Origin of the sequence: Xenorhabdus japonica, assembly GCF_900115195.1 — a bacterium.
GTDB classification, from domain to species: domain Bacteria; phylum Pseudomonadota; class Gammaproteobacteria; order Enterobacterales; family Enterobacteriaceae; genus Xenorhabdus; species Xenorhabdus japonica.
The window spans coordinates 1-48,637 of record NZ_FOVO01000028.1 but is presented as its reverse complement, the minus strand read 5'-3'; the positions used below and the strand labels follow the sequence as shown (position 1 = coordinate 48,637).

Annotated in this window: 36 protein-coding genes, 3 tRNA genes and 1 pseudogene; 17 read left to right on the top strand and 23 right to left on the bottom strand. The window is 39.0% G+C overall.

The window, feature by feature from the left end; genetic code table 11:
* Positions 1-426 (top strand): annotated as a pseudogene (locus BM135_RS11530) (transposase); the annotation flags it as partial.
* 332 nt (positions 427-758) lie between these two features.
* Here the strand turns inward: BM135_RS11530 and BM135_RS11525 are convergent.
* The gene (locus tag BM135_RS11525; RefSeq protein WP_245737387.1) at positions 759-1,082 is read right to left on the bottom strand and encodes a type 1 fimbrial protein; all 324 of its coding nucleotides are present in this window, start codon (positions 1,080-1,082) and stop codon (positions 759-761) included.
* A gap of 470 nt (positions 1,083-1,552) precedes the next feature.
* Here BM135_RS11525 and BM135_RS11520 point away from each other — a divergent pair, with 470 nt between their 5' ends.
* Positions 1,553-2,257, top strand: a complete 705-nt coding sequence (locus tag BM135_RS11520) for a phosphatase PAP2 family protein (protein WP_092519863.1) — start codon at positions 1,553-1,555, stop codon at positions 2,255-2,257.
* 347 nt (positions 2,258-2,604) lie between these two features.
* On the top strand, positions 2,605-3,192 hold the full coding sequence (gene mepS / locus BM135_RS11515; RefSeq protein WP_092519862.1) for a bifunctional murein DD-endopeptidase/murein LD-carboxypeptidase: 588 nt from the start codon (positions 2,605-2,607) through the stop codon (positions 3,190-3,192).
* A 97-nt stretch (positions 3,193-3,289) separates the two neighbouring features.
* On the opposite strand, the gene BM135_RS11510 is transcribed toward mepS, so the two are convergent.
* From BM135_RS11510 to rsuA, 3 genes are all read right to left on the bottom strand, one after another.
* The gene (locus tag BM135_RS11510) at positions 3,290-3,634 is read right to left on the bottom strand and encodes a YejG family protein (RefSeq protein WP_092519861.1); all 345 of its coding nucleotides are present in this window, start codon (positions 3,632-3,634) and stop codon (positions 3,290-3,292) included.
* A gap of 708 nt (positions 3,635-4,342) precedes the next feature.
* On the bottom strand, positions 4,343-5,533 hold the full coding sequence (locus BM135_RS11505; protein WP_092519860.1) for a Bcr/CflA family multidrug efflux MFS transporter: 1,191 nt from the start codon (positions 5,531-5,533) through the stop codon (positions 4,343-4,345).
* A 33-nt stretch (positions 5,534-5,566) separates the two neighbouring features.
* Positions 5,567-6,274 carry a 16S rRNA pseudouridine(516) synthase RsuA gene (gene rsuA / locus BM135_RS11500; protein ID WP_092519859.1) on the bottom strand — a complete coding sequence of 236 codons (708 nt, stop codon included), beginning with the start codon at positions 6,272-6,274 and terminating at the stop codon, positions 5,567-5,569.
* Between the two features lie 270 nt (positions 6,275-6,544).
* On the opposite strand from rsuA, the gene radD reads away from it, so the two are divergent.
* Both radD and rplY read left to right on the top strand, forming a co-directional pair.
* Entirely contained in the window at positions 6,545-8,302 is a 1,758-nt protein-coding gene (gene radD / locus BM135_RS11495; protein ID WP_092519864.1) for a DNA repair helicase RadD, read from the top strand.
* A 202-nt stretch (positions 8,303-8,504) separates the two neighbouring features.
* Positions 8,505-8,786, top strand: coding sequence for a 50S ribosomal protein L25 (gene rplY / locus BM135_RS11490; RefSeq protein WP_038235979.1), 282 nt, complete (start codon positions 8,505-8,507; stop codon positions 8,784-8,786).
* Between the two features lie 96 nt (positions 8,787-8,882).
* On the opposite strand, the gene yejK is transcribed toward rplY, so the two are convergent.
* Complete coding sequence (gene yejK, locus BM135_RS11485; protein WP_092519858.1) at positions 8,883-9,890, bottom strand: nucleoid-associated protein YejK; 1,008 nt, start codon at positions 9,888-9,890, stop codon at positions 8,883-8,885.
* Positions 9,891-10,006: 116 nt separating this feature from the next.
* On the opposite strand from yejK, the gene BM135_RS11480 reads away from it, so the two are divergent.
* The 7 genes from BM135_RS11480 to BM135_RS11450 all read left to right on the top strand — a co-directional run bounded on the left by BM135_RS11480 (position 10,007) and on the right by BM135_RS11450 (position 16,395).
* Positions 10,007-10,234 (top strand): YejL family protein, encoded by a 228-nt coding sequence (locus BM135_RS11480; RefSeq protein WP_086109370.1) that lies wholly within the window; start codon positions 10,007-10,009, stop codon positions 10,232-10,234.
* Positions 10,235-10,264: 30 nt separating this feature from the next.
* Positions 10,265-12,004 carry an LPS biosynthesis-modulating metalloenzyme YejM gene (yejM, locus tag BM135_RS11475; RefSeq protein ID WP_092519857.1) on the top strand — a complete coding sequence of 580 codons (1,740 nt, stop codon included), beginning with the start codon at positions 10,265-10,267 and terminating at the stop codon, positions 12,002-12,004.
* A 75-nt stretch (positions 12,005-12,079) separates the two neighbouring features.
* Positions 12,080-12,156 (top strand) — tRNA-Pro (locus tag BM135_RS11470).
* 329 nt (positions 12,157-12,485) lie between these two features.
* Entirely contained in the window at positions 12,486-13,187 is a 702-nt protein-coding gene (locus tag BM135_RS11465) for an XRE family transcriptional regulator (RefSeq protein ID WP_092519856.1), read from the top strand.
* 9 nt (positions 13,188-13,196) lie between these two features.
* Positions 13,197-14,348: a type I restriction endonuclease gene (locus BM135_RS11460; protein ID WP_092519855.1), complete on the top strand. Its 1,152-nt coding sequence runs from the start codon at positions 13,197-13,199 to the stop codon at positions 14,346-14,348.
* Positions 14,349-15,266: 918 nt separating this feature from the next.
* Positions 15,267-15,860 (top strand): lytic polysaccharide monooxygenase, encoded by a 594-nt coding sequence (locus tag BM135_RS11455; protein ID WP_092519854.1) that lies wholly within the window; start codon positions 15,267-15,269, stop codon positions 15,858-15,860.
* Between the two features lie 145 nt (positions 15,861-16,005).
* The gene (locus BM135_RS11450) at positions 16,006-16,395 is read left to right on the top strand and encodes a VOC family protein (RefSeq protein WP_092519853.1); all 390 of its coding nucleotides are present in this window, start codon (positions 16,006-16,008) and stop codon (positions 16,393-16,395) included.
* 89 nt (positions 16,396-16,484) lie between these two features.
* On the opposite strand, the gene BM135_RS11445 is transcribed toward BM135_RS11450, so the two are convergent.
* From BM135_RS11445 to ubiG, 7 genes are all read right to left on the bottom strand, one after another.
* Positions 16,485-16,916 carry a lysozyme gene (locus BM135_RS11445; RefSeq protein WP_092519852.1) on the bottom strand — a complete coding sequence of 144 codons (432 nt, stop codon included), beginning with the start codon at positions 16,914-16,916 and terminating at the stop codon, positions 16,485-16,487.
* A gap of 906 nt (positions 16,917-17,822) precedes the next feature.
* Positions 17,823-18,386, bottom strand: coding sequence for an Ail/Lom family outer membrane beta-barrel protein (locus tag BM135_RS11440; protein WP_092519851.1), 564 nt, complete (start codon positions 18,384-18,386; stop codon positions 17,823-17,825).
* Between the two features lie 436 nt (positions 18,387-18,822).
* Positions 18,823-19,596, bottom strand: coding sequence for an N-acetylmuramoyl-L-alanine amidase (locus BM135_RS11435; protein WP_092519850.1), 774 nt, complete (start codon positions 19,594-19,596; stop codon positions 18,823-18,825).
* A gap of 409 nt (positions 19,597-20,005) precedes the next feature.
* On the bottom strand, positions 20,006-20,272 hold the full coding sequence (gene yfaE, locus BM135_RS11430) for a class I ribonucleotide reductase maintenance protein YfaE (RefSeq protein ID WP_092519849.1): 267 nt from the start codon (positions 20,270-20,272) through the stop codon (positions 20,006-20,008).
* A 1-nt stretch (position 20,273) separates the two neighbouring features.
* Positions 20,274-21,404, bottom strand: coding sequence for a class Ia ribonucleoside-diphosphate reductase subunit beta (nrdB, locus tag BM135_RS11425; protein WP_092519848.1), 1,131 nt, complete (start codon positions 21,402-21,404; stop codon positions 20,274-20,276).
* 12 nt (positions 21,405-21,416) lie between these two features.
* On the bottom strand, positions 21,417-23,708 hold the full coding sequence (nrdA, locus tag BM135_RS11420) for a class 1a ribonucleoside-diphosphate reductase subunit alpha (protein WP_092519847.1): 2,292 nt from the start codon (positions 23,706-23,708) through the stop codon (positions 21,417-21,419).
* A 439-nt stretch (positions 23,709-24,147) separates the two neighbouring features.
* Positions 24,148-24,882: a bifunctional 2-polyprenyl-6-hydroxyphenol methylase/3-demethylubiquinol 3-O-methyltransferase UbiG gene (gene ubiG / locus BM135_RS11415; protein WP_092519846.1), complete on the bottom strand. Its 735-nt coding sequence runs from the start codon at positions 24,880-24,882 to the stop codon at positions 24,148-24,150.
* A 209-nt stretch (positions 24,883-25,091) separates the two neighbouring features.
* On the opposite strand from ubiG, the gene gyrA reads away from it, so the two are divergent.
* Together gyrA and rcsC are read left to right on the top strand one after the other, a co-directional pair.
* On the top strand, positions 25,092-27,725 hold the full coding sequence (gene gyrA / locus BM135_RS11410; RefSeq protein WP_092519845.1) for a DNA topoisomerase (ATP-hydrolyzing) subunit A: 2,634 nt from the start codon (positions 25,092-25,094) through the stop codon (positions 27,723-27,725).
* Positions 27,726-27,915: 190 nt separating this feature from the next.
* Entirely contained in the window at positions 27,916-30,765 is a 2,850-nt protein-coding gene (rcsC, locus tag BM135_RS11405; RefSeq protein WP_092519844.1) for a two-component system sensor histidine kinase RcsC, read from the top strand.
* 70 nt (positions 30,766-30,835) lie between these two features.
* Here rcsC and rcsB read toward each other — a convergent pair whose 3' ends face one another.
* On the bottom strand, positions 30,836-31,483 hold the full coding sequence (gene rcsB / locus BM135_RS11400; protein WP_092519843.1) for a response regulator transcription factor RcsB: 648 nt from the start codon (positions 31,481-31,483) through the stop codon (positions 30,836-30,838).
* Position 31,484: 1 nt separating this feature from the next.
* Entirely contained in the window at positions 31,485-34,214 is a 2,730-nt protein-coding gene (gene rcsD, locus BM135_RS11395; protein ID WP_092519842.1) for a phosphotransferase RcsD, read from the bottom strand.
* 211 nt (positions 34,215-34,425) lie between these two features.
* Here rcsD and BM135_RS11390 point away from each other — a divergent pair.
* From BM135_RS11390 to tyrP, 3 genes are all read left to right on the top strand, one after another.
* Positions 34,426-34,513: transfer RNA gene (locus BM135_RS11390), tRNA-Ser, on the top strand.
* A gap of 6 nt (positions 34,514-34,519) precedes the next feature.
* Positions 34,520-34,595 (top strand) — tRNA-Thr (locus tag BM135_RS11385).
* 547 nt (positions 34,596-35,142) lie between these two features.
* On the top strand, positions 35,143-36,288 hold the full coding sequence (tyrP, locus tag BM135_RS11380; RefSeq protein ID WP_339385129.1) for a tyrosine transporter TyrP: 1,146 nt from the start codon (positions 35,143-35,145) through the stop codon (positions 36,286-36,288).
* Positions 36,289-36,403: 115 nt separating this feature from the next.
* On the opposite strand, the gene menE is transcribed toward tyrP, so the two are convergent.
* The 9 genes from menE to BM135_RS11335 form a co-directional block, all read right to left on the bottom strand.
* The gene (gene menE, locus BM135_RS11375) at positions 36,404-37,810 is read right to left on the bottom strand and encodes an o-succinylbenzoate--CoA ligase (protein ID WP_092519840.1); all 1,407 of its coding nucleotides are present in this window, start codon (positions 37,808-37,810) and stop codon (positions 36,404-36,406) included.
* Positions 37,801-38,823, bottom strand: coding sequence for an o-succinylbenzoate synthase (gene menC / locus BM135_RS11370; RefSeq protein WP_092519839.1), 1,023 nt, complete (start codon positions 38,821-38,823; stop codon positions 37,801-37,803). The genes menE and menC overlap by 10 nt, the downstream gene beginning before the upstream one ends.
* Positions 38,823-39,680, bottom strand: coding sequence for a 1,4-dihydroxy-2-naphthoyl-CoA synthase (gene menB / locus BM135_RS11365; RefSeq protein WP_092519838.1), 858 nt, complete (start codon positions 39,678-39,680; stop codon positions 38,823-38,825). Before menB ends, menC begins: the two co-directional genes overlap by 1 nt.
* A complete protein-coding gene (gene menH, locus BM135_RS11360; protein WP_092519837.1) occupies positions 39,680-40,462 on the bottom strand; it encodes a 2-succinyl-6-hydroxy-2,4-cyclohexadiene-1-carboxylate synthase in 783 nt (260 codons plus the stop codon). Before menH ends, menB begins: the two co-directional genes overlap by 1 nt.
* Positions 40,459-42,147, bottom strand: coding sequence for a 2-succinyl-5-enolpyruvyl-6-hydroxy-3-cyclohexene-1-carboxylic-acid synthase (gene menD / locus BM135_RS11355; RefSeq protein ID WP_092519836.1), 1,689 nt, complete (start codon positions 42,145-42,147; stop codon positions 40,459-40,461). The genes menH and menD overlap by 4 nt, the downstream gene beginning before the upstream one ends.
* 288 nt (positions 42,148-42,435) lie before the next feature.
* The gene (locus BM135_RS11350) at positions 42,436-43,320 is read right to left on the bottom strand and encodes a fimbrial protein (RefSeq protein WP_092519835.1); all 885 of its coding nucleotides are present in this window, start codon (positions 43,318-43,320) and stop codon (positions 42,436-42,438) included.
* Positions 43,321-43,332: 12 nt separating this feature from the next.
* The gene (locus BM135_RS11345) at positions 43,333-45,915 is read right to left on the bottom strand and encodes a fimbria/pilus outer membrane usher protein (protein WP_092519834.1); all 2,583 of its coding nucleotides are present in this window, start codon (positions 45,913-45,915) and stop codon (positions 43,333-43,335) included.
* A 68-nt stretch (positions 45,916-45,983) separates the two neighbouring features.
* The gene (locus tag BM135_RS11340) at positions 45,984-46,670 is read right to left on the bottom strand and encodes a fimbrial biogenesis chaperone (protein WP_092519833.1); all 687 of its coding nucleotides are present in this window, start codon (positions 46,668-46,670) and stop codon (positions 45,984-45,986) included.
* A gap of 156 nt (positions 46,671-46,826) precedes the next feature.
* Positions 46,827-47,357, bottom strand: coding sequence for a fimbrial protein (locus BM135_RS11335; protein ID WP_092519832.1), 531 nt, complete (start codon positions 47,355-47,357; stop codon positions 46,827-46,829).
* Positions 47,358-48,637: the final 1,280 nt, after the last annotated feature.

The following is a 48,637-nucleotide window of genomic DNA, read 5'->3' as shown; positions in this document are numbered from 1 at the left end:
TACACCGGATTATTAACCATCTTGGCGAAATTCTGGCCCTCAAAATCACGGCCGGAAATACGGATGATAGGAAAGTGGTTCGGGAATTAGCAAAATTCCTTGTATGGCGACAAAGGTTATCTTAGTCAGGAAGTGGCAGACGATTTAGCGAAAAACGGTGTCACTTTCATCACGAAAAAGCGGAGTAATATGAAAGCGAGTGTGCTGGAATATTGGGATAAGATAATGTGATCAAGGCGTTTTATTATCGAAACGGTTAATGGGCAATTAAAAAATATTTGTCAAATAGAACATGCTCGTCATCGAAGTATAAAAGGATTTCTGTTGACTGTTTTAACGGGGTGAATGGCTTATTGTCATAAAAAGAAGAAACCATCACTGAAAGTTTTCTACTCAGAAGAAAAAGATATTCCAGTGACGGCTTAAACAGAATTGGGGTTAATTAACAGTTTAAGATAATTTTGCATGGTCACCTCACTTTCGTTTTTCTATTAACTAAAACTCAGCTATCTTTTATTCCTTCATCTCCATAATAACTATTTCATGTAAAAAATACGGCATTGGCATCTTTTATTGATAAATATCAAAAGTAATTTATTTAAACTAAAAAATAAAAACACCACTTTCTTTGACTAATTAGCAAACGTGTTATTAATAATCATTGCTTTGAACTAAATCACAGATAAGTTTATTAATTTTCTTTTATATTATTTAGATAAAAAATAAGATAACTATTATACTATACTTCCATATAGCATTTAGTGATAAGTTATAGTAATAATACCTAATTTTTTATTTTTCCCTATCCATTTTATTTCTTCTTTTCCGATGTATTTTGGCATAGATAATGGAGAATTATTATCCTTTTGATATTCTATAGTTTTTTCTTGATTAAACTGTTTACCATTATACCAGCAGAGCATTTTAGTATAATTTTTATCCCAATTGAATTGGCATGGAGGTTCGACAATAGTACCATGGAAATAAATTGTTCCAGAATTTGAGGTTGACGGAGAATTCGCCATTACAGGATAAGATAAAGACATAAACAAAAAAGTTGTCACTTTTCGTAACATAAGCATTCAATCTCCATTACAGGTATTATTATCTTTTTTCAATTTCAGCCCCGCGCTAATTTTAAAACCAGATAATGGTGTAACGCTCTGCTATCTATGTAAAAAAATAACGGCAAATGAAACACTTTCTTTAATACTTTTTACTAAGCCAGACCACATTTCAACATAATATTCTAATAAGTTAAGATATGAGAAAATCAATTTATAGTTATTTAATAATAGTCAGATGCCAATATTACACCAAATATATATTACCGTTACTGCTGCAGGGATTTAACTATTTTTCCGATATTATTAGATTATTTTCATATTTAACAACAAAAAAATTCATCAGTGAACTATACAAATATGCTGATATAACTATACCTTATCCACTACATCCGATGATGATTACGTTTTCCTATAAATTTTGTTATAGTCCCCACCTACGTTAATTTGTCTACCAAAGTCCACTTTACGTGTTAAATAGGTACCCCATGACTCGTAGTCACCCACTCGCTATACTTATTCTCAATATCCTTGGTATTGCCCTGTTTCTCTCATGGTACTTACCTGAGAACCACGGCTTTTGGTTCCACATTGATTCCTCTATTTTTTATTTTTTTAATGAAAAATTATTGCCAGATTCAAAATTCGCTCTATTTGTAGCTATCGCGAACGTCAGGGCATTTGATGTTATATCACTTCTATGCATGGGCCTGCTGTACTATAGCGCGTTTCGAAAACAGGAGGATGCAGGCAAACGCCGGCTTTTCATGATTGGTCTAGTGATGATCATTTCGGCCGTTATCATTAACCAAATAGGACATCAGATCCCTGTCAGCCGCCCAAGCCCGACGCTGACATTCGAAAATGTGAATCGCATAAACGAAATGACAAGTTGGCATACAAAAGATGCATCCAAAGGCAGCTTTCCTGGTGATCACGGATTGATGCTCTTAATTTTCAGCAGCTTTATTCTACGTTATATCTCCCGCAGTACATTCTTCATTGCTTTACTGATTATGGTCACTTTTGCCCTTCCACGTATTATGGCTGGTGCTCACTGGTTCACAGACATTGCTGTAGGCTCTTTGTCCCTGACGCTGATTGGTATGAGCTGGATCTTGCTAACCCCATTAAGTGACATTATGGCAACATGGCTAGACAAGAAATTACCGCATATCAGACGCAGTAATTAAGATAATAATATTGAGGAGATACCTATTATCTCCTCAATATCACACTATATTTATCAAGGTAGTATAAAATAACAACAAATCATTCTAACCCCTTACTTATTAGTCTGATTTTTTTGTAAAAAATTCTTTTTTGTCTCTCGATTTTTACTACTGATTTCAGTAGTCTTCCATGCGTTCTGTTTATTAAAATAATACTCTTTGTAAAGTTACTAATAAAATGTGTTGCTTAACACATTTTATGGACAGAAAATTTGTTAATTCGCCAGATTCTGACTAAGCTTTAAAACGTTTAGTGTTTTCATGATGTCGATAAGTCACATTAAGGACTGCAAGGGAAAATCAATATAATGGTCAAGTCTCAATCAATACTGAGATATATCATGCGGCTGATACCCGCAATTCTGGCTGCAGTGGTACTGACTGCATGTAGTTCACCAGATTCCAAGCTACGTAATAAGCAAACTGAGATGCTTGCAGTAAACTCTCAAAAACATTATTTACTGCAAGCATCTCAGGATGAATTTGAAACGCTGGTTAACAGCTTAGATATTAAGTCTAAGATACTTAATCAATACGCGGACTGGAAAGGTGTCGCTTATCGGTTTGGTGGGAACACTAAGCGCGGTATTGATTGCTCTGCTTTTGTACAACGTACTTTTCATGACCAGTTTGGTATGGAGTTACCACGTTCCACATTGGAACAGCAGAATATAGGGCAAACCGTTAATCGCTCTAAATTGCAGGCAGGCGACTTGGTACTGTTTAAGACAGGGATTCGTATGCGTCATATCGGTATCTACATCGGCAATCATCAGTTTGTCCACGCTTCAACCAGCAACGGTGTTATTGTTTCCAAACTGACCGATAATTACTGGAGTAAACGTTACTACGGTGCAAGGCGAGTGTTATTAGATGATATAAAAGCCTCAATATAGCTGAATCACCTGTATTACTAAGACTTTCCCTTGTAGACATTAAAAAACGCTTCTTAAAATAGAAGCGTTTTTTATCATTTTTGATCAATAGGTAGAATTATAATGGATACAACGCAGTTATATTTTCTGCAATTGCAGCGCCTAATGTCTTTAAACGGCATATCACTGCGCTCTCATCTTCCTTAGCAAAAAACAAACATGGCTCCCCTCCCCATTCAATCACAGCACTTAGTATTTGCATATCAGCAATAGACTGATTTATAGCTTGCAAAATCTCCCATGCTTTTTCACCTTCATGGCTTAATAATTTCAGCCCCATCAGGCTATTTCTTAAATCTGTTTCTTCTGCTGGTAAAATCTCAACTTTTGTACCAACGAAACCAGATGACCACCGATAACTTTGCGGCAGTCTATGTACTACCGAAAGTTGAATATTATTCACGTATCATTCCTATCAGAAATAACATTAATACATCTAACCACCAGCTGTAGGTTATCTATTCGTTAAAACCGAATAACCGCCAACAAAAAAGTAAACAAAAAGTTAAAATAAAAATTGCGTTATCTCACCTACTTCGTCTTCTATCTAAAAAAGTGAGATCGAACTCGCATTTTGTATATATTTATACTGTTTAAGTAAATAATTCAACTTATTTTTATGCAAAATGGAAACCTTTCATTCAAGATTTATTTACATATTTGTTTTTTCGAGCATCACTAAGTACCGATAAAAGCACAATCTTTTTATTTACAATAGGTTAAATAATGACAACCTCAAGACCTTCCATAGTCATGAAGCCATTATAGCGAATTAACAAAAAAGCAACATTTCAATATTGATTAGATATGATAAAATTAATAAATAATTAAATTTGTTTAATGATTATTCGATATTTCCTGTTTATCAGATTAATGAATAGTGCCTTTAAAATCTCAAAGTACTTCTGGGAAACGAGGTTAATTTCAATCTCTACATCGGCTCAAGAAGAAACCTCAACAAATGTCTTTTTATTCGATACAAAAAGAATAGCATCTGATAATAAAACAAAAGGCCACCCCATACTGGCAGATGGCCTTTAAAAACATTTGATGCACGATCCTAATTACTCTTTGATCGTTATTTACTGTTTTTAACTATTTATAATTCTGACTATTTATACGACTTATCACGCGCATATATAATAAGCAACATTGCCAATATTACGCATATTGCCATTGAACCTACCATTGGCCATGCGCTTTCCTCTGGCAATAAAGACAAAATAGTGCCTACTAATGCTGCAATACTAAAACGGATGGTTCCTGCCAATGAAGCAACCGTTCCAGACATATGAGGATAATCGTCCAATACAACAGCCATAGCATTAGACGTAATCATGGAAATTCCGCTGATATAAATAGCAATCCCTATAACCAAAGAAATAAATCCCAGATCAAACATGGTGCTAAACAGTAGCCATAATCCCATGACAAATTGAACGTACAAACCAATATGCAACATTTTCAATGGGCCATATTTGCGAACACACTGGCTATTAATGGTTGCCATAATGAACAGAAAAATAATATTCAGTCCAAAATAGTAACCAAAATGCTGCTCAGACACACCGTTTAACTTAATGTAAACAAATGCGCCAACACTAAGAAAAGAGAACATTCCAGCAAAGGAAAAACCGCTGGCTAAGATATAACATAGCACTTGGCGTTGCCGGAACAGCATAACAAACTGCTTCAAAGTCGTTTTTAAGTGAAATCGCTGCCTTTTTTCTTTAGGCAACGTTTCTTCGATAAAGAAAGCAACCAGAGCTGTCACAATCACCGCCACAATAGTAATAGACCAGAAAATAGCATGCCAATTGAACCATACCATCAACAATCCACCTAACATGGGAGCCAATAAAGGTGCAATGATCATCACCAATGTCACAAAAGACATACTGCGGGAAAACTCCTCTTTTGTGAATTTATCACGCATAAGCGCATTGATTACAACACTGGCAGCCGCAGCAGAAAATCCATGCAAGAAACGCATGGAGATGAAAGTATCAATATCTTGTGCTAAAGCACATGCAATAGAAGAGATGACAAAAACAATAATACCGCCCAAAATGACTGGTTTTCGTCCCAAACTATCCGACATTGGCCCATAAACCATTTGGCCAATGGCAAAACCCAAAATATAGCTACTCAGTGTCATCTGTACCAGACCATCATTGACACCAAAATCTTTAGCGATCGTTGGCATGCCCGGCAAATACATATCAATTGCCAATGGCATTAACATAGAAAGCAAACCAAGGATCAACACAAATCCCAAATAGGACGAACGCTGTTGTTGCACGCAGTAACTCCTAAATCAGTTGAAGAATAAAAATTATGGTATTGGCGTTTGTATGCTGTTGATTTCACTATCAGTCAGCGCTCGATATTCTCCTTGTTCCAATTCAGGATCGAGATAAATTTCGCCAATTCGCTCCCGATGAAGCGCTACAACATGATTCTCTACTGCGGCAAACATCCGTTTTACTTGATGGTAACGCCCTTCACTGATGGTCAAACGAACAAGTTGAGGCTCAATAATCTCCAGTTGTGCGGGTTTTGTCAGTGTCTTCTCCCCATTTAGCTGCACTCCTGCCAGAAATTTTTGCTCGGTATCCTCAGTAATTGGGTGTTCCAATGTAATAAGATAGGTTTTTTCACAATGATGCTTGGGAGATGTAACACGGTGTGACCATTGTCCATCATCAGTCAACAATACCAATCCTGTAGTATCGATATCCAAACGTCCTGCTGAATGTAATTTATGGGCAACAGGCTCATCAATAAAATACAAAATTGTTGGGTTTGACGGATCATCTGTCGAACACACATATCCCTGAGGTTTATTCAACATGAAATAACGCGGACCATTTAATTGTTGCAATATCGAACCATCATAGGCAACTTGCTGATCGAATTTTAATTTATAGGCGCCTGTTTTGATGATTTCGTCATCGACAGTAACTAACCCTGCCCGCAACTCTCGCCCCACATAGTTGCGGCTAATACCTAATTGTTGTGATAAAAATTTATCCAATCGCATGAATAGAAATACCTGACAAAATAAATAAATATGAACATGTCCTTGATATCGCGAACAACTTCAAGGCCATGACTAGGATACAAAGTTAAATAGATAATTTATAGAAAAATCATCACGACAGTAACTATATCAATAATAAGCCACACGTTATAGTCCACCTCTTCCCTGAAAAATAATGACAAGTTATTTTCTCGGCAGCAGGACTAAATGAAAAATGTTATTCTCTACATCAATTATCTTTTACCTGATGTTTGTGACAGTAACATAAAAATGGCTTTTACTTTACGTCCTTATCAACAAGAAGCGGTAGACGCAACCATTCGCTATTTTCGTCAACACAGAGATCCTGCCGTTATTGTTTTGCCAACAGGTGCAGGTAAAAGCCTTGTTATTGCTGAACTGGCAAAGTTAGCTCATGGTCGCGTTTTAGTGCTGGCACATGTCAAAGAACTCGTTGCGCAAAACCATAGCAAATATTGTGCTTATGGATTAAATGCCGACATTTTTTCTGCCGGCTTGAATCAAAAACAAAGTGAAGGAAAAGTAGTTTTTGGTAGCATCCAATCCATTGCCCGCAATCTGGATTGTTTTGATCACCATTTTTCACTGCTAATCATTGATGAATGCCATCGCATCAGCGACGACGAAAACAGTCAATACCAACAAATCATCCAGCAGCTCCGGAAAAACAATCCCCAAATCCGCATATTAGGTTTAACTGCAACGCCTTATCGTCTCGGCTCTGGCTGGATATATCAATATCATTATCATGGCATGATCCGCGGTGATGAGCGCAGTTTTTTTCGCGATTGTATTTATGAACTTCCATTACGTTATATGATTAAGCATCATTTTCTGGTTTCTCCAGAAAGGCTGGATATGCCCGTAATGCAATATGATTTCAGCCAGGTACGTACCAGCCAACAAGGGATATTCAACGAAGCGGAATTAAACCGAGAAATCAAACGTCAAAAGCGCATTACCCCTCATATCATTAAACAAGTCATTGAATATGCACAAGATCGAAAAGGTGTGATGATTTTCTCAGCTACGGTAGAGCATGCCAAAGAAATTTTCCAATTGCTGCCTACAAACCAAGCCGCGCTAGTCAGCGCCAATACCCCCGCATCTGAGCGAGATATCTTAATTACGGCATTCAAAGAACAGCAACTCCGCTATATGGTCAACGTTGCGGTACTCACAACAGGATTTGATGCCCCGCATGTCGATTTAATCGCCATATTGCGCCCGACAGAATCCGTCAGCCTCTATCAGCAAATCGTCGGGCGCGGTTTACGTTTATTTCCTGACAAAAAAGATTGCCTGATCCTCGACTATGCTGGTAATCCCCACGATCTTTACACCCCAGAAGTAGGCAGCAACAAACCCAATTCGCAAAACCAGACTGTACAAGTATTTTGTCCCATCTGCCAATTTGCCAATACTTTTTGGGGTACATGCACAGCAGATGGAGAAATCATTGAACATTTTGGACGGCGCTGCCAAGGCTGGGAAGAAGACGAAAATGGGAAACGCCAACAATGTGATTTCCGCTTTCGTTTCAAATCATGCTCCCATTGTGGCGCAGAAAATGATATTGCGGCTCGACTCTGTCATCGTTGTGAAGAGATTCTCGTTGATCCCGATGATATGCTGAAAGCAGCGCTGAAACTCAAAGATGCACTGGTGTTGCGTTGCGGCGGAATGCAACTAACGCCGGGCCATGACAATAAAGGGGAATGGCTGAAAATCACTTATTACGATGAAGATGGTGCCGATGTATCAGAACTATTCCGTTTATCCACTCCGGCTCAAAAGAAAGCATTTAAACTACAATTTCTTCGCCAACACCAGCGTGCACCAGAAACCATTTTTCGTTGGAAAACAGCGGCAGATATTGCTAATCAGCTTCCTTCCTTACGCCATCCTGATTTTGTTGTCGCACGTAAAAAAGGGCAATTTTGGCAGATTCGGGAAAAGGTTTTTGATTATCAAGGACGATTTAGGCGGGCTGATGATTTGTACTAAAGATAATTTGCATTAAATATCACAAACCACCTGCCCACTAGTCCATTAACCAACCGGAAAGCATATTTATATTTGCTGTCATATTGGTTTTTCGTTAGAATGCCGCCCGCTTAGCGTAATACATAATGTTAAGCCAAGTATCGAACCTGCTGCTGGGTCGCCTGTAGCAGGATTTATTTTCTTCTTTTACAGAGAAAAAATAATGTTAACTATTAATGCAGAAGTACGTAAAGAGCAGGGCAAGGGTGCGAGCCGCCGCCTGCGTAGAGCTAACAAGTTTCCAGCAATCATCTATGGTGGTAACCAAGAGCCAGTTTCTATCGAACTGGATCACGATGCAGTTATCAACCACGAAAGCAAACCAGAATTCTATGAAGTTATGACTCTGGTTGTTGATGGTAAAGAAACTAAAGTTAAAGTGCAGGCAGTACAGCGTCATCCGTTTAAACCTAAACTGACGCACATCGATTTCCTGCGTGCTTAATTAGCCACAGTCGAGCTTTTATCGGGACGCCGAGTAAATAACGCCGCATTTGCGGCGTTATTTATTTCTCCAGCTTAATTTTTCACTGTTACCCGTTTAGCTATTACCACCACTACGACGTTGCAATTGATCACGTAGGTTTGGCGGTGTACCTTTAATCGTCAACGTATCCGTTGCTGGATCCCAAAAAATTCTCTCTCCCATCAACATGGCATCAAAGTTGATAGTCAATCCTCCCCCACTGCCCGCAAATTTTGTCAATTGGCGCAACGTTCCGCGATCGGCCGGAAAACTTTCCTCCAATTCATAGCCCTGTTCCTGCGAAAATTGCTGAAAACTTTGCTCTCCCAATGAGGGTAACTCTTGAGATAATTCTTGCAGCTTAATCTCCTCACCAGCTTGTAACTGCTCATTACAGTAACCATAAACTTGCTGACGATAAGCCTGACATTCATTTTTATCCAACTGTGCCAACTCACAATAATCGTCCACAGCCTGCAATAAACCTTTATTTTGAACTTTAGCATTCATGCCTTCGCTGGCAGCAAGGAAATCTATAAAAAAGTCAGAAACCTTACGCCCCACCCGACCTTTTAGGAAAGTCAGGTAACGACTGGATTCAGGATTTGTTTCCCATTCAGTCAAATCAATTCTGGCAACAATATCAGCATGGGGAATATCAAGATATTGTGTTGTATTTACATCAAGTTCATCATTGACGGACATGCTGTTACAGCTATTAAGAACAGCAATCAGTAAATATTCCACGGCAAGATATCGATATTGACAAAACAACACCGTTCCCCCTTCTGCGAACGGATACTTCGCCAACTCATCTTTCAAGCGAACAGTTGCAGCACGACTAAAACCGAGAAAATCCTCATCTCCTTTACGCAGATGACGGAGAGACTCTGCCAGCTCACTTTCCTCATTAAACAAACCGTAAGCTTTACTTTTCGCACTATATACACGATGTAATTCTGCCATCATTTCTTCAACCACTTGATTAGTGTCCAGCAAAGAATCACGTAGAATTACTTCCAACGTTTGCTCATCACGTTTAATCAATCGGTGCAACGCAATCTGGGTAATTTCCAGACTCATTATTTATACTCCTTTTGCAACTTTGGTGACAAAAAATTAATTTGTCATAAAAAAGCGGAAAATCGCCCCTCTATACGGTAAGATATAGGGCTTTGTACATTCAGGATATTTGATTTATGCCACAGTCATCTCGCTATAGCGATGAAAAATTTGAACATTTATTAACTGAACTAGTAAGTGTTTTCGAGAAAAACCATACTCCAACTGACCTGACCTTGATGGTTTTGGGCAATATGGTAACGAATTTGATCAATACAAGCATTGCTCCTGAACAGCGCAAACATATTGCAGACTCGTTTGTACACGCGTTACAGTCGTCAATCAACGAAGACAAAGCGCATTAATCTTAATTAATACCTTGACGTAAAGAAAATATGGTGACTAGCTGTCAGCATTACCGCGAAAAAGTTTCTCAGATGATCAGTTGGGGGCACTGGTTCGCACTGTTCAACATTATGTTCAGTCTGGTGCTGGGCAGCCGCTATCTATTTGCGTCTGACTGGCCGGGTTCACTGTTTGGTCGCATTTACGCGCTGGTCAGTTGGCTCGGTCATTTCAGTTTCATTGTCTTTGCCATTTACTTACTTGTTTTATTTCCGCTGACATTTATTGTCATGTCACAGCGATTAATGAGGTTTCTTTCAGCCACATTGGCAACGGCAGGCTTAACACTGCTGATATTAGATTCCTCCGTCTATGTCCACTTTCACTTGCATTTAACCTCATTAGTTTGGAATTTAGTCACCAATCCAGATCAAGGCGAGTTAACAAGGGAATGGCAGCTCATGTTCATCTGTATCCCATTGATTTTCCTTATACAAATGCTTTTTGGCACATGGAGCTGGCAAAAATTACGTAGTCTAAATCGTCAACGATTTGGTAAGCCATTGGCAACAGTATTTATTACTGCTTTTATCGCTTCACACCTCATGTATATCTGGGCGGATGCCAATTTCTACCGTCCGATTACCATGCAGCGTTCAAACTTGCCAATTTCTTATCCAATGACCGCCCGCAAGTTCCTTGAAAAACATGGTTTACTGGATCACCAAGAATTTCAGCGCCGCATTAACCAGCAAGGCAATCCCACAGCCTTGAGTGTCAATTATCCGCTGAATAAATTATCTTATCAGGATATCGGACGCGGTTATAACTTACTTTTACTTGTCGTGGATGGGTTGGATAATCAAGATATCGCCCATGATATGCCAACTCTGGAGCACTTTGCGAAGAACAATATCCAGTTCACTCAACATTTCAGCACAGGCATTCGGAATGACACTGCATTGTTTGGTTTATTTTATGGGATATCATCAGGTTATCTAGACGGCATCCTTAACGCCAGAAAATCATCTGCACTTGTTGATGCCCTAACACATCAAGGCTATCAATTTGGCCTCTTTTCTTCAGATGGATTCCAAGCGCCACTTTATCGCCAAGCCATATTGACCGACTATTCATTGCCAGAAGCTAAAAGACAAAACGATGACTTAACTATGGCACAATGGAATCAATGGCTGGATCTGCGCAATACTTCTACACCATGGTTCTCATTTCTAGATATTAACGGTTTTAAGCCTTCATCCGGCAAATTTGATAAGAAAGCGCTGGATACTGAAATCAGCCATGTTTTAGAAGCTTTGGAAAATAAAGGCATCCTGAATAAAACGATCATTGTGATTACAGCCCATACGAGCAAAAAAACATCAGAAAACAGCGCAAAATGGTTTACTGATGACAAATTCAACCGTGAACAAATCCATGTTCCCCTGATAATTCAATGGCCGGGCACCCCTGCACAAACTATTGATAAGTTGACCAGCCATCAAGATATCATGACAACTTTGATGCTCCGTTTATTACACACCACTAATTCTCCAGCAGATTACTCACAGGGTGAAGATCTCTTTAATGCGCAAAGAGAAAATCCATGGCTCATTACTGGTGATGACGGTTCATTAATTGTCACGACAGCTAAAAATAACGTCTACCTTCTCAAGGATGGGAAATATCATCTGTATGATTTAGATGGCAATGAAATTCAGGGAGCTAAACCAAATTTGGCCCAATTATTACAGATATTAGCTGAGGTGAAACGATTTTTAGCAAACTAATCGTTTAAAAATCAAGCACTCACTAAACTAGGGACTTGCTTTGAAAATAAAAAACGGTAGTATAGGAAAAGTCATCGGCATGTAGCGCAGCTTGGTAGCGCACCGTCATGGGGTGTCGGGGGTCGTAGGTTCAAATCCTATCATGCCGACCAAATTTCCCTAGAAAAACCAACCAATTGTGGTTGGTTTTTTTATATCTGAAATTTGCTCTTGGTAAAATGATCGGCGGGAAGTAGTAAAGGTGCGCTAATTTTGAGGGGGATTTTGTTTGTTGCCCGAAAGAGTGTGAAACTTCTTTTTTCTTGCTGTTTTCTCAGTGACTTATGCGTAAAACCGATTAGTATAATTGATTGCTTTATCTCTTCTCACCTATTTTCCATTCTCTAAACACCTAGCGACAACAAATAAAATACAAGAGGTGTTTTAAAAAATAAGTTTTTGCTTGCTACAAAAATAAAAGCTTCGCTTGTATATTTGAAACATGAAAACGATGCACGAAAGAATCAAGCAAGCTCGGCTTGCAAAAAAACTAACTCAAGCTGAACTAGCGGATATGCTTGGAGTTACTCCACAGTCTGTCCAGCAGTGGGAATCAAGCACAGAGCCAAAAAAATCAAGATTAGTAGCATTAGCATCTATCCTTGATGCTGATGTGAACTGGCTTTTGTTTGGTGGAATAATCAGAAAGGAAATAGGTCAAGTTCTACCAGAGAGCGAGTGGGCAACTATTACACTATGGGACAGTATCACAGCATTAGATTGCGATGAGGTGGAAGTACCATTTTTGAAAGATATCGAATTCGCATGCGGCAATGGCAGATACACTGATGTGAATTATAACGGTTTTAAATTGAGATTTTCTAAAGCGACATTACGAAGAATTGGCGCACCAACTAATGGCTCTACAATTGTTTGTTTTCCTGCTAAAGGGGATAGCATGGAGCCAGTTATTCCAAATGGAGCAGCAATAGCGGTAGATGTTTCTAACAAAAAAATCATTGATGGAAAAGTGTATGTAATTGAACAAGATAGATTAAAGCGTCTTAAATGCCTCTACAGACGACCGAGAGGAAAATTACTTATCAGAAGTTATAACCGTGATGAATACGAAGATGAAATTGCAGATGAAGATCAAGTGAGCATCATCGGGAGAATGTTCTGGTATTCCGTTTTAGATTACTAAGGTTATGGAATGGATAATTTTAAGATAAAAATAAAACATCATGTTGACCACGTTAAAAATGTAGGCCAACACTGTACCACCGAAGAAACAACTAAGCAGGCATTAATATTACCGTTTCTAGATATTCTCGGCTTTAGTCCGTATGATCCCCAAAAAGTTAAAGCTGAATATGGGGCAGATTTCCCCGGGGTGAAAGCAAATGAGCGGGTTGATTATGCTTTGTTCTGCCAAGGTGTGCCTGTCATGTTTATTGAGGCAAAAGGGTACAACGAAAAACTAGAGAACCACTGTCCTCAGTTATCCAGATATTTTAACTCCACTCCAGAAGTGACTATTTCGGCAATTACAAATGGATTAGAGTGGCGTTTCTTTACCGATTTAAAACAAAAAAACGTAATGGATCCTACCCCATTCTTACGCATTAAAATGGATGAAGTTAGCGATGCCGATGTAAGTCAACTCTATCGATTTAGACACGATAAATTCAAACCGGAAGCACTAAGAACGCTGGCAGAAGAAAGTGTTTACCTATCTGCTTTTACTAAAACCATCAGTACTAGCTTGAGGGACGTTGATAGTGAGTTTGTAAGATACGTTGCCAGTAGATCTAATATCGAACGCCAACTAAACCAGCGTTTTATTGAATCAATCACCCCGTTGGTAAAACAAGCAGTTGAGAAATCTGTTAGTGCAATGGTGGTTTCCGGTCTTTCAAATAAACATATTCCAATTGATGGGGTTCAAGACGAAATAGAGCATCAAGATAATCCGAAAGAACCAGATGAGATAGTAGATCCAGACAATCCCAATATTGTTACTACCAAAAACGAATTAACTCTGTATGAAAAAGCAAAATCAATTGTCGGGGATACCGTCGATTTGCAATATAAAGATACAGGATTTTATTTTGGTGTTCTTTATCAGGGAAAATCGCATAGATGGATAATAAGGTATTTTGACAAGAAAAATAAACCTTACATCCAAATACCTATTGAGCTAACTGATATATTAGCCAACGAAGTTAATAGAGCTGGATTATCCGCTAATAAATCAAGAATCTTTATAGATGCTCCAGAAGATATATTGAGGATAACAGGTATTATCCTTGATGCTTTTGAGTTCGTTAAAAACGACGATAACTTTAGAAAGAAAGCGCAATAATTATTACCAGCCACCACTCGGTGGCTTTTCTGTCCTCGTATCCGTCGCTATTCTGTCTAAAATGCTTAATCGGTCACATTCTCAATAATTTGTAAAAATAAATAAACTTTAAAAACAAGAAAATATATATTTCTATAAGAATTTTTATCAAAAAAACAAGTAAATCGTGGGGAGAATCACTTCACACGGTTTAAATCGAAAGACAGTTTCCCATTAGATTTGGTTATTTGTTATTTTATAATAATGGAATTTTCATTTTCTCAATACACTTATAGGAAATATTTAAAATATAGTAACTTTAAAAACCTTTATATTTAGATAAGAAAAAATATCTTTTGGTATTAAAAACAACTATTTTAGGATAACAGTTAACTAATTTTAATTTGCATATAAGATACCACTGTTTATTTTTAACACAGATTACAATGTTGCGCTTATGATGAGAACTCTCCCATTGATTTTAAAATACTTAGCACAGATAATATTTACCACTTAGTTTATCGTGTTGATAATACCTCATATTATAATAGCAGAAATATCGCACCTCTGCTCTTTGTTCAAAGTTAGTTTATTGCATATTATTCTATTTAGGTCTACTTTAATTTATGTGTACTAAAAATCGTACTTGCTAGTTCACCCTCATTTGTTTCTTATTTTTCTCTTTTCCTCCCTGAATTCAAGGAGGGATTTTTCCTATCATCCGTAATCATGCCAAAGCCAGTGACAACCATATTTCTCAATATTATCTTTCTGGCATACCCCTATCATAAATTAAGTATTTATAATTAACTAATTTTGTTATAAATATTTCTGTACATTTCCGTAAGAAACAATTAAATTTCTCAAACTTATTAACATAACAACAAAAATTCAATTCCCTTATTTTACAGCTAAGTACAAAAAAATAGGAAATTCATCATGAACATTAAAAAGTCATTACTTTTGGTGGGATTGACGGTTTTTACTGCGATCCCACTTCCTAGTATTGCCAAACCAACTTCGCATCATGGATATATTGATACACCACCAAGCAGAGCACTTTTATGTCAAAAAGACATTAATAAAAACTGCGGACCTATCATGTATGAACCTCAGTCAGTTGAAGGCCCCAAAGGCTTCCCTCAAGGAGGACCACCAGATGGACAAATTGCCAGTGGTGGTGTTGGTCAATTTAAACAACTCAATGAACAAAGTGCAAACCGCTGGCATCATGTTACTGTCAATAAAGGAAGCAATGCCTTTAAATGGGAAATAACAGCCCGTCATAGTACCACCTCGTGGCAATTTTTTATTACTAAACCCGATTGGGATCCAAATAAACCCCTAACACGCGCTCAATTTGATTTAAAACCCTTCTGCGAGCGTTTTGATCATGGGAAAAGTCCAGCCCAAAATGTTACGTTAAACTGTGATGTTCCTGACCGCTCAGGATATAATGTTATTCTCGGCGTATGGACAATTTTTGATACTGGTAATGCCTTCTATCAAGTTATTGACGTTGACATTAAATAATATTTTTTAATGAAGTTAACTTTTTATTTATAAGTATTATGTAAATATAAAAAGTGCCGACTATTTATCAGCACTTATCTCTAAAAAAATAAATTATTTTCATATAAGATATATTCCTCCATCCAACTCTACACATAGAAAAAATATGAAAAAATCAATTATTCTTAGAATTGCCAGACCAACAGATAATCTTACTAAAATTGCAGAAATGTATTGTCATGGATTGAATTTCACCATACTAGGCGAATTCAAAGATCACGATAGTTTTGATGGTATTATGTTAGGACATCCCAACCACTCCTGGCACCTTGAATTCACTCATCATCACAATACACTTGTTGGTAAAGCTCCAACTAAAGATAATTTATTAGTATTTTATATAGAAGATGAACTTGAATGGCAGGAACAGATAAAATCAATGCTGGATGCCGGATTTATTCCGGTTCCTTCTTATAATCCTTATTGGGATAAGAGTGGAAAAACTTTCGAAGATATTGATGGTTATCGCGTTGTGTTACAACATGGTCATGTATAGCGCCATCAAATCCAAGCTTTATATCCATCATCTTTCAAGTTGGGGTGTTGCTGGCTACACTGCAACTTGAAATCTAATGAATAAATATTTTATGATAAAAATGTTTGCTGCTCAGATTCTCTTCGCATACGTAAATCTGCTAATTCATGCCCATCGGCGCAATCCCATTTTAAAAATTCCCCTGCTGCACCTTGGTAATCACCTACATTCAATTTTTTCAACAATGTTGAATGAGTAAAATTACCAATTCCCAAATTGAAAATAAACGAACACAAGGCATCAAATTGACCTTGTGTTAGAGGTACTTTAACCAGCCGCTGAATAGCGCCATAAATAGGAACAAGATCTTGGTAAAGAAACGTGTCAGCTTGTTGCCCAGTAATCACTTGTCCAGGCTTTACTCCCCTTGTATGACCATATCCGATTGTCCATGGCCCTGCTCCAGTAGCAGGATCTGAATATGCTCTCAATCTCAATCCTTCGTAACTTTTGAGTTTATTTTTGTTTGAAAAACAATCTATATATCAAGTATAGATGAAGAAAAATCAGTGGAAGTACAATTTCAAAAAAGTTACAGAAAAACAAAATAAAAATAAATCATTAAATTTCAGTTAGTTAATTAATTTTGCAAATTTTTTTTAATTTTTAAAAAAATATTTTAATAAATACCTTGACTCTTTTTGTTTTGAGCATAAAATCCTCCTCAGAATTTAGGTTTTCGTGAAGTAAATCACAATTTATAACCCTCAAAGGAAATCATCATGAAATCTGTAAAATCTTTCCTCTCAAATGTACACAACGTTGTTATCCGGTTGTCAGCAACTCGCTTTATGTAAGCTCTGCCATAGTACAGAGATAAGCCAGTTCAAAAAAGAACTGGTTTTCTATCGTTAATACAGCTCTAAGCCAAATGCTTCCTTCCTATTTCGTTATTTACGCACTATTCATTGAACGACCTTTCTAAAAAATCAAAATAAAGGTATATACCCTTCGTCTTTCAAATTGCCTCTTTGTTGGCTGCACTCTCTCACCCCGATTACCGTTGTTATGAACATAGATTATCTATGCTCCCAGAAATTCACTCCCTTGCCACCACTACACATATTGAAATCCATTAGGTATAGATATCATAGGATTTCTATCCTAACTGGCTTTGATAATTTATTTAAACATCTGGAGAAATCTAAATAGAATACTTCACCACTGGCATAGTTTTACACTTGTATTTTCAACCAGTCTATTATTTATAAGATAGATTATTCATATAAATAACATGAATGAATATTACACCAATAATAAAACGCCCAAATCTTATCACTAAGAATTCAGGCAAAAATGAGCATCTAAAAACTTTTTATTAAAAGTAAAACAAATTTAAAAATGAAGTTTATAAGTAAAGAAAAATAACAAACATAAGTGAAAATAACTTAGAAATGATAACCAACACCCAATACCCAAGTACCAAGCTTAGCATATTTTAAGTTGGTATATGAATATGAAGCATCAACAGCCCAATTTGGGGTCGGATTAAATTGTAAGCCTGCGCCGTAAGATAGTGATGTTCTCGTCTGAGTATTATTATCTTCTACATTAGAAAATCCTGCTTTATTATAGGTCGCCCCAATCAATCCATATGCACTAATATAATTATTAAATCGATACGTTGGGCCAGCCATCAGAGAAGTATTTTTCCATTCGAATTTTGATAATGAGCCATAGAAGTCGTACTTATGTACATATTGAGTATAAGTTAATGAGCCAATAACACCAAAATGCTCATTAAACTCATAGCGATACTTTAAGTTTAACCCATGCTGATTTGTCTTCATCTTCTCATCATTGTGGTAGATTTCAAGATTATTTTTTAACGATCCATTACTCTGAGCATAACCCAAAGAAATAGTATTTTTGTTACTATTGCTGGCGTTAGCATTAAAGGCGAGTATAGATAATCCAGCAACAATAGCGGCTGTCGATAATATTTTTTTCATAAGTAAAGATTCTCTTTCATTTATACGATGTATTCGCTCTATCAGAGTAAAGCTTGCGGAATATACAAGCCCTATATTCATAATTCAACTTTTGTTAATAAAAAACAACTGTATCCACAAAACTTACATTTGTTATAAGTTTATTTAAAATTCAATCAGTTACAAAAAATTCAGTTTTTAACAAAAATTAATAAATTATCTATACATTAATACCAAACAAGAGATTTAATTTTAAAAACATATAATTATTAGCACCTTATATAAGATCAGAGTCAATTTTAAACTTTAGGATATATCTTAACAATCAATTATATGTAATAAGATTACATTTAAACCTTAAATAAATTATTCATATATAATAACACCAACTCATAACAAATTAAAATAAATCAAGTAAATATTTATAAAAACAATATTTCATAAATTTCATCAGAGCTTATGATTTATTATCAAAGTATTTTTCAACCAAGGCATATAAAATGGCGATGGTTTCTATATCTATTACACCATCATAATGTGACGGGCGGAAGTGCATTTGGAACGCTTTGATTAGAGATTGAAAATTTTCTTTTTCTTCTGTTCCGGTAATGTCATAACCATAACATTTGAATTTTTCTAAAATCTCAACAAAATCAGGTAAACTATGCTCAAATTTCTCAATATATTCTTTCTTCGTTTCTTCGTCATACCATGCCCCGACTCCCGCATCATATAACTCTTTCCACGGAAAAGATGGGCCTGGATCGGTTTTTCTTTGCCATGAAATATCTGAATGTCCAACAACATAAGTCGGTTTAATATCCGGATAACGCTGTAAGATATTTATGGCCAGATCTTTAATCGCAACGATTTGATCAGGGTGATAAGGTGGGAAAGTGAAAACACCAGAATTATTACTGGCTTCATTCACAATCTCAATACCAATGGATGTATCATTCAATCCTTCTCGTCCAGCCCAATAACTTATCCCAGCATGCCAAGCCCTTTCAAGTTCATCAACCAAATTGAATATGTGAACTTTATCAAATCCAGCCACTCGATAAGTCGGATCATCTGGATTTGGAATAAGGTAGTGGGCACTAACCAGTTCCCCTGTTAATGCATGAACAGATTTTTCAAAGTTCAAAGCCGTATAGTGCATAACTAAGAAGCGGGAACGCCTGTTAAAACTTTTGGTTGAACGATATGAATTATAATCAATTTTATACATCATTATTCTCCTTGATTATTGCAGTCTTCATTAAGGTTCTCCTCCATGGTTTTGCTGTGTAATACGGTAAATATTAAATCATTTCCTAAAATATATTCTGGATCATAGCTATGATAAATCAATAGGCATATTTGAATACGATCGATCTATATCCATCAGGTAAAAAAAAGACACTTGTCAGGTAAGTGTCTGTCTTGCTTATTATTGTAACACGGTATAGGTAATGGAGATCGTTAATATTATCGTTGTGATAAAAAATATATTCACAGTCAAGAACAATCCGAAGATCATTGCAATAATAAAATGAACAAATTTCCTCTATCCACTGAGTTTTCAGGTTGCAAAATAGCAACTTGAAAATGAAGGATATACCTTGCTTAGTAATAAGATGGCGTTAACTTAAGGAAAATTATGGTTCAATTTCAATGTCTGTCAGTGGATAACAGCTACAAGGTAAAATTTCCCCTTCGTTGACAAATGCTAATGGCTTACAAGGATATCCTACCTTTCCTTTCACTAAACGGACACGACAAGAACCGCAATACCCTTGTCGACATTGGTACTCGATCTGAACTTTACCGTGTTCCAGCGCTTCCAACAAATTACCGTGGAAGCCTGAAGAATAACGGATATATAAACCCTGCCGTGACGGCAGGGTGACTTTGTAATCAGCCATATCAGAGTTCGAAACCGCTGAGATCCTCAGTATTGACTTCCGAATCAATCTGACCAACCAAGTAAGAGCTGACTTCGACTTCCTGTGGAGCCACTTGAACATTATCAGAAACCAGCCACGCATTAATCCATGGGATAGGATTAGAGCGAGTTTCAAACGGTAACTTCAAGCCAACTGCCTGCATACGAATATTGGTTATATATTCAACATACTGACACAGAATATCTTTGTTCAGGCCAATCATAGAGCCATCTTTAAACAAATAATCAGCCCACTCTTTTTCCTGTTCTGCTGCCTGTACGAACAGTTCGTAGCATTTTTGTTCACATTCTTTAGCAATTTCCGCCATTTCAGGATCATCCTGACCAGAGCGCAACAGGTTTAACATGTGCTGCGTTCCCGTTAAATGCAGTGCTTCATCCCGGGCAATCAGCTTGATGATTTTGGCGTTACCTTCCATTAATTCACGTTCAGCAAAAGCGAATGAGCACGCAAAACTGACATAGAAGCGGATAGCCTCCAAAGCGTTAACGCTCATCAAACACAAATATAGTTGCTTTTTCAATTCACGCAGACTAACGGTGATAGTTTTACCCGCAACATCGAATGTTCCTTCACCCAACTGATGATAATAGTTAGTCATTTCGATCAGATCATCGTAATACGCGGAAATGTCTTTTGCGCGTTTTAGAATCTGTTCGTTTTCTACAATATCATCAAATACGATAGAAGGATCGTTAACGATATTACGGATAATGTGCGTATAAGAACGTGAGTGAATCGTTTCTGAAAACGACCACGTTTCAACCCATGTTTCCAATTCCGGAATGGAAATCAATGGCAGAAAAGCCACATTCGGGCTACGCCCCTGAATGGAATCCAACAGAGTCTGGTATTTCAGATTACTGATGAAAATGTGCTTTTCATGATCCGGCAGCGCGTTATAGTCAATGCGATCTCGGGAAACATCCACTTCTTCTGGACGCCAGAAGAAGGAGAGTTGTTTTTCGATCAATTTCTCAAAAATAGGATATTTTTGCTGATCAAAACGCGCTACGTTAACAGACTGACCGAAAAACATCGGTTCTTGTAGCTGATCATTTTTTACTTGCGAAAAAGTAGTATAGGACATAACTTCCTCAAATTAAATCTTACACGCGCCGCCTTCACAATCGGAATCCGCTGACTCAACAACTTCTTCCAGATCACCCTGAACATCTTCTGCTCCATCACGGGTATTGTGGTAATACAGTGTTTTCACACCATATTTGTAAGCGAGCAGTAAATCTTTCAGCAATTGGTTCATCGGAACTTTGCCATTAGGGAAACGTGCCGGATCATAGTTAGTATTGGCAGAAATCGACTGATCGATGAATTTCTGCATGATCCCTACCAACTGTAGGTAGCCATCGTTGTTCGGCATTTGCCACAGCAACTCATAAGCCCCTTTCAGAAGATCATAATCTGGTACAACTTGACGCAATATGCCGTCTTTGGATGCTTTTACACTGATATAACCACGTGGTGGTTCAATGCCGTTGGTCGCATTAGAGATCTGCGAAGAGGTCTCTGACGGCATCAAGGCAGACAATGTTGAGTTACGCAGACCGTATTGTTGAATGTCACGGCGCAGAGCTTCCCAATTCATGTGTAAAGGTTCGTTGGTCAGGGTATCCAGTGTCTTTTTGTAAGTATCAATCGGCAAAATACCTTGTGCATAAGTAGTTTCACCAAACCACGGACAAGCACCCTTCTCTTTCGCCAGTTCATTTGAGGCTTTCAGCAAATAGTACTGAATAGTTTCAAATGTTTTATGAGTCAGGTTATTCGCACTTCCATCAGAGTAACGTACACCATGTTTTGCCAGATAGTAAGCGAAGTTAATTACACCAATACCCAGAGTCCGGCGCCCCATTGAACCTTGCTTTGCGGCGACAATTGGATAATCTTGGTAATCCAGCAAGGAATCCAGAGCACGGACAGCCAACTCAGACAACTCTTCCAACTCAGTCAGATTTTCGATGGCTCCCAAATTGAAGGCAGACAGCGTACACAATGCAATTTCGCCATTCTGATCGTTTATATCGTTCAACGGCTTAGTTGGCAATGCAATCTCCAGACACAAATTCGATTGACGGACAGGCGCAATAGCCGGATCAAACGGACTGTGAGTATTGCAGTGGTCAACGTTCTGAATGTAAATGCGACCCGTTGAAGCACGTTCTTGCATCATCAGCGAGAACAGTTCAACCGCTTTAATGCGCTCTTTACGGATATTGCTGTCATTTTCATACTGAGTGTACAGGCGCTCAAATTCCTCCTGATCCGCAAAGAATGCATCGTACAATCCCGGAACATCAGACGGGCTGAACAGAGAAATGTCAGCGCCTTTAATCAGGCGCTCATACATCAATTTGTTAATTTGTACACCGTAGTCCATGTGACGAACGCGGTTGCCTTCAACACCACGGTTGTTTTTCAGTACCAACAGGCTTTCTACTTCCAGATGCCAAAGTGGATAGAATAATGTTGCCGCGCCACCACGAACACCACCTTGAGAACAAGATTTCACCGCAGTCTGGAAATGTTTGTAGAATGGGATACAACCGGTATGGAAGGCTTCACCACCACGGATTGGGCTACCCAATGCACGGATACGACCCGCGTTTACACCAATGCCGGCACGCTGGGAAACATATTTAACAATTGCGCTGGATGTCGCATTGATTGAATCCAGGCTATCGCCACACTCAATCAGAACACAGGAACTGAATTGACGAGTTGGTGTACGAACTCCCGCCATGATTGGCGTTGGCAATGAAATTTTAAAGGTGGAAACCGCATCGTAGAAACGACGGATATAACCCAGACGAGTTTCTTTTGGATAAGTGGAAAACAAGCACGCAGCAACCAGAATGTAAAGGAATTGAGCACTTTCGTAAATCTCACCGGTTACACGGTTTTGTACTAAATATTTTCCTTCCAGCTGCTTAACCGCTGCATAAGAGAAATCCATATCACGCAAATGATCAATAAAACTATCCATTTGCTCGAATTCTTCTTGGGAATAGTCTTCTAGCAAATGTTTGTCGTATTTACCCAAATTAACCATGTTTACGACATGATCATACAGCGCAGGTGGCTCAAACTGACCATAGGCTTTTTTACGCAGGTGGAAGATAGCCAGACGTGCCGCCAGATACTGATAATCAGGAGCATCACCGGAGATCAGGTCAGCCGAAGCTTTGATCATGGTTTCATGGATATCAGATGTTTTGATACCATCGTAAAATTGAATCTGGGAACGCAGTTCTACTTGTGATACTGAGACATTTTTCAGACCTTCGGCAGCCCAGGCAACAACCCGGTGAATTTTATCAAGATCAATTTGTTCTTTATGTCCATCACGTTTGGTAACTAGCAGACTCTGGTTCATGGGGAAATACACCTTCTCTCTTTTCGTATCTTGCCTATGTTGTTTTCCTTGACCTCTTGACAGCACGATGCACCCAGAATGGCAGAGAGCCAATCAGGGGTTAGCCACAATCCACTACTATTCGCTACTGTTTTCGCTATTACTGTTACTACTATTACTGTTGCTACTATAAGTTTAAGTTGCTACTACAAGGTGACAAGAAACACAATATATAGGGGGTGATTAAAACGGTAATAACAAGATAATGTTAAATTCGGGTTTTATCAAGTGTACAAAATCGAGAAGTTTTGTGGATAACTTGAGGATTAATTTTGGCAAAAAGCCGATAACCTGCGTAGTTACTTGATGTTACTTTCATACGGCTATCGGCATAACAGGGAAAATAAAATCTTAAAAAAAATATCTAATTGCCGCTTTATTAATCCCTTAGCTATCTTAGTCAGACAGATTGAGTGTGCAGCATATAATTCACGTCTACATTGTGCCCAAGGCGAAATTTGTCTGTTAATGGATTGTAATGTAATCCAATGATATGTTGCTCTTTCAGGCTAGTCTTATCAATCCAGCTAATCAGTTCAGAAGGACGAATGAATTTTTTCGCATCATGTGTGCCTTTTGGCACCATATTCAATATATATTCAGCGCCAACAACAGCCATCAACCAAGCTTTCCGGTTTCGGTTAATCGTTGAAAAGAATACGTGACCACCAGGTTTTACTAATTTGGCACAGGCACGAACTACGGACTCGGGATCTGGCACATGTTCGAGCATTTCCAGACAAGTCACGACATCATAAGCATTCTGGTGCTGCTCAGCATGGCTTTCTACCGTTTCCTGAACATAAGAAACGGAAACGCCGGATTCCAACGCATGCAAACGGGCAACTTGCAGGGGTTCAAACCCCATATCCAGCCCTGTCACTTCCGCTCCTTCACGTGCCATGCTTTCTGACAAAATGCCACCGCCACATCCGACATCCAGCACTTTTTTACCAAAAAGGCCGTCAGCATGTTGCAAAATGTAGTTCAAACGCAGTGGGTTGATACGGTGCAACGGCTTGAATTCACCTTCCAGATCCCACCAACGAGAAGCAACGGCTTCAAATTTTTCGATTTCCCGCTGATCCACATTAGCATGGGACTGAGTGTGTGAATCGGGAGTTTTGACGTTCATCAGCAATATCGCTCCTAGGAACTGCTTCACAGAAAACTGGTGCACAGAAAACTGATTCACAGAAAATGTAACAGTATTATGGGGATGTGTGATAGAGAACTATTATACATGCCTTAATCTTGAAATACCCGCATCAGGTTTTTATAAAACTGTCAATTTGTGGTATAATTTTGAGTCTTTGAATTCGGAGTATGAGGGACAGTGGCTCCATGAGCGACATTGCCAGAGAAATCACCCCGGTCAATATCGAAGAAGAGCTGAAAAGCTCATATCTGGATTATGCGATGTCCGTTATTGTTGGACGCGCACTGCCAGATGTTCGGGACGGACTGAAGCCAGTACACCGCCGCGTACTTTTCGCGATGAATGTATTGGGAAATGATTGGAATAAACCTTATAAGAAATCTGCCCGCGTTGTTGGGGATGTTATCGGTAAATACCATCCACATGGTGACAGCGCTGTTTATGACACGATTGTACGTCTGGCACAACCATTCTCCATGCGCTATATGCTGGTTGACGGTCAGGGGAACTTTGGGTCAGTAGATGGCGATTCTGCGGCAGCAATGCGTTACACCGAAGTACGCATGGCAAAAATTGCTCATGAATTGCTGGCGGACTTAGAAAAAGAAACTGTCGACTTTGTGCCCAACTATGATGGCACAGAGCAAATCCCCGAAGTAATGCCAACCCATATCCCCAATTTGTTGGTGAATGGTTCATCAGGGATTGCGGTCGGTATGGCAACCAATATTCCACCTCATAACTTATCTGAGGTGATCGACGGCTGTCTGGCTTATATTGATGATGAAAACATCAGTATTGAAGGCCTGATGGAATATATCCCGGGTCCAGACTTCCCTACGGCTGCTATTATCAACGGGCGTCGTGGCATTCAGGAAGCCTACTGTACAGGTCGCGGCAAAATCTACATTCGCGCCCGTGCAGAAATTGAAACTGATGAGAAAAATGGACGCGAAACCATCATCGTCAATGAAATCCCTTATCAGGTCAATAAAGCCCGACTGATCGAAAAAATGGCTGAACTGGTAAAAGAGAAGCGTATTGAGGGGATCAGTGCACTGCGTGACGAATCCGATAAAGATGGAATGCGCATCGTTATTGAAGTAAAACGTGATGCGGTTGGTGAAGTTGTCCTGAATAATCTGTATTCACTGACCCAATTGCAGGTTTCATTTGGTATCAACATGGTTGCCCTGCATCAAGGACAGCCTAAGTTACTCAATCTGAAAGATATCCTTTCTGCGTTTGTTTGCCATCGCCGTGAAGTAGTCACGCGCCGGACAATTTTTGAACTGCGTAAAGCTCGCGAACGTGCCCATATCCTTGAAGCATTGGCTATTGCTCTGGCAAACATCGATCCTGTTATCGAATTGATTCGTCGCGCTTCTACTCCTGCTGAAGCAAAAGCCAGCTTGATTTCCCAAGCGTGGGAATTAGGCAATGTTGCCTCTATGCTGGAACAAGCAGGTGACGATGCTGCCCGTCCTGAATGGCTGGAACCGCAGTACGGTATCCATAACGGTAAATATTATCTGACCGAACAGCAAGCACAGGCCATTTTGGATTTGCGTCTGCAAAAACTGACCGGACTTGAGCATGAAAAACTGCTTGATGAGTATCGTGAACTACTGAAAGCTATTGCTGAACTGCTGTTCATTTTGGAAAGCCCGGAACGCTTGATGGAAGTCATTCGTGAAGAACTGCTGGTTATCAAAGAGCAGTATAACGATGCCCGTCGGACTGAGCTGACTGAAAATTCAGCAGATATCAACATTGAAGACCTGATTACTCAGGAAGATGTTGTGGTCACACTATCCCACCAGGGGTACGTCAAATACCAGCCACTGTCTGATTACGAAGCACAGCGTCGGGGCGGTAAGGGCAAATCAGCTGCACGTACCAAAGAAGAAGACTTCATTGAGCGTTTACTTGTAGCCAATACCCACGACACCATTCTCTGCTTCTCAAATAAAGGCAAGATGTACTGGATGAAGGTATATCAGTTGCCGGAAGCGAGCCGTGGCGCCCGCGGTCGTCCAATTGTCAACCTTCTGCCATTGGATCAGAATGAACGTATTACAGCCATTTTACCAGTGCGTGAATATGAAGATGGGTTAAATATCTTCATGGCAACAGCAAGTGGTATTGTGAAGAAAACCAAACTCAGCGAATTCAGCCGTCCACGTAGTGCCGGTATTATTGCAGTGAACCTGAATGAAGGAGACGAGCTAATCGGTGTTGACCTGACAGATGGCAGCAACGAAGTCATACTGTTCTCTGCACAGGGTAAAGTCGTTCGTTTCCTTGAAGAAGAGGAAGAAACGCTGGAAGACGGTACTGTCCGCGTAAAAGGTGTACGTGCAATGGGACGCACCGCAACTGGGGTTCGTGGTATCAAACTCAGTGAAGGTGATAAAGTTGTTTCACTGATCATTCCTCGTGGGAAAGGCGAAATTCTGACCGTTACCGAAAATGGTTATGGCAAACGTACGGCCGAAAGCCAATACCCGACAAAATCCCGAGCAACCCAAGGCGTTATTTCGATTAAAGTCAGCGAACGTAACGGCAACGTGATCGGTGCAATTCAAGTAGAGACAACTGATCAAATCATGATGATTACTGATGCAGGTACATTGGTGAGAACCCGTGTGTCTGAAGTCAGTGTTGTTGGTCGTAATACACAAGGTGTCACGCTGATCCGTACCGCAGAAGACGAAAAAGTTGTTGGCCTACAACGTGTAGCTGAACCTGATGACGAAGAAGAGGATAGTAATACAGCAATTTCTTCTGATGAAGAACATAATGATTCAGTAAATTAAGTGTAATTCGCTTATTTTATTATGATTCAGCTGTATAGCTGTTCACAATAGAGCAGGCACTTAGGTGCCTGCTTTTTTACATAATTTTTTAGCAAGAACCAATAATAACCAAATGCTACTTTGTATTCCCTGCTACACTAGTATATGCTGTAACCAGTATTATTAATCATGTTTTCCATCAGGCGATCTTTTGAGATATCTATCCTCTTTCCGAACGTCATTAAAAATATCCCGCTACCTTTTTCGGGTGCTTGGATTTATGTTATGGGCACTCGGTGCCTTATTAACCAGCTTTTATTTAGCAAATCTTTTTAATGGGGTTAAATCAGATATTCGCCAAGATTATAATAGTAACTATGACACAACATTTTTTTATATGCGACATATCACCAGTATCCTGCGTGATATTCAATTTATGACTGAAAAATTTTTATCACGAGAGGATGCAAAAGATCTAACTGTTACGCCGATGTCTCATAAACCTATTACTTCATACATTCCCCTGAATACAAATTCCAATTGTCAGCTTTTACGTGAAAGCACACACAGTTATTTAATCCCAGTGAGTAAACAACTTTTATTTTGGAAAGATATTCTTGCTGGTATGCGTGGAATAAGTCAGATTTTTTTCGTTGAAACCTCAAGCTCTTGCATGGTAAATCTATACTCTAACAACAATATGATGGAGCCAGATAAGTTAAAAAAGATAATCTATGAAAACACCCGTAAGCTACAAAATATGAAAGAACAGGCAAAAGAACAAACTATCTTTTGGATTTTGCCCAATGCAAGAATAGATAATGGTACTATTTATGTTATTACTCCTGTTTATCTTAATGGAAAAATGATTGGTATAGTTGGCCTCGAAAAAACTATCATACTAGAAAACTTTCTATTCAAAAGAGAGCGGCCTATCCATACCTCGCTACTAAATGAATCACATCAGCTTGTATTAGAATATCCTGCAAAAAATAATAGCAAGCTCCCATTCGAGAATATGAAAGCACCTTATTTTGGTTACGATGAAAATTTTACCTCCTTGTTATTAGTACGGCGTTTATCACCCTCATCATTATACATTGTCTATTCATTACCACTAAAAACTATTTATAATGAACTAAAAGACGATATAATTCATAGTATTGTATTAAATATTATTTCTGCGATCTCAATCATCTTTTTAGTTTGGCTATTTGAAAGAAAAATGTTTTCGCCAGCCCAAGACAACGCAATCCGCCTTGAAGAACATGAACAATTTAACCATAAAATTGTCGCCTCAGCCCCTGTAGGGATCAGCATTTTAAGAGTCAGTGATGGTGCTAATATCCTGAGTAATGAGTTAGCGCATAACTATACCCGGATGCTGACGTATGAAGATCAAAAACGCATTTTCGACATCATTTGCGATAAAACCAGCAGCTATATTGATGTCGTTACCAGTAATAACAATCACCTACAAATTAGTTTCGTACACTCACGCTATCGCAATGAAGAAGTCGCAATTTGTGTACTGATAGATGTCAGTACCCGTGTAAAAATGGAAAAATCTTTACAGGAAATGGCTTCAGCAGCAGAACAAGCCAATCAGGCAAAATCGATGTTTCTTGCAACCGTTAGTCATGAACTAAGAACACCACTATATGGAATAATTGGCAATCTGGAACTCATGCAGTCTCATTCATTATCGTCAGAGTCTGCACGATTATTGGCAACGATGAATAACTCATCATCATTGTTACTAAAAATCATCAGTGATATTCTCGATTTTTCTAAAATAGAATCTAATCAATTAAAAATTGAACCAAAAGATTTCAGTTGCAGAGAGATAATCTCTCATGTGATTTCAAACTACCTTCCCCTCACGGCAAAAAAAGGATTGGGTTTATATTGCTATATTAAACCAGAAGTTCCCGATATCATTCTCAACGACCCGGTAAGACTACAACAAATCATCTCTAATCTACTTAACAATGCAATCAAGTTCACAGCATCTGGCTGCGTCGTTATTGAAGTTACAACAAGGCATGGCTATCTGCATATCAGCATCAAAGACACGGGTATTGGAATCGAAGATAAATTACAACTTCAATTATTTGAGCCATTTTTTCAAATTAGCGCCAATAGGGAAAACACTTCACACGGTACAGGATTGGGACTGGCTATTTGTGAAAAATTGATTAACTTGATGGATGGCGATATTGAATTCGTTTCACAAAAATATGTTGGTAGTATCTTTTCCATTCGTATCCCTTTATACGGGACAAAATATCATGCCAAACCATTATTCAATCAACGGGAAAAAAATAGGATTTTATTGTACTTTAACAATGAATTTCTGGAAAAATATTTGCGAAACTTTCTCACACAGAATTATTTTCAAGTCGCCCTCTATAACGAAAGAAAAATAGATGGCACAGAAATACTAATTAGTGATCAAGCTAACAAGTCAAACATTTCAGTACACTACTTTATAGAAATATCAGAAAAACATATTGGTCCACCAGAACAAATTCGAGATAATTATTGGTTATATAACACTTATGAACTGAGTGAGTTAGATAGTATGCTAGATAATCTCTTGACAGCACATACTTTCTTGCCAACTGTTTCTGCATCAACACCTTCCATATCAACTAAAACTATACAAACTGATAGTCGCCTGAATGCAGTGAAAGTATTAGTAGTTGATGATCATCCTATTAATCGAAATTTGCTGGTCGACCAATTAAATTCAATAGGGTTCAGTGCATCAATGGCTAACGATGGTATTGATGCTATTGAATACCTGAAAAACAATCCAATAGATATTATTCTAACGGATGTCAACATGCCAAATATGGATGGATATGAGCTTGCTCAATATTTGAGGAGCAGAGATTATACCAAATCAATTATCGGCATTACTGCCAATGCATTAGCAGAAGAAAAACAGCGTTGCGTTAATGCAGGAATGGATGACTGCCTATCAAAGCCTGTATCACTGGCTATATTAAAAGAAACATTAATCAAATATAGTGATATTAGAATTCGAATACATTGATTAATTGAATAATGTAGAATCGATAACCACTGCTACCGATTCTACATTAGAAAAATAACACATTGGTTAGTTACCCAATATCTTTATCGATGGTGACAGAAGATAAATAGTTAAGCAATGCAATATCGTTATCAACGCCCAGTTTTAGCATGGCTGATTTCTTCTGGCTACTGATGGTCTTAATACTCCGGTTAAGTTTTTTAGCAATATCAGTAACAAGAAGACCCTCTGCAAATAAACGCAAAACTTCACTCTCTTTAGGAGATAAGCGTTTATCCCCATATCCATTGGCATTTACTTTTTCTAGTAACTTAGAAACACTTTCAGGCGTAAATTGCTTACCCTTCTGCAAAGCAGAAAGGGCTTTAGGTAAATCTGTTGATGTTCCTTGCTTTAACACTATTCCCTCAATATCAAGCTCAAGTATAGCGCTTAAAATAGCCGGATTATTGTTCATTGTAAGGACAATGACGGCCAATCTAGGATAATGGCGTTTAATATATTTTATCAGAGTGATGCCATCACCATATTTATCTCCGGGCATTGACAAATCTGTTATAAGAACATCTGCTTCTATATGTGGCAAACTATTAATGAGTGTAGTTGAATTCTCAAATTCACCAACCACATTAATCCACTCAATTTGTTCAAGTGACTTGCGGATGCCAAACAAAACGATAGGATGATCATCGGCAATAATGACATTAAGGTTCTTCATATTATTGGTTACCTTGCTGCAACAGCTTTATGATAAAAGAATCAATGAGGCTGATGCTATTTTTAATTTCTACTTCATTATTGTCTGCTATGTGTTTTTCCAACGCCTCACATGATGACCGAAGAAACTTTAAATCTAACATAGCAAACGCACCCTTAAGGCGGTGTACCGTTTGCGAAAGTGCTCTCAAATCATGTCGTTCTATATCAGTATACAGTTTAGTAATATCCATAGGTACTGTCTCTAGAAATAATTTCCTATAATCACTGTCTGCCAACTGAGTTTGATAACTTTTGAGAATATTACAGATATTACTATCAATGTTCTCAATAGGATCAATAATTTTAACAAGATCACATGCAGGTTCAGAGATTTCAGATGGTTCTCTGATTTCTTCATCTAAACTTAAACTTTCTTCTATAAGAAACGATATTGCATTGATAACAGCATCAACAAAGTTGTAATTGCACTGAACCAATCCCGGTTCCAACTGCTTAAATCCAGCTAAGTTACTCACTAATAATATAGTTGGCTTTTCCTCTTTGTACTGTTTATCTGTGAGGATAATATCGTATTCTTTCGTAATATTCTCTTTTCTTTTATCAAAGTATTTTGCACCATAACTATTGAGATAAGTATGGATGATTTTACTGATCTCAGGGTTATTGATATCAATTAAAACCGTGATTCCCTCCAAAAGCTGAAGTGTTTCACCATTTCCATCATCATGCTGAAACAGTGGTAGATTGATCACATAATGCGTTCCCAACCCCAACTTACTTTTAATATCAAGGTTACCTCCCATTCTTTTACACAGTTGATTACATAAATAAAAAGTCATGCCAGAATTGGTAGAGTACTTATCTTCCGCTGATTTACTTAGAAAAGGATAATTTAAACTAATTAAATCTCTTTCACTTAAACCGGCGCCACTATCCATCAGCTCAATTTGAATATGGTTGTCATATTTACCTGATCTATTAATAATCAATGATATTTTACCATAGCTGGTCGTCGTTATTGCATAGCTAAACAATAATGTAATGATTTTATCTAATTCTACAGCGTCTCCAATGAATAAGGATTCACGAGGAATATTAAAATGATAATAAATTCTCAATCCTTTAGCGTTTAATGCAGGCAAGAAGGTTTTCAGAATATCTTCCAACCGTGATGACAGAGAAAACACTTCATTTTCCGGCTGCCAATCATTCAATTCCAACTCATTGAGCAATGAAATATTTTCAATCCATTCTATTATATATCCTGATTTGACCAATAATCTATCCAATAGTTTTTGTGCATTTTCATCCTGTGATAACTGTTTCAATTGGGTCGCAATCTCATTCACGCTATTAATAGGATGTTTTATTTCATTGTTAATATTTGAGAGCATAACATGCCTGATTTGAATACTTTTATCATACTCTCGATGAGCAAGTTGCAATCGTTTATTCGCCATAACTTCCTGATCTTTGTCTTGCAATAAAAAGAGGTAAGTTTCTGGCAATAAGATATTGTTATACATTCTCACTTCATAAATCGCTTCATCAATAGATGTTTGAATTACACCATGATGTTGTTGCGCCATCACTCTAACTTTATTCAATTCCAGATGAGGTATCAACTTTTCTGCAGCTTTATTACTTATCACTATCTGATTTGATTCAAAATCATAGACTATAACACCAATAGGAATATTGAATATAATATCACGGTTCAGAGAGTCTTTAATTTGCAAATCGAGACTCATGGAAGCATTTGGTGCAATATATCGCCTACGTATATAAACTAACCCACTCAGCGAAAACAGGAAGAAAAGCAATATTGAAAGCAGAAGCCAAACATTTTTGAACAACAAGTCTACAATCAGAGACTTCAGAGGAACTTGATAAATCAATTTATACCGCATAATATTAAGTGGTTGAGAAAATTCTAGCCAAAAACCATTCAATGAAACCTCAAATTTATCGGGATTCTCAGGTTCGTATAAGTTTAACGTATTCAAACGAAAGTTTGCTGGTGACATATTAACCGGCAAAAGATTATTAATAGGTAAATCAAAAGCAATAACAGTAGTTACTTGCCCTGCTGCATTAAATGCAGCTTTATAAGTATAGAAATAAATATTTTCACCACGTAATACATTGATGAAGGAAATGCTTTCTTTTTCTTCTAATGTGATGGATTGATCCAACATCTCAATACGCCTGGCATCAGGATTTCGGGTCAGATAACTCTCCTTGAACCTGATTTCTGGTTTTAGAGACGAGTGCGTCGTTAACAATAATAAATTATTCTCCTGTCCATTAAGATAATACATAGACAAGTATTCATTATGACCTCCCCAGAGAATTTCCAGATAGCTCGATAAGCTCTGAGCAAGTTGAATAGTCGAATCGTTATATTGACCAAAAATAACCGCATCAACGGACTGATTACTATTTTCTAGCCAATAAATATCGGGACGCAACTTAAACAATGGCATTTTCTCCTGAGAGGAGATTGACAGAGTATTCGACTGCTTGAAGATATGATTTGCGTGATAACGATAATCTTTAATCTGCAATCTCATCTTAGCTGCTACGCTACTGATAGCATATTTTTTCTCCATCAGCCAAATATCAAAATAGTTATACCCGAATAAAAATAGAGACGTAAAAAGCAAAGTAACGAATAACGCGTAAAAACGAGGAATAGAGGATGGCTTGATCGGTGGTTGTTTATACATTCTTTGGATAATAACCTTTAGTATGAATATATGTTGGTCGATTAGACATCAACCCGTCGTTAAATAAGCCTGTTTACTGAGCTTAATACTAGCAGGTTCGCAAATGAAAAGACCATTTCAGATCGAAGATTGAGCAAGCAGTAAAAAAATACGATTTTTTTTCTTTAAAGGCTAGACACATTAAAACGATATAGGCATAATCTCGCGCCATGGAAGGATGGCCGAGCGGTCGAAGGCAGCGGTCTTGAAAACCGCCGATGGGAAACCATCCTAGAGTTCGAATCTCTATCCTTCCGCCAAATTTCGCCGGCTTAGCTCAGTTGGTAGAGCAACTGACTTGTAATCAGTAGGTCACCAGTTCGACTCCGGTAGCCGGCACCATACAAAAATCCGTTATTTCCCGTAGCCAATCGGTGAAATAGCGGGTTTTTACTTTTTCTTCTCCTAATCCCTCCAATCTTTCCAATCTTTCCAATCTTTCCAATCTTTCCAATCTTTCCAATCTTTCCAATCTTTCCAATCTTTCCAATCTTTCCAATCTTTCCAAATTGCTAGTTTATTGGTCTTGCTTGGTATAAGCACATAGCCGAATTACAGCGTAATTTGAACAAAATAGTCATTGGAATAACATCGCTAGTGGTTATTTTAACATACTAATAAATTATGTTGTTAAAAATAGACAATTATTGGATACAGTTATGCCTTTTCAATACAACAAAACTGCGGCATGCAGACATTTTTATCTTCGCCCTGAAGGTGTAATTATTTCTTTACGATCTGTGTACCATAGATTTGACAGACATAAATCAATCATTTAACCTGCCAGCCTTATAACAATTTTTTTAACATATTCAGAAATGAGGATCGCGTGAAAAATCGCACTATTGGCAGTATTTTTATCGTCGCTGGAACAACGATTGGAGCTGGGATGCTGGCAATGCCATTGGCAACGGCAGGCGTGGGATTTGGAACTACATTCGCCATGTTAATCGCCCTGTGGGCTTTGATGAGTTATACCGCCCTCCTGCTCGTGGAAGTTTATCAACATAATAAATTTGATTCTGGATTAGGAACCATTGCGAAACGCTATCTTGGGTTAGGTGGGCAGGTGTTGACTGGCTTCAGTATGCTTTTCCTAATGTATGCGCTGACAACTGCTTATATTAGTGGTGCAGGAGAGCTGCTGGCGGCTACTCTTTCTTCTTGGTTAGATAAACCTATTTCTATTTCTGCTGGAATCAGTATTTTTACCGTTATTGCTGGCGGAGTAGTCTGCATTGGAACCCAATCCGTCGATTTAATTAATCGCCTGCTGTTTACTGCTAAAATAGTTTTTCTGGTGATCGTACTCGGTGTAATGATGCTTCATGTTGATAAAATCAACTTGATCTCCATGCCTATTGAGCAAGGACTAATGCTCTCTGCAATCCCAGTGATTTTTACTTCATTCGGATTCCACGGTAGTGTGCCAAGCATCGTTAGTTATATGGGAGGAGATACCAATAAGCTACGGAAAATCTTTGTCATTGGTAGTGCTATTCCACTGTTTGCCTACATTCTGTGGCAACTGGTCACCCTCGGAGCTATTTCTTCAAATGCATTTGTTGGCATTCTCGCACAACAATCTAGCCTAAATGGGTTATTGCAAGCAGTCAGAGAAGTTGTTGCCTCTCCAAAAGTAGAGCTTGCCGTTCATCTGTTTGCCGATCTTGCGCTAGCCACCTCATTCCTCGGTGTTGCTTTAGGGTTGTTTGATTACCTTGCTGATCTTCTAAAACGCCGCAATAACGCCAAAGGGCGTTTACAAACAGGGTTAATAACTTTTGCTCCACCATTATTCTGTGCATTGTATTACCCTAATTTTGTTATGGCACTGACATTTGCGGCAGTTGCTCTGTCCATTCTCGCACTGTTATTACCTTGCCTGTTAGTTTGGCGCAGCCGTAAAGAAAATCAGGAAGGTTATCGTGTCAAAGGTGGGAAGCCCGCATTAGTCTTAATTTTCCTGTGTGGGCTTGCGGTTATCGCTATTCAAATTGGTATCGTTACAGGTATGCTGCCACAAGTAGGATAATTTTCTTGCTTAAACTATCCGCACCAGAATTGATGCGGATAGTGGGTAATAAGTTTATAGTGGATAATAAATAACGAAATTGATGAAATATCTAGACTGATAGACATAAATAGCGTTATTTTTCACAAAAATCACCACATACCTCTATTATCCACTGTTTAACGAGTTGACGAGAGACTTTTATTCCACTATCTTTCAGTTGTGAAGGTAATAAATAACAGGTAACAGGTCGCTGGAAAGCAGTAATTTTATCCGAAATCCAATCAATAATTGTTTCTGTCAACTCAGGATATTGAGTGTCAATCACAGCTACTGGCCGATGGCCAAATTCAACATCAGAAATGGGAACTACAAAACTCTGTTCAATTTGAGGATGCTGGTTAATAACCCGCTCGATATCTTCTGGCTGGATACCCTCCCCACCACTGAAAAATTGGTTGTCGAGACGCCCTAAGATCCGTAACTCTCCTTGTTCAAATATTCCTCGATCCCGAGTCGGAAACCATCCCCCATCATCTATCAATGGGTTCAATTCCCCATTAAACCAATAGCCGCTCGCGATACTGTCTGCGCGTATCTGAATTTCTTCATCCACGAAGCGGATGGATTTGCCGGGAAGCGGATTACCTACACCAGGCAAGCCATCAGCCCGCTTTGCGCAAACAGTTGATGCCATTTCTGTCAACCCATAACCACACCAACAGCGAATACCCAATTCTTCAGCCCGTCGAACCAGTGGCGTCGGTATCATAGCGCCTCCCAACAGCACTTCTTTTAACGTCAATGGATATTCATGTAATTGTTCCAACAAACGCCAAAGTTGAGTCGGTACAAGTGATGCATGAGTACAACCAGACAGTGCAAGATTCAGTGGATGCAAATCCCGCAGTATCAATGTTGCTCCTGTTTGCAACCAGCGCCAAAGGATGCCTTGGCCTGAAACATGAAACAACGGTAATGAAAGCAACCAACTATCATCTGGTTGAAAATCCATGCAGGAAAGAATGCCTTGCGCACTGGCAAGATGAGCACCAATGGAATGTACCGCAGCCTTAGGCAGCCCAGAAGAGCCAGAGGTCAGGATCATACTGGCGGGGCGTTGGCTTTCCCACAATACCCACCGTTCATGTTTTGCTGGAAATTTTTGTTGCCAGTTAAGTGCCTTAACTTGAATAACAGGCGAAGGTGAATCCGTAAAATCCACCCCATAATCAATACTGAGATGAGGCAATAGTTCAGCTAACAGACAGTCAGGTAATTGAGGATTAAGGAGCAATGCCCTTGCCCCACACCGTAAGACAGCAAGATAACACAGCAGAAGTTCCGCACTATTCTTACCCCTGAGGAGCACACCGCTACCTTCTTCGACTCCCTGTTGATGAAAATGGCTGGCAATAGCATTGATTCTTTGTGTTAATTGATGCCAATCTAATTGCTCATCATATAATTGAATAGCCCGTTTTTTAGGCAAATTCATGGCCCAATGCTCCCACGGCCACTGAGTCCACTCTGTTATTGGCATTCACGGCTCCACACCGTTGCCAGCCTATCAAGAGTGACACACTGAATGTCACTATCTGGCCAACAACGGATGAGTTGTGACTGTATAAGATCCAGAGTATCCAAGCCAGGAAGTGTGTCCGGTGTGAGCCATTGGGCGAGGCGAGCTAATTGTGTCAACCCAAAACTACTTTCAATACTGGAGCTAATCACTGCCTCCAATCCTAATTGATGTGCCTGAGTAATTAACTGACGGCAACGCTCAATACTGCCTACCAATGTTGGTTTAATGATGATGGCAGAAACTCCCTCTTGTGCTTCTACTTTAAAATCGGCTTCACGTACATTTTCATCCCATGCAATGGCTATACTTGTCTCACGCGCAAATGCCAGAGATTCTTCCCGGGTTCTACAGGGTTCTTCGATGAAGGCGATTCTCTGCCGATAATCTGGATTGACATATTTGGCGAAATCCTCTGCTTTTGTGCGTGTCCAGCTGCGATTGGCATCTAAGCGCAATTGGAGATCAGGCACTGCTTCAAGCATAACATTCACTACCATGCCATCTCGTACAGCCTCATACAGCCCAACCTTCACTTTTGCAATCTTCTGGCCGGCTATATTTCCTAAACGCAGAATCACATCATCGGGATCGCCCGTGCATAATGGTGTCTTGCGATAATTGGCCGTTTCAGGCAGCTTTCCCTGTAATTCAGCCAGCGCACAACTTATGCCAAACGCAACGGAAGGAAGATCACTTTCTTCTGGCTCCATATTCAGGTGACACGGTTGTTGTAACCGTTGTTGTAGACATTGTTTTTGTAACCATTGCTGTAGCCATTCCACAACCGATATCTTGGCTTGCTCAAGTGTTTCATGGCTGAATTCCGGTAATGGGGAAATTTCCCCCCAACCATCCCGTCCATCTTCCTGCAAATGAACCAAAAAACCATCACGGGTTTTCAAACGCTGATAACGCAGAATAATACCTGCCTCCATTGGCAGGCTGAATTGGTATAAAGTCGCTTTACGCATTACGGATTACGCTTGAATTTACTAAAATCAGGATGGCGTTTTTCATTGAACGCATTACGCCCTTCCTGCCCCTCTTCGGTCATGTAGAATAACATAGTGGCATTCCCCGCCAACTCCTGCAAACCAGCCTGACCATCGCAATCGGCGTTTAACGCTGCTTTCAGGCAACGCAATGCCATTGGGCTGTTTTCCAGCATTTCACGACACCAGCGCACTGTTTCTTTTTCCAATTCGGCATAAGGTACAACTGTGTTAACCAGTCCCATATCCAATGCTTCTTCAGCACTGTATTGGCGACATAGGAACCAGATTTCACGCGCTTTTTTCTGCCCGACGATCCGAGCCATATATGATGCTCCCCAACCGCCATCAAAGGAGCCAACTTTAGGACCGGTCTGACCGAAAATGGCATTATCTGCTGCGATGGTCAAATCACACATTAAATGCAAGACGTGCCCACCACCAATTGCATATCCCGCAACCATGGCAACCACAGGTTTTGGACAAGTACGAATCTGTCGCTGAAAATCCAATACATTCAGATGATGTACTCCGCTGTCATCTTTATAACCGCCATAATCGCCACGGATTTTTTGGTCACCACCAGCACAAAAAGCCTTTTTCCCCATTCCCGTCAGAATAATCGCCCCAATGGCCTCGTCATAACGGGCATCTGCCAACGCCTGAACCATCTCTTTGACAGTCAGAGGACGGAACGCATTGCGTACCTGTGGGCGATTAATCGTAATTTTGGCAATACCATCTGCGGATTTATGGTAGAGAATATCTTCAAACCCTTGAGAACAATCTTGCCATTCAATAGGGGCATACAATTTTTCTTCGCTTGGGTAACGCATTACTGTGTTTCCTTAACCAAAAGTGATAAAAAGTGGTTCACTGCACTAGAAAAAGCCGCAGAATTGCCATAATGAGCATTATGTCCAACCTGGAGGATAGTTTTTAATGGCAGTGTATATTGCTGCGCTATGTTTTGGAATTTACGATCATTTTCTCCACATAAGTAGGAGAAAGGAATGGTTATTTGCTGCAAATCAGGAACCAGCCAAGGTTGTCGTCCTAACGAGGTATTTTCCAGCATATCAGCAATGCTATTTCCCCTGTTTTGACTGCGCAGATGAATAAGTTGAGCACGCTGCGCTGCCGTTAAATCAGCAAATACCGACTGTTGATACCAATCAGCCAAGACTGACGTTATTGGTTCTTGGCGAAAGCGCTGCGCCCAACGCTGATCATGCTGTAATCTCGTATCACGCTCCTGCTGGGAAAACAGTCCGGGGTTTCCTCCTTCCACCAACAATCCTCGCAAGCCATCGTATTCACCATGAATCGCATGGTACATGGCAATTCGCCCTCCCAGCGAGTAGCCTATCAAACAATAATCATTGATTTGATACTCGGACAACGTTGCACTCAACAATTCGCTCATTTCAGCAAAGCCACCTGTCAGTGCAACATCGGCAGAATCACCGTGCCCCGGTAAATCAATCACCAATGAAGGATATCGATCGCAAACACTCACTGTAGGAGCCCAATCATCACTCTTTCCCAATAGTCCATGTAACCAGACTAACCATGTACCTTGATTATGTGAATGAAACGTTTGGCACTTTAATTTCACAGATCAGCCACCTGTCTCAGTAGCTCTTGCAGGCACATGGCTCCTTCACTACCTGAAACTTTTAACTCAATCAATGTAGTCTCTTTACGCTCCCATGCTTGTTGGGCACACTGTTTTAATTCCGACCAATTTTGTGGTGCAGCATGATGCAAACCGAACATAGCGGCGGCATGATCAAAGTTGACATCTTGCGGCATACAATAAAAACGCTGGCGTTCTTCCTGCGGTGTTGGTAACAAAGAAAAAATCTGTCCACCATTATTATTCACTATGATCAATAACATGGGATTAGAAAGATGACGCAATAAAGCTAAACTATTCAGATCATAGAGGGCTGAAATATCGCCTACAATCGTCAGTGTTGGTTTATTTGTTGCCCGTTGTACACCGGCTGCGGTTGAGATTAATCCATCAATTCCGCTGGCACCTCGGTTGCTGTAAACCGGATAGCCCGCGGGAAGCTGCCCTAAAGCATCAATCAAACGTATAATCAAGCTATTGCCGATAAACAATTGCCCCTCTTCTGGTAACAATTGAGACAATTGATACGCAACTGCGGCTTCGCTGAATTCTCCTGCTAACTTTGTTTCAACGCATTTAGATGCGCTTCTTGACCATGTATTCAATTCATCTGCCCAAGGTAAATCTGCCCAGGACATACGCGAATATGCAGGATGTTCCCGTAGCCAATCAGCTACGCGGCAAGTGAATTTGCGGCCTCTGTGGTTAGCTGGATCAAGCCTACCAGCAATTGGATCAACAACCCAATACTGCTCAGGCTGGCATTTGGCCTGCCATTCCAACAATCGTTTTCCTGTCAGACTGGCACCAAACTGAATCACCAATTGCCCTTGTGCCAAAATCTCTTGGGTACAGAGATGATTCAGCCATAAATCGGCATACGGCAAAGGCTGCCCCGTTTGAGACAACACATCACCCATTAGCGGCCAGCCCATATCTTTTGCCCATTGAGCGACACATTTTCCTTCTTCAGCGCTCATTCTCCCTGCCAGTACAATCCCCTGTTTTTTCTGCCAGATATCCCAATCCGCTGCCTTAATCGTAATATGCATTTCTGGCTGAGCCAACCACGGTTCATCCCCTTGCCACCATTTTCCCAATGTTTGTAGCCAATCTTGATGCGCTGCTATCTCATTGCCATACAAAGGCTCAGCAAACGGACAATTAATATGCAAAGCACCTTGTTTCAGGTTTGACATTTCATTATCGATGGAAGAAACCAACCAACTGGCAGAAATATCTTTGGTCGGTCGTGGCAATGCTAAGGTTTGCGTGGGGTGAGAAGCAAAAATGCCTATCTGGCGAATAGCTTGATTCGCACCACAATCGATTAATTCAGGTGGTCGATCAGCCGTGAGAAACACCAACCGTTCTCCCGTCAATCCTGCTTCAATCAAAGAAGGATATAAATTGGCGACCGCCGTTCCAGACGTCACAATAACCGCAACTGGCTCTTTGCCCGCTTTTGCCAGCCCCAAAGCCAAATACCCCAAGCCACGCTCATCAAAATGGGTATGACAGATTAACTTATGGTTTTCTGCGGCAGCCAATGTCAATGGTGTCGAACGAGAGCCGGGAGCAATACAGACATGGCGTAATCCGTGGCGGGTCAATGCTTCCAATAAAAGTTCCGCCCAACGGCGATTAAGTGCACTGTTTGACATAGAATGCTCAACAACTTCTTTTCAAAAATGATGCCAAAGAATAAGAGATATTATATAAGGCATCCTTTATCTTAATGGCTGTAAAAACGATTTCCTTATCCTAGTTCAAGGAATTGCCGTTTAATTAGCGATATTTTCGCTACACACGAGAAATGTAAGGCCAATTGATAACAAAACTGGGGTAGGTTTCTACATCAAAAAGTAAATTTATGGAGTGGAGAAGATGAAAACCAGCCATAAAAAGAAACTATGGCTGGTCATGTGGTTGAAAGCGACTAAGACAAGGAATTAAGGATAAATAATGTCCAATGTTGTAGTTGCATTCGCTTTACCAGCCGTGATCCGATTTTCTGTTTGTATATAACGAGCCTTCAAAGAAACAGAGTGAATGCCATCGGTGGTGTTGCCCAGTTTAACAGGTGAGTTAAATGGGATGGGATGATTCTGGTACAAAACCTGAAGACCAATTCCGCTCGCTGAGTTCCTGTCTTGATCAAGATCCAATACATCGCTAAGGCCGCTTAGCATACTTGTACCAAACACTAACTCAAGGGGAGTATTGGTATTACAGCTCAATTCAATGGTGAACTCCCGCTCTCCCGCAGTACTATTGACTCCAGAGAACTCAGTGCTTCCTATTTTTCCCATTGGAACAAGGATGTCTCTTCTTTGCAGAGAACAACTAGGAGTGATAAAACTTATGCTACTGAGGTGATAAGAATACATGGCTGTTCCTTCTAGATATGCGGTAAGCGTACCAGACTTTATCACACCTGAGCCTGTTTGATTTTCTGTTTTCACAAATTCGATCTTAGCTTCATTTTCTTGGGTATTAACCCGTATTCCGATACCCGATACCCCAGAGTCATAAAGGTCTTGACTCCCATTTGCTTTGATAAGGGGATACCCCGAAAACTCCCATGTTATCTTTGCTGATGCATCACAATGGATTTTATTCAGCTCCACGGGTTTGACTGGATAGGAATCAATGATTCCACCAAGATGAATCTCTCGACTTACCGGAAAGATGCCTGAATTGATGGAAAAATTTTGTGCGATATATTTAGGCTCAAAGTGGCAGGACTCTGCACGACTACAAATACTGGCAAACAATCCAATCAACGCACTGCTGACCGCCAATAATAATCGATATTTCTTATGGACAATAAACATATTTACCTGATCCTATTCGCAATTCATATCTAAGGTATATACGCCAGATTGAGGCCTTTTTTTCGGTAGCGCGTAATTAACCACACAATATTTGGGACTTGATGCTCCCCATTTGATCCACAATCTGCCGCTATCCGGCATTGCCGTGAGATAAACTTGCCCTTCACTACTGACGAGTGCACGATACCGTTCATCAACCCTATTTGTCTGATCTGCGTTTTTATTTGCGTCCGCTAATATCACTTTTGCCCCAAAAGGCACTGGCTTGCCACGGTAAGTCAGGTACATCAGAACCCTGTTTCCCATTCTTGCCTTAAAGTTAGCCAGAACGAGTGCACCTTTCGTTGGAATGACGGATTGGGTATTCACATCAATATCGACATCATCAGAAAATGAATGAGGTTCCAGCGCCACCCGATTTTTACGATAACTGCTGGCATACGGCACAATTGCATAACCTTTCCAATCCGTGGCAACTGAGGTATTGTTGGCAACTTTGATGCCTTTTGCGCCTTCAGCTCGAACCAATACCACACTTTCCCCCAATTCTTGAGATAAAGTCAGGCCATACGGATGAATAACAATCCCTTCATTAATGCCATAATTTAGCTGCTTGCTTTGGCGTTGCTGATAGCTATAAGACGCACTGATTCGACCATAAGAACCCCGATATTCCCCATGTATATTTCCACCCACACTTTCGCTTTCATTGGCATGGCTCCTACTGGAATAACTCTGTTGCAAACTATAGAACAAGTTATTATCTTCAAGCGCAGTTCCATTCAGGCTGACTTGCTGTGAAACTCTGTCGTGCTGATTGAGAGTAGTACTATAATTCGCCCAACTACTAGAATTCGCCCAACTTTTTTTCAGCCAATGATCGAGAGGCACATTGATAGCAAACGCAAGCAGTTGTTCATGCTTACTAGAATCTGAATGAAGGTTATAAGTGTAATTCAGACTATAACTGATCCCTTGGCGGCTAATATGATAACCTGCATTAAGTGAACGCTCATGACCATTTTTTTTCCAATAATCTTGCTGTAATGCTGTTAGAGAAACGCTACCAAAATCCCCCAATGTTTGGTTAACTTGCAATTGCAACCTGTTTTTCTTATTGAAACGCGAAAATAGGGGGCGGGTATCCCCAAAGCGGTTAGCTTCACCGAAATCGTAAAATCCTTCGGTTGAATAGCTATAATTCGTCAATACCAAATTTGTTCCGGTCATTGAAAAATCTTTTGTATATCGCAGACGGTAAGCCTGCCCTGTGGATTTTCGAGTTGAGGGTAATTCTGTATTAGCGTGGGTTGCATCGAACGAGAGTGCCCCCCATTCCCCCAAATCCGTACCCATCCCTAACAAAACAGATTGGTAGTCATGAGATAAAATTGTGCCACCATAGACAGTCAATCTATTGTGAAGGCCATAGCTCAACGTTCCCTGCGAAAAATAAGGTTTGCGTTCTTTGCCATTAATTGAACGATAACGTCCCATTGCAACTGAATATCTGTGCCCTCCTTCCCGTAACATGGTAGGTGTGATAGAAAATGCTTGAATAAACCTGCGCTCCCTACCGTCTGCCTCTTTGATGATAATTACCAGATCACCACTGGACGTTGTTGGATAAAGATCGCTGATTTCAAATGCGCCGGGTGCAACATAAGTCTGATAAATAACATAGCCATTTTGTTTTATTGTTACCTGTGCATTACTTTGAGCAATGCCACGTACAATTGGCGCAAAACCTTTCTGGCTATCCGGCAACATATTTTCATCAGATGCAAGCTGAATCCCGCGAAATTCAATGCCATCAAACAGTTCACTGGAAGTAAAACTGTCACCGACTGTCAGTTGCCCCTGAAGTGATTGAATATCACGTTGCAAATAGGTATTGAGACTTTCCCATTGTTGATTTTGGTCGGAATAAATCGCATGATTACGCAAACGCCAAGAGCGCCAGTTCATTCCTGACCTGAGATTCAAATAATTATTCTGTGTTGAATTATGGTGATCATTCCAGTTTGTGGCACCACCATAATTATAATTAACCAATAACGCGGTTAATCCTTGATCCCAAGATTCAGGAGAAACATAATCCCTCACCTGCTGATTCAAAGCAATTTGAGGAATACTAATATTCAATCGCTGTTGATTAAAATCAAACTCAGTATTAGCATACGGAATATATTGGCTGATATCTCTAATCACAGTCCCTGGAGATAAACTTGCCAATTTAGGAAAACTTTCAATTTTTACGCCCATATTCCGCCACTCATTAAGTGTAATTTTAGGCTGTAATTTTCCATCTACCAAAATAAATTCGACATTTTTTTCATTCACCACCTTAGAATTTAAATAAATATCCACCCAGTAAACACCTGGTGGTTGAATACCAGTCTGAAAAATAGATAAGTCCATATCATCAGGTAAGTTTCCTCCAATTTTTAACGCATGGATGTTAAATTTATTTTCCGCACATGCGGTTAAATGATAAAATAAATTACCAACCACAACTAATATAGAAAGTAAAAATCTATAATTCCTACTAGGATACGATCGCTTGGCAAAATTATACTTAACATGCTTTAACATATTTAAATTTCTGACAATATAATGAATTAACTCTGATAGCTATAACTTGATATCTATTAGATATGATTTCAAAACCTAAGGTTAGCAAACTCTGCTTTTGTCACACCACCATAATCATTGATAGCTTTCCAACTCACTTTCTTAGCATTCATTAGTGACAAGAGCCAACTTGATTGGCTAAAAGGCTTAATTATTCCAGCATATTTAATTTCTTGTCCATTAACACTAAGAGATGAAAGAGAGATAAAATAAGGTGTAGGATTTTCAGCCAATAACAATCCATTTTCGTGTTTAAATTCTAATTCCTTATAAGCAACCGCAGCTTTTTCTTTCAATTGCACAGGGCGATAAAATAATTTCAAACGTGAATTCACGACAATTTGCAACTGATTTATATTTGAATCAGTACGTAATGACTCAGGAATCGATTTAATGTTAATCCAAAATATCGACTCCCTATCTGTAGGTAGTTCATTGCCAACCTTAACAATACGTAAAATATTTTCATTATTTCCGGACAACTTAAATAAAGGAGGCGTTATAATAAAAGGCGTTTTGGTTTTATCATTTTCATCTTGAATCCAACTTTGAATGAGATAGTCAGTTTTCTTTTCTGGATTCTTAATCGAAACAGAAACTTCTTTTTTATCGCTTAAATAAATAACTCTAGTGCCACCAATAATAACTCCTGCAATTGAAATATTGCAGCTAAACAAATATAAAAGAATAACAAAAAACAAACGATAATATGACATGGTTATTTCTCCGACAAACCATAATTGGCTATATTCAATTGAATAACCTAAGCATCCTTGCCAGGTTTTATTCCCTTCGTCTTTCAAGTTGCAACAGAATTAATTTCGCTACGACTTGAAAACGATTGGATCTACAATGTACAGAATATCAAACTGTTAATTATAAACTACAGTAAAGTTAGTTACTGCATTAGCAGAACCAGGGCCAACTTTTGGCTTTGTGGCAACATACTTGGCAACAAACTTCAACTCCTGATCAACACCTAAGTGAAGAGAATTAGTATTAGAAGCTCCTGCAACAGAAACACGAGCCTGAGTATCAGCTTCATAAATACCAATAGCGATACCAGTTGCAGCATTATCTACTTTAGTCAAAGACAAAAGATCTCTGTTATTGCTATCACTCGGACCATCAAACTTAATAAATACGTTCTTTTCTTTCATATCTACCGGACAATCAGTCAATTTAATCCGGAATGCAGTTGGCGCAGCCGTATCATTGACTTGTTTAAATGCATCAGCACTAACAACGCCCATATTAACGGTTTGATCAGCAGAATCACCATGAACCTTACAAGTATTCTGTATTACTTCTCCATCAAATCTAACTGTCCCATCTCCTGCATTTGCAGTTGCAGCAAATAAAGAAGATACAAAAAGAGAAGAAATGAGCAGCTTAAATTTCATTAAATTAAACCCCATTAGTCAATATACAAAAACATCCTATCGGCTAATTACAGACGATATGGAAACAAATTTACTTACTTGATAGACAGTTTTCGCACAATATGCCCTACATCTTTCAAGCGGCTGTATTGCTGGCTTTACTCACTCCAATTACTAATTACATAGTTCGCATAGATGGTTCATGCGTAATTCCCCATACTTTTGTAAATTCGTTTTCTTTCCACCATACCGCAACTTGAAATCTAAGGTATAAACCGCGCACCTACAGCAATTGTCTTTTACCCAAATAAACGCACTTATGCTCCCCTACGTGGTCTTTTATGGGGTTCATTCGCACATTTCGGATAAGACTAGATAATAATAGCGATAATTTCATGCAGATCAACATGAAAGCCTAAATGAAATTTATATTTAGAATTATACTCTATAATTTTCCTAAATGTTTGCTAAATAGCATTATATATAGGTGAAATCAATGAATTTAATTCTAAAAATTCACTAATTTAAAAATAATATATAATTAGCAACATAATTATTAATATCATTTAATGACTTTTTACTATAGTTTTATTTGCTGAATGAAATAATTTATTTAGTTATTTTTTTACTATCATCATAAAATATATCAATTAAAGATTTATTTTTATAATTCAACCAGATAATAATGAAAATGAAATACATTGAGATCAAAAATCAACCAGTTATTAAATTAATATAGCCTAAGATAAATCTTAATTAAATCATTTTATGATCAGTAATTTATTTATTATATTTATTAATTCTTTAGTTACAATAACTTATTGAAATAAAATATTTAACGTTATCTACAAGAAAAAACCGTCTCCCGCGATATAGTTGATTGAATTCAGGGATACAACGAGTTAACACTCCATACGTATACCGTGATGTTCTTAACTGAATTATTCAATAGGTGCTGATGAATGGTTACTCAAATCCTGCTAGAATTCGCGATGTGAAATAGGCATTATCGTAGTGAATTGACAACAAATAACACCAACAGGTTAATTAAATGGAAATTAGGTGCCAGAAACTGAATGTTCTGCGTAATGTTGATAACTTCTTAATGGCTCATATGCCCAATAACAGCACAGGTATTAAGCGATTTATTTTAGAATTTATTTTCTTTAAGTTAATCAGATAAATTATCTGCATTACTGTTATAACCGATAACCCGATTTTCCACCTGTTCTGATGAAATCGACGATAACACTTTCTGAGCCTGAACGAATTACATTGCAACAACTGGCTTTGAATCCCCC

Excerpts from the sequence above, each read along its gene's own strand:
- BM135_RS11345 (WP_092519834.1), bottom strand. The coding sequence starts at position 45,915 with ATGTTAAAGCATGTTAAGTATAATTTTGCCAAGCGATCGTATCCTAGT.
- rcsB (WP_092519843.1), bottom strand. The coding sequence starts at position 31,483 with ATGAAGAACCTTAATGTCATTATTGCCGATGATCATCCTATCGTTTTG.
- menB (WP_092519838.1), bottom strand. The coding sequence starts at position 39,680 with ATGCGTTACCCAAGCGAAGAAAAATTGTATGCCCCTATTGAATGGCAA.
- mepS (WP_092519862.1), top strand. The coding sequence starts at position 2,605 with ATGGTCAAGTCTCAATCAATACTGAGATATATCATGCGGCTGATACCC.
- ubiG (WP_092519846.1), bottom strand. The coding sequence starts at position 24,882 with ATGAACGTCAAAACTCCCGATTCACACACTCAGTCCCATGCTAATGTG.
- BM135_RS11435 (WP_092519850.1), bottom strand. The coding sequence starts at position 19,596 with ATGTATAAAATTGATTATAATTCATATCGTTCAACCAAAAGTTTTAAC.
- radD (WP_092519864.1), top strand. The coding sequence starts at position 6,545 with ATGGCTTTTACTTTACGTCCTTATCAACAAGAAGCGGTAGACGCAACC.
- BM135_RS11340 (WP_092519833.1), bottom strand. The coding sequence starts at position 46,670 with ATGTCATATTATCGTTTGTTTTTTGTTATTCTTTTATATTTGTTTAGC.
- BM135_RS11440 (WP_092519851.1), bottom strand. The coding sequence starts at position 18,386 with ATGAAAAAAATATTATCGACAGCCGCTATTGTTGCTGGATTATCTATA.
- tyrP (WP_339385129.1), top strand. The coding sequence starts at position 35,143 with ATGCTGGCAATGCCATTGGCAACGGCAGGCGTGGGATTTGGAACTACA.
- BM135_RS11460 (WP_092519855.1), top strand. The coding sequence starts at position 13,197 with ATGGATAATTTTAAGATAAAAATAAAACATCATGTTGACCACGTTAAA.
- rcsD (WP_092519842.1), bottom strand. The coding sequence starts at position 34,214 with ATGTATAAACAACCACCGATCAAGCCATCCTCTATTCCTCGTTTTTAC.
- BM135_RS11350 (WP_092519835.1), bottom strand. The coding sequence starts at position 43,320 with ATGTTTATTGTCCATAAGAAATATCGATTATTATTGGCGGTCAGCAGT.
- BM135_RS11525 (WP_245737387.1), bottom strand. The coding sequence starts at position 1,082 with ATGCTTATGTTACGAAAAGTGACAACTTTTTTGTTTATGTCTTTATCT.
- BM135_RS11480 (WP_086109370.1), top strand. The coding sequence starts at position 10,007 with ATGCCACAGTCATCTCGCTATAGCGATGAAAAATTTGAACATTTATTA.
- BM135_RS11450 (WP_092519853.1), top strand. The coding sequence starts at position 16,006 with ATGAAAAAATCAATTATTCTTAGAATTGCCAGACCAACAGATAATCTT.
- menC (WP_092519839.1), bottom strand. The coding sequence starts at position 38,823 with ATGCGTAAAGCGACTTTATACCAATTCAGCCTGCCAATGGAGGCAGGT.
- nrdA (WP_092519847.1), bottom strand. The coding sequence starts at position 23,708 with ATGAACCAGAGTCTGCTAGTTACCAAACGTGATGGACATAAAGAACAA.
- yejK (WP_092519858.1), bottom strand. The coding sequence starts at position 9,890 with ATGAGTCTGGAAATTACCCAGATTGCGTTGCACCGATTGATTAAACGT.
- menD (WP_092519836.1), bottom strand. The coding sequence starts at position 42,147 with ATGTCAAACAGTGCACTTAATCGCCGTTGGGCGGAACTTTTATTGGAA.
- nrdB (WP_092519848.1), bottom strand. The coding sequence starts at position 21,404 with ATGTCCTATACTACTTTTTCGCAAGTAAAAAATGATCAGCTACAAGAA.
- rplY (WP_038235979.1), top strand. The coding sequence starts at position 8,505 with ATGTTAACTATTAATGCAGAAGTACGTAAAGAGCAGGGCAAGGGTGCG.
- menE (WP_092519840.1), bottom strand. The coding sequence starts at position 37,810 with ATGCCAATAACAGAGTGGACTCAGTGGCCGTGGGAGCATTGGGCCATG.
- yejM (WP_092519857.1), top strand. The coding sequence starts at position 10,265 with ATGGTGACTAGCTGTCAGCATTACCGCGAAAAAGTTTCTCAGATGATC.
- gyrA (WP_092519845.1), top strand. The coding sequence starts at position 25,092 with ATGAGCGACATTGCCAGAGAAATCACCCCGGTCAATATCGAAGAAGAG.
- yfaE (WP_092519849.1), bottom strand. The coding sequence starts at position 20,272 with ATGGCTGATTACAAAGTCACCCTGCCGTCACGGCAGGGTTTATATATC.
- rsuA (WP_092519859.1), bottom strand. The coding sequence starts at position 6,274 with ATGCGATTGGATAAATTTTTATCACAACAATTAGGTATTAGCCGCAAC.
- BM135_RS11520 (WP_092519863.1), top strand. The coding sequence starts at position 1,553 with ATGACTCGTAGTCACCCACTCGCTATACTTATTCTCAATATCCTTGGT.
- BM135_RS11465 (WP_092519856.1), top strand. The coding sequence starts at position 12,486 with ATGAAAACGATGCACGAAAGAATCAAGCAAGCTCGGCTTGCAAAAAAA.
- BM135_RS11335 (WP_092519832.1), bottom strand. The coding sequence starts at position 47,357 with ATGAAATTTAAGCTGCTCATTTCTTCTCTTTTTGTATCTTCTTTATTT.
- BM135_RS11455 (WP_092519854.1), top strand. The coding sequence starts at position 15,267 with ATGAACATTAAAAAGTCATTACTTTTGGTGGGATTGACGGTTTTTACT.